Origin of the sequence: Roseovarius albus, from assembly GCF_900172335.1 — a bacterium.
Classification (GTDB): Bacteria; Pseudomonadota; Alphaproteobacteria; order Rhodobacterales; family Rhodobacteraceae; genus Roseovarius; species Roseovarius albus.
In genome coordinates, this window is record NZ_FWFX01000007.1 from 1 (window position 1) to 55501 (window position 55501).

Here is a 55501-nt window from a genome sequence, read left to right on the forward strand (position 1 = left end):
AAACAACGCGAAAGGATCAAACTGAAGACGCTCGAAGCGCGGCGCTTGCATCACCGCAAACACGCCGCATAATCAAACCAACAAGATGAGCCAAACTCTCACTTAGTTTAGGCCCACATTGGTTCCAAAAACTCTGGTGACGGACAGTCGGATTGCCAAACCCAATTGCTGCTGCGGGACAGCATTGACGAATTGCCACCCGGAATATTGGCGAACTGTTTGTCGATTGCTGCTATGAACTTCTGACGACGCTGGTGAATGGGGTTGCTGACCTTTGGCTTCTCAACCGCTTCCAACTTGAATTGCTTTTCTAATGACATGCCGATCTCCTTTTTGCTGGAGACTGTGTCCATCTATCTGAGCGGAGGTGACAACGGTTCAGTCAAATTTGTGGATAGTGATTAGAAAGCTTGAGAATAATTCCACCATTTTTAGAAACATTAATAATCCTATTCATTATTCCAATTCTCAATATGAAAAGCTGGCTAGAAAGTCGGATTAAAACATTACATTTTAAGCCCAGCATAGACCAAAAAATGATTAACTGAGTTGAACAATAACATCCTCGAATAACCGTTACCAAAAGCTCGCAGCGGACATCGAATGGCATCGCAGAATTAGTGTGCATTGAGCCCAGTCTTCCGAATGCTGCGCTTGAAACGAATGGCAGCTTTGTATTTATCAGCTAATGATGATCTTTATTGATGCAGCATTTTTAGCGATTTTTCAATGGCCATGGCGCCCCAGTTCGCCATATCGGCGACATATCTCACCAGCCAGCCAAATCAGGCGCTCGCAATAGTTGGCGGACGCCAATAGGTGCTGTCTATTATCAGCATCGACGGCGTCTTCTCCAGCGAGATACGCGGCGCGTACTGATTTAATTCCGTTCCCTTCGTCGGATGTCATTCGGGAGAGCATGTCAATGTCATCCGCTGCTCGGTCCTGAGCCACATCCGCAAGCAAATGAAGAATTGTATCCAATCCTTCGATCATTGCGTCAGGAAAGGACAGGTCGGGAGCGTTCTTACGCAATTGTGTGATCTCTGTCGCAAGTCCATTCATCGTTTGTCTTGCCGCGATCAGATTGGCTTGCACCTTCAAAATGGTATCCAACTGATCGTATGCATCGGCCCCTAAATCTGTTGAAGATGTAACCGAGTTGACCGCTGTTGAGACTGAACCCTCCAAGCTGTCGAACGCATCCAATGCATCTGCCAACGCTCGGTTCGAGCGGGCGGGCCGCATCGCATCCAGTGCGGCTGTTAGCGGATTGATTAGTCGGGCTTGTTCGAGTTCTATGAGGTGAAAGGCAAGTCCTGCTTCTTTCGGGAGATTTCCAGTCAGATATTTAGGTTTGGAATGCTGCTCGATCACTGTTTCTGGTGCGATCCACATAAGAAGCCGTGCAGTCCCGGCCAGCGCAAGTAAAAGAAACGGCACGGGGATTGAATTGAAGACCAAATAAACGACCGCCGCCTGAGTGCCGGGGTCATTGCTGATCGCCGATACTCCGGCCGCCACAAACGGAACACCAAGATTGATTTCGATATAAAGGAGCGGAACGAGAATGAGTGCTGCCAGAAAGTTGAATCCAACAAGATAAAGCGCGACCTGCCGCGCGACGCCGGTTAAGCCTGACGCCAAAAGATAAGTCAGCACCGAAGATCCCACATTGGCGCCGTAAACGAACATGATAGCCTCAGTCAGTTCGAACAAACCAGCGCGTTGGAAGGCAATCATTACGACGGTAACCGCGACTGACGATTGAACCAGTATGGTGAGTGCGGCGCCAATCAAAAAGCCCATCATCGGTTGTCCGCGGGTAATTTCAACAGCCGCTTGAAACCATGCTTGGGTTTCTAAACTGGCGGCCCCTTCGCGCATAATCTGAAGTCCGAGAAACATCAGGCCAATGCCGAAAGCGACGCCCGCCAAACGCGCCGCGGATATGCCGCCATAGGCATAAAAAATACCTGAAGCGCCAACCAGCAGCATCACGGCTATCTGGATGTCGATTGTCAAAAATAGAACTGTAAGCCCGGCTCCGACCGACACTCCTAGAATAACAGGTTGTGCTTGTCGAAGGTTCATCATTCCAGCGCGCACCAAGCCAACCATCAAAAAGACCGAGGCGGCTGCGCTTTGGGTGATAGTGATCATTACGGCGCCAACACCAATCCCTGTCAGCGGCGTGGCGGTCAGTTTTGCCACTCTCGTGCGCAGCGTGTGCCCCGCATACAGTTTTAGATTTTGGCTCAGAAACTGAAGCGCAAAGAAAAACAGGCCAAGACCGCCAAAGATGGTTGCTGTGATCATCAGGTTTGAGGGCATCAATCCAGCCCGTCGCGGGCTTCGGCTTCGCTGTCGCGAACGTCTATGATTGAGATGAAACCAGAGATTTCAAATGTTTCGCGCACCAAGCTGTTTAATCCGAAAACTCTTAATGCCCGATCGTCACGCGAAAGCGACTTCGCTGTTCCCAGCAACACACGAAGTCCCGCACTTGCCATGAACGTCACTTTGCTCAGGTCGATAATGAGGCTTGTCATCTTTCCGTCGATGACTTGGACTATCGCCGCTTCGAACTCAGGCGCATTGCTTGAATCCAGTTTTCCTTCAGGGCGAACAAGGGCAACACTCCCATCATCTGTCACTTTAATATTCAATGTATGATCCCCTGTTGACCGCTTGACCCGGTATGTTCGCCCACATTTTTCATGCGTTTATCACGATATAATAGGAATTCTTGTCTGCCTGTCGAGCGTAGGAAAATGCCGAGCTGATTTCACGAACGACGTGCAAACCCAACCCACCTATGGGACGCTCATCCACTGAAAGCGTTGTGTCTGGTGCATCAACGGTCGAAGGATCAAATCCTGGACCCGTATCTGAGATCGTCAACACCAGATCCGAGCTGGTTTGTGTAACATCGACCTCAATTTCAATCGGCACGTCAGTGCACCCGCCCGCGTGATTGACGACGTTTGATGCGATTTCATCGAGGATAAGTTGCGCCTTGGCAGTCAGATCTGCATTACTCTCAGCCAAAGCCTCAGCCATCTCGTCGCTGAGTTTGCTGACCGCCTGCATCGTTGCAGGGGCGGAACCGTTCCAACGCACTGTTTCATTGCCATGGAACGTCGCTGCAAGGACGGTCACGTCATCCGTTCGATCTGCCTCCCCTTCGTGATCTGCAACTGCATGTATAATGGCCCGAACGATTTCTGCCGTTGACCGTTCTGGGAGTTTTGTTAGCAGATCGCTCAAGCCCTGATCGCCAAATAATCTATCTTGGGCGTCAGAGGCCTCTGTCACACCATCAGTGTACAGCAACAAAGTCTCACCCTCTTCCATCTGCGTTAGAGATTGCGAGTAGTGCTGTCCTGGTACCGCACCGACAACTGGACCATTTCGATCAGGTAAGGGGCTGATCCGACCACTAGCACTTAGTCGCAGCGGTGGGTTGTGGCCAGCATTGCAGTGGGTCAAGAGTCCAGTTTTCAAATCGAGCAGTCCAACAAAAAGCGTAACGAACATATTCCGATGATCACCGCGGCACAGCTCTTCGTTGACTGCGGTAACAATATCCTTGGCGGGTACACCTTCAAGCGCAAATGACTTCACCATCGTTTTCGTAACCGCCATCAGCAAGGCTGCCGGAACGCCCTTATCCGACACGTCCCCGATTACGACGCAAAGCGTTTGGTCACCTACGTGAAAAGCATCATAAAAATCACCGCCAACTTCTCGTGCAGGTTCCAATGCGGCTGAAAGAGAGATTGGATGTCCTTTGGTCAGCGCATTAAAATCATGCGGCACCATGGAAAGCTGCATTTCTCGTCCGATGTTCAGTTCGCTTTCCATGCGCGCCTGAGCTGTCAATTCTGACTCGTACACGGCTTGCTGATCCAGCATCTGGTTGAAGGCCGATATCACTTGCCCCATCTCGTCTGGCGGCCCTTCTATAACACGGGTACGCGACCTGTCACTTTTCGCGGTGTTGATTGCCTTCAGAAGCCGATCCAGTGGCACGCCAACAATGCGGCGAAGCGCGAAAAGTGCGGCACCCACTTCCATAGCAACTGCCGCCAAGGCAATAAACGCCGCAAGCAATAACCTGTCGCGGGTTTGCGTTCGAATTTCGATTTGCGTGATCAAGAACACAATTTCTCCGATCTCGCGCGGTCCAGCCCCGGCATCAAAGATCACCTGCCCGCGGAAAAGAAGCTCGTCACCCTGCAACGCAGATTCATGACCGGCCTGCGCCATAATCTCCCCGTCCTCGCCAAAAATTCGGACGACCACGATTTCCCGGTTCGTAGCAATCGCCTCTAGGCTCAAATTGATCTGTTCGTAATCGAGGTTCCAAAGCGGGTTCGCCAGAGCTGCGCTCTGCGTCCGCAACAGCGCCGCAGAGTTTTCTTCGAGACGAGTCAGCGCATTCCGATGAGCCATGAATTCTATGGCTGTAAACACCCCGAGAACCGAAAGAAAAATCAAGGGCACTGTAATTCTGAGAAATCGACCGCGAACAGATTTGTGCAAAGATTTCACCTAGTGCTCCGCTGTTGGCCGTAGAGTATTGACCATGTTATATATCATATTGCCATTTTGAAGAAGTTTGCGCTGGAGAACAGATGTTTCGCAAAGCTTTACTGACATTAACTCTGACATTCTCTGTTCCGGCTCAGGCGCAGGATATCAGGTTTGTGACATTGGACTGGGCACCCTACGTGTATGGCAAAGACGGCCAAATCATCGGCCCCGGGCGTGAACTTATCGAAGCAGCCTGCGATTCCGCCGAGCTTGAATGTACGTTCGATATTTTCCCGTGGCGGCGCGCGCAGGAAATGATGCGCGAAGGCCTTGCTGACGGAATGATGGTTATTGGCCGAAACGCGGAACGCGAAACTTGGCTGGACTATTCCGTGCCGATAATCCGCACCGAATACGGTTTTTTCGTGCATGCTCAGGACCCGCTTATATTGGAAGGGATGCATTCAATTCAGGGCAAAAGGGTCGGCGTATTCGCCCCTTCCAATACGGCGGTTAATCTTGAAGAAATACGGGCAAACATGGAAACAACCGGCCTCGAACCGATTATGATCGATCAACGCCCTGATGACGCTTCCGGGTTTAGGAAGTTGGCTGCGAAAAGGCTGGATGCCGTCTATTCAAATCGTGACAGGGGCCACCGAGTTCTTGAAGCAAATGAGCTGACAAGCGATGTTCGGTATGCCGGTATGGATCGACCAATTCTTTATTACGCTGCAATCCGAAAGACCTTTGCTGATCCCGAAATTTCCGAAAGATTCTTTGCCTCCCTGAGCGGAAGTTTCACTGATGGCAGCGCAGCCGCGATCATAGAAAATTATGGATTAGAACCAGCACCACAATAGCTCAACGGCATAGATGGTTTAAAACCTGACATTGGTTCATTTGCCCGAGATGTCCGTTTCGTCCCGCAAAATGGCCATTAACGCTTGAGGCAGCGAATGACCGTTAATTGCCTTTTCAGCATTTCACGGTTGTTACATATTTTAGCGAACATCTAATTCTCGAAACGCTTTAAATGACCCAACCTTTCGCTTTGGGAACAACACCACCTTTCTTTATAAAAAACACTAATAATCCTATTCGTTATTCCCTTTTCCAATATGAAAAAGGGGGCCATTCCAACAGCCTTACAAATCCATCAGATCATCCGGCTCCACCCAGTATTCATTGCTTATTGGGGTAGCCCTTGGTGCAGATGGTTGCTCATCACCTCTGACTTGGAGGTTTCTGACCATTTCGTTAGTCGGTGCCATCTTCTTCAGATAAAAACGTTCAAGCTGATCTACGGACGTCCCAGCCGCTTTCGCCAGCGTGTAGATATTGACCTTGCCATGAGAGCTTCTGAGCCGTGATTGAAGCGCATAATGGCGCAGGGAGTAGGGGGTCAGCTTCTTGTCTTCATCCACCAATCCGGCTTTCTCCAAGATATGGTTGAAGATACGTCTGGCTGTGCTGATCGCTGTTCGTCTGTTTGGATAGTCTGGCATCCATACGTAGTCATCAGGATCGAACTTGGACAATTCTGTTGGGAACTTGAGGCTCCCGTAGAGGGCTACTGCCAAGGGTAATGTCGGGCTATCCCTTCGACCCGTTTTCCCTTTACGAATGTTGAGCTCCAGATGGACAGGATCTTTCTTCACTTGAACGTCTTTATGCTTAAGCCCAAACAGTTCCCCTTCTGTGGGCCTCAGGAAGCTGTGGACGACAAACTTGAACATTTTGGCATGATGGGCCGTGATCGGCACGCCCCGAACCACATCGCCTCTACTGGCGCAGGCAAAGGATTCTTTTGAGAACCTGATATATTCAGCATCCGTAAAGGCGTGCCGAGGGGCATCAACAGTCTTTTGCTTGGGTAGCAAAGGCAAGGTCTGCATCAAGCCATCTTCAACGGCAAGAGACAGTGTTTTCCTGATGATGATGACATGCTTGTATTTGGTGGATTCAGCCAGAGGTTTTGATCTGCTCTCATCCAGATGCATCAAATAGGTCCGAACCATGCCAGACGTGATCTTAGTGACATCGTATTTGCCGAAGTAATAGATCAATCCATCATTCGGACGGTTCAGCAGCTTACCGTCACTGCTGGACCATTTTGAGTTCTTCTGCATCGACATGAGAAGCTTGGCATAATGCTCAAAACTGTTGGATTTCTTTTGGGCGAAATCGCTATTGGCTTTGCTGTGAAAGTTATCAGCAAACTCATGAGCCGCTTCGATGGCTTCAATCCGACTGACCTCCTTAGTCGACCTGACGACATTCTTTCCAGCCAACGTATCTCTTAAGCGAACATACCAATAAGGGCTTTTACCGGTTTTATAAATTGCCAGCCCTTTACGCAGATGCTTGATCGAAGTGATTGCATCTTTTGATTTTTTTGAAGTCTTGGAAACTCGAGCCAAAATACGCTCTTTCAAAGTGTATAACGGTGTATAACTTATTTGAGTAATTCAAATTGCACAACGGGTTTCAAAATAACCTTATATATCAGGGTATTAGTGGTGCCCGGGGGCGGAATCGAACCACCGACACGAGGATTTTCAATCCACTGCTCTACCCCTGAGCTACCCGGGCACGGGGAACGCTTTTGCGTTCGGGTGCAGGCCTTCTAGGCGAGCGGGGGCAGGGTGTCCAGAGGGTTTGGCAAAAAAATCAGTGCGGTCGTGCGTTTTGTTTAGAGAGCTCTTCGACCACGCGTTCGGCGTCCTCTGGATCTTGTGAAGGCAGGGCGTAATCGCCGCTCATCCAGCGGCCCAGGTCGACGTCGGCACAGCGTTTCGAACAGAATGGTCGCACCTTCTGTTCGGTGTCTTTGCCGCAGATCGGGCAGCTCATGACAGGGCCTCGTGATAGGGCAGGCGGTCGCGTTTGCGTTGCAACTCATAGTGCCCCAATGGTGTCCAGCCGACCAGTGCGGTTTCCACCGTATCGGCGCGGAAAGCCGCACGCAGGGCGTTTTCAAACTGACGACGGTGCTTCTTTGACATTGGGGCCAGGTCCAAAGTGATCTGCCCGCCAATTCCTCTGATGCGACACTGGCGAGGCAGGTCGGCGGCGGCGGTGAGATTGGCTTTGAGGCCCGCTGCCGGAGACATATCACTGCCGGTGTTGATATCAACGGCAGTTAGGGCGCGGGTGGGCTCGATGAACATGCTGGCCCCAGATCCCAATGCCACTTGAGAGCTTTCCAGTTCGGCCATTGTATCCGCCACGCCGGTTGCTTCAAAGCTGCCACTTTCTGTTTCGATTTGCGCCGGTTCAACCCATTCGCGCCAGGCCAGCGCATGCGGTCCATCGCCTTCAGTCAGTTTCTCGGGATCATTACCCTCAGCGTCCTCCAGAATGGCTGCTGCTAAATCTGTCATCGCCTCGATATCTTCGGCAATCTCCCCCATATCGGCGTCAACGCAGGATGAGCGTACAATCAGTCCCATGGTTGACCCTTCAGGCATCACGGTCTTGGCCAAGCCCAGCAGGGTATCGCGCAGATCTTCATCCTTGATACTGCGCGAGATGTTGATGCCGGGAGCCTCGGGCGTGACAATCGCATAACGGCTTTTGAACAGGACCTTCGCGGTCACTGGGATCGCCTTGCCTGGTTCGGCATAGCCGGTGACCTGCACCAGAATGGATTGACCCGGAGACAGCCCCTTGATCTGGCGCAGAAAGCCCATGCCATCGGGGGTTTTCACAAACATGCCGCCCTGACCCTTGATCGGTCTGTCGGCAATGGCGCGGTAAATCGCACCGGGGCGCGGCGCGTCGTGATCAAGATACAGATCTTCAAGCTGTCCATCGACCATAAGCGCCGCAGCTTCAAGTTCTCCAAAATGATCCAGAACGATCTGACGTCCCTTCATGATGAACCTTTCCAAATGGGGTAACCCGCTGCCTGCAGCAGATTGGCTGTTTCTGTGATGGGCAATCCTACCACGGCAGTAAAAGAGCCCTGAATCCACGGGATGAACGCCCCAGCAGGCCCCTGGATGCCGTAACTGCCAGCCTTGCCCTGCCAGTCGCCTGTCGCCAAATAGCCGTTCAGCTCTTCGTCACTGAGGCGTTTCATCTTCACGGCTGTGACAACATCTCGTTGCCAGAGGCGATCACCGGTGCGGACAGCCACGGCAGTAATCACTGAATGGCGACGTCCTGACATCGCGCGCAAGAATCGCGCGGCCTCATCCCGGTCATCCGGTTTGCCCAAAATTCGGCGGCCAAGGGCCACGGTGGTATCTGCGGAAAGAACGATTTCCCCCTCGTTCAGGGGGATGGCCTGCGCTTTCTCGGTTGCCATGCGGATGCAATAAGGGCGAGGCAATTCGCCCCTGTGCGGGGTCTCATCAATCTCGGGGGGGCGAATTTCATCCGCCACAACGCCAATCTGTGCCAGCAGATCCCGGCGGCGCGGGCTGCCCGATCCCAGGATTAAACGCATTTAAAACAGTCGCTTACTTAAAGCGGTAGTTGATGCGGCCCTTGGTCAGGTCATAGGGGGTCATTTCAACCTGCACCTTGTCGCCTGCCAGAACACGGATTCGGTTCTTGCGCATCTTTCCTGCCGTATGTGCGATGATCTCATGGCCGTTTTCAAGCTCGACCCGAAATGTCGCATTGGGCAGGAGTTCCTTCACAACACCGGGAAATTCGAGCGTATCTTCCTTGGCCATGGTCTCTCCTTATGGTTTCACGTCCGCCATCTTGCGGACAGGGCACTAAATGCGCCTATTGATCGTGGTTTTCAAGGGGATAAATCAGCCTAATTGCTCAGGTGTGACCGTCTTGTCGCGACCAGTCTGTTCAGTCCAGTGGGCCCGGTTGAGCACGCGGCCATCTGCGCGGACATGGGCGATGGCACTCAGGTCAACCTCGGCGTAAGTCCAGCCGGGGGTGTTAAGTCTGCCTTCGGCCAAAATGCCGGTTTCGGGGAACCCCACATCAGGCGGTCCAAAAATGCCACCCATCCCGGTGTTCATATCGGCCACTTGGTTCCACTCGGCCGGGCCAACAATCGAAGACATGACCGTCACGCATTGGTTTTCCAGCGCGCGGCTCATCGCACCGATGCGTACGCGCCAATAGCCCGAGAGCGCTTCGGTGCAAGAAGGAACAAGGACTATGTCGGCCTCCTGCAAGGCCCGGCCCAGCATGGGAAATTCGCTGTCATAGCAGGTGAGGATGCCGATCTTGCCAAGTGCTGTGTTAAACAGGCGCAGCGGCCCGCCGGGGGCCACATCCATTGGCGTGCGTTCATAGCGCGTCATAATCTGCTTGTCCTGAATGCCGCAGCCTCCGTCCGGGCTGAACAGGCGGGCGCGGTTCACGGGGCGGGAGCCAATGGCCGGGTCATAGACCGGCGCAGAGGCTGCGCAGATGTGCACATTGTACTTGGCTGCAAATTCCGCATGCAGCGCATCGACCTCCGGGATCAAGTCAGACACCGCCATCATGCTTGCTTCCAGATCATTGGCTATCTTGGGCCCCGCCAGCATTGCCAGTTCCATCGCCCCGTATTCGGGAAAGACCAAAAGCTGCGCGCCCTCATTGGTGGCAGATTGTACCCAGTTTTCGATTTTAGCGGTGTATTCCACCCAGCTAGTGAGCGGATCAAGCGGATAGGCTGCGGTGGCAATTTTCATCGAGCGTCTCAGGATTTGGGCTCGACGCTATCGTCGCTTTGCACCTCTTCCAAGGGCTCAAGCGTTTCGCCGTAAGATTCCGGATCATACGCAGGCTCTTTGACCGGTGGTGCAGGTTTCTTGACAGAGGGCTCACTTCGATCTGCCGTCAGCTTGGTGGTTTCCGCTTTTGGCGCATCGGCTTCTGCCACTTCACGCCGGAACACCAGTACCGAGCGATAGATTTTTTGCGTCGAGGTCAGCCCTTGGCGCTCTTCGCTCGGTAGGATATCCGAGCGTTGATACTCCCATCCGTCCCTGGCCAGTTCATTCATCTGTTCTTCCAGCGCATGGGCAAAGCGTGCCTCGCCGGTTTTCACGCCGGGGGCTTTCTTGCCTTTGGTGGGGGCTGGGATGATTTTATATTCGAACCGGGGCATTCATTTTTCCATCTTTTGCAGTGGCGCGTATCCTACCCGGCTGGGGGGGCAGTGCAAGGTGAATGTGCCGCTGCTATTTCCGCAGGTTTTGTTGCCGTGGGTCGAGCGCATCGCGCAGGCCGTCTCCCAAATAGTTCACGCTAAGAACGGTCAGGGAAATTGCCAATCCAGGCCAGAACACGCGCCCGGGATAATCCTGCATATAAATGGTCGCATCGCTCAATTGCCGCCCCCAGGTGGGGAAGTCAGGTGGGAAGCCAAGGCCCAGGAAGGACAGCGCAGATTCTGTAATGATCGCGGTGGCAATGCCTAGGGTCGCGGATACGATGATCGGCGACAGGATATTGGGGGCAATATGCTGCTTTAAGATGGAGTAGTTTGTAGCGCCGATGGCGCGGGCGGCGCGAATGAAGTCACGTTCCTTTAGGCCCAGTACCTCGCCGCGCACCACGCGGGCAGTGGGCATCCAGCTGGTGATGCCAATGGCGAAAACGATCAGCACAAAGATCCCGGCCTGCGGCCCGATGCTGCGACTCAGAGGTTCACGAAATAGCATCATGATTACCAAAAGCAGGGGCAACAGGGGCAGAGCGAGAAACAGATCGGTCAGCCGCATCAACGGCCCATCAAGTTTTTTGAAGAAGCCCGCCGCCATGCCGATCAGGCAACCTAGCCCTATCGACAAAACCATCGCCATCATCCCGACTGAGATTGAGCTGCGTCCACCAGCCATCAACCGAGCCAAAGTATCGCGCCCCAATTGATCAGTCCCAAGCGGGTGCAACCAGCTAACGCCCTGATTACGCGCACGAATATCGGGGTACCCCGGGTCAATGGTCCAGATCATTGGACCCAGTAGAACGCCCAGCACGATAATGGCAAACACGACGCCCCCGATCAGCGCGCCGCGATGGCGACGGAACTGTCGCCAGAACTGTTGATTGCGCGTACTTTGGTGTGCCAGCCGATCAGTCATAGCGGATCCTCGGATCCAGCACGCCGTAGAGGATGTCGGCAACGATATTCGCAAAGACAATCAAGACTGCAAAGATAAACGTCAGGGTTTGCACCGTTGGCAGATCGTTGGCTTGAATCGCACCGATCAATTGCGCGCCGATCCCATTCACCCCAAACACTTTTTCGGTGATGATCGCCCCACCAAAAATGGCGGGCATGCCAAGGGCGATGACCGTGACTACAGGGATCATCGAATTGCGCAACACGTGGCTGATGACCACACGTGCTTCGGACAATCCCTTTGCCCGTGCCGTGCGCACATAGTCCTGATCCAGATTGTCCAGCATCGACGCCCGCATGTAACGGCTGATCTGCGCCGTGGTTTGCAGCGATAGCACCATGACCGGCAGGATCATTTGCTTGACCTGAAAAGTGAAGCTTTCCCAGTCGCTGACTTGATGGGTGGTGTCGTAAACGAAGGGAAACCACCCCAGTTGAACCGAGAAAAGAACGATCAACAACGGCCCGGTGAAAAATGGTGGGATCGAATAGCCGACCAAGGTCACAAATGTGCCAGCCTGATCAAACACCGAATACTGCCGGTAAGCCTGATAAATCCCAATGGGCAGCGCGATCAGGATGCCAAGAATGTAGGCGGAACCTACGACCCACAAGGTTTGTGGAAGACGCTGCCAGATGATGTCCATCACCGGCGCATGGTGCTGCCAGCTGATGATACGCGGTTTGCCTTCGGCCAAGCTGGTGCCGAAAAGGTTGTCGATCATCACCTGCGGTTCAATCCAGAAAAACTGTACCAGCCAGTTCCAGAACCGGATTGGTGCCGGCTCTCCCAGCCCAAGCGCCTGTCGCATCTGCTCGCGTACTTCGGCAGAGATCGTGAGCGGCATCTGGGCCATTGGGTCACCGGGGGCGAGTTCCAGCAACAGGAAAATAATGAGCGCAATGAGCAGAAGGGTAGGCACTGAGAGAACCAGCCGACGCGTGATATATGTCAGCATTGGTACCTTTCGACGTTACTGCAGTGCCTTAATTAATCCAAAGAATAACGTGCAGGTGTGGCGCTAATCAATCCTTGATGCGGTACCAATCTGAGATATTCCACAACTCGCTGTCCCAAGTGTTCAGAATAACACCACCCAAGCTGTTTGATTTGGCTGAAACACGGCCGCGATCAACCAGTGGAATCATGATAAAGTTCTGCATTAGCATGTCATTCATCGCCTTGGCCAAGGCAGCGCGTTCTTCCAAACTGGCGGTCTGGCTCAGCTTTAGCGCCATTTCGTCATAGGCAGCATCGCAATATCGCGGCATATTGTTGCCTTGCCATTGGTTTTCGGGGGCCGGGATCTGATCGCAGGACCAGTTCGACATATAGGCTTCGGGATCGGTGCCATCGAAGTTGTTGGCGTACATCTCTACGTCAGCATAGAACTTTTGGAAGGTGTCCGGGCTGTCAGCATTGCCACCAAAGAAAACCGAAGCATCGATATTGCGCAACTCGGTTTCAACGCCGATTTCCGACCACCATTGTTTTAGAACAACCTGAAAATCCTGACGCACAGCGTTGGTCGACGACTGGAATAATAGCGACAGGCGTTGGCCGTCTTTGGCGCGAATGCCGTCAGCCCCTTTTTCCCAACCCACGTCATCCAGCAGTGCGTTTGCCCCAGCAATGTCTTGTGTTTTACAGGCGTCGTTGGCCGTCGAGGCGTAAATTTCGGGCGCAGGCAGAACGTTGCAGGTTGTGCGGCCGGCGTCACCATAGCCAATCTCAACCAGCAACTCGCGATCAATTGCCATGCTCAGGGCCTTGCGCACGGTTACGTCTGTCAGGAACGGGTGAGGGTGCGCCACCGTCGAACGTTCAGGGCCCAAATCACTCGATGGGTCCGTCATGTTCACCATGATCCGCTCTACAAGCGTGCCGAAACCGGAAATCACCTCGCCTTTACCAGCGGCCTCCATACTGGCCAACACATCAGGGGCCAGTTGCAGGTTCCAAGCATAGTCAAATTGTCCGGTTTCCAAAACCGACCGCCCGGCTGACGCCGCATCACCCCCCCCTTTGAGGACGACATTTGCAAAGGCAGGTTTGTCCGCGTCACGATAATTGGGGTTGGCATTATAAAGCGCCACATCATTTGGTCGGAATTCTGACACCACGAATGGGCCGGTGCCAATCGGGGCCAAGTTCTGTTCCGAGCAACTTACAGCGTTGGAGCCCATGCATTCGGCAAACTGTGTCTTTTGCAGGATTGGGGCCTGCGCACCAACAAAAGCCGTGTATGGATAGGGTTTGGGAGATGAAAAGTTAACCACGATGGTTTGGTTATCGGGAGTCTCGACCGAAGTGATGCCGCCATATTTCTCGATCTGAGCGCAGCCGCCACCCTCGGCCGTGCAATATTCCCAAGTGAACTTGACATCTTCTGAGGTAAGAGCACTGCCGTCGGACCAGACCAACCCCTCTTTGAGTGTCCAGGTAATCTGTTTGAGGTCTTCAGTGACACCACCGTTTTCGACCGTCGGGATTTCGGTAGCCAGCCACGGTTGAAGTGCTCCGGTTTCATCGAAACGGGCCAAAGGTTCCAAGATTAGGCTTGCTGCCTGCAAATCCTTGGTGCCGCCGGAAAGGTAGGGGTTAAGTGTGCTAGGGGCCTGCCAGTATATGATGTTGAGTTGCCCATCTGACCCGCGCTCAGCATGAGCATAGGTGCCGAAAGCGCAGACTGCTGCAGTGGCGTGAAGTAAAGCCTTCATTTCAGCCTCCCCTGAAGTCTTCCCAAGTTTCGAGCGGTCCCCGCGGCCGCTTTTGAGCGTTTCGTTGGAGCGCAGAAGTGATCGTCAAAACTGCAGCCATTAAAGATCAAAAATTTGTCAACATTCAGGTACAATCTCATTTCATCCCAACAAACCTAAAAAAGCAAGTCTCATGTCTTAAGTGGCTGGTTTTAAATTGTTATTCAAACGTGTTTGGATTGGGTTTGTTAATGTTTGGCACGCCAAGATAGTTTCGGGTTCTTGTGCTTCACTTTAGTGGGGTATTTTCCTCTCGTAATGTGATGCTTGGTGTTTATGGATACGACGGAATTCGACTCGTGATTTCGAATCTCAGAAACCGGGCGGGGAATTGGCCTGCGGACACAAAGGTGATTTGCTCTTAAAGCAAAACAGATTATGACTGTACCCAGCTCAAAAGGAATTTATGATGCCCGTAAAAAACCGATTTGCCGAACTGCACAATGACATTTCGGCCTGGCGCCGCGATATCCACCAAAACCCCGAAATTCTGTTTGAAACGCACCGGACCAGCGCATTGGTTGCCGAAAAGTTACAGGCGTTTGGATGTGATGAGGTGGTGACCGGTATTGGGCGCACTGGCGTTGTTGGTGTGATCCATGGAAAGGCGCAAACCTCGGGCAAGGTCATTGCCTTAAGAGCCGATATGGATGCGCTGCCGATTCATGAAATGACCGGGCTTGAGTATGCCTCCAAGACCGACGGGGCGATGCATGCCTGCGGTCATGATGGGCACACAGCGATGTTGTTAGGCGCTGCGCAATATCTGGCAGAGACGCGAAATTTTGACGGCACGTGCGTGGTCGTTTTCCAACCCGCCGAAGAGGGCGGTGGCGGAGGTCGCGAGATGTGTGAAGATGACATGATGGCCCGATTTGGCATTCAGGAGATTTACGGCATGCATAATTGGCCGGGCATGCCGGTTGGGAGCTTCGCCATTCGACCGGGGGCGTTTTTTGCGGCGACCGATAAGTTTGATATCGAGATTGAGGGCAAAGGCGGGCACGCAGCTAAGCCACATGAAACCATTGACCCCACAGTGATTGCCAGCCATTTGATCGTGGCCTTACAAACGGTTGTCAGCCGTAATGCCGACCCGATTGAGCAGGCGGTGGTCTCGGTTACGTCAATGCAAAGCTCATCCAATACATTTAACGTGATTCCGCAAAGTGTTAGCCTGATGGGCACAGTGCGTACGTTGAGTGCGGAAACGCGCGATTTGGCCGAAGAGCGGATGCAAGACCTTTGCGACAACATCGGTGCGGCCTTTGGCGGGCGGGCCACGTTGAATTACGAACGGAACTATCCGGTCATGGTTAACCATGATGAGCCAACAGAATTTGCCGCGCAAATTGCCAGCGTGATCAGCGGCGGTTGCTCTGAGGCACCTCTGATCATGGGCGGCGAGGACTTTGCCTTCATGCTAGAGGAACGTCCCGGAGCCTATATTCTGGCAGGAAATGGCGACAGCGCTGCAGTGCATCATCCAGAATATAACTTCAATGATGAGCTGATCCCTTTTGGGTGTAGCTGGTGGGCCGAAGTGGTTGAGCAGCGGATGCCGGCTTAACCTTCAGCCCAAAGTTGCTCGTAGACAGCGTTGATGCCTTCGGCTTCACCTCTGATGCTAAACGCAGATTGTGCTGCGACACGGGCGGCGTTGGACATCTTTGCATGACGATCTGGGTCACCCAGAATGGCATCGAGCTGAGATGCCGCGCTTTGAACGATATCATCATTGTCAACGACCACTCCGGTCGTGCTCTGACAGGAGAAGCTGCGATAGTAACCCGCGTCTGATGCCACAAAGGGCACGCCGCTGGCCATGCCCTCAAGCGGGGTCATGCCGTAGCCCTCGTATAGTGGAAGCTGTACGACAGCGGAGAGTGAGGGCAGCAGCGTTACAAGATCGTCAGCTGGGATTTCACCTGTGAAGACAATGCGGTCGTTCAAACCGGCTTGGGCGATCTTAGCCTTTTGCGTATCAAGAAATGCTATATCCGACTTGCCCGCACGCCCGATGATTAGTGCTGTTGCAGCCGGATGTTTGGGCAGCACTTTCAGCATGGCATCTATAAAGCGATCTGTCCCCTTTTCGGGCCGAATACGTCCTATGGTCGCGATCCCGCGTTTGCCGGGATAACCAGTTGCGGCCCAAGCCGCAGCACGATCAGGAGCGGGTTGGAAGCGTTCAATATCCACGCCATGAGGTACTACCGCGCGAACATTCGGCACAAAAGAGGCGGCGTTTTCCGTCGTGGCAATCACCGCATCCATTTTAGAGATCAGCCAACGCGGATAGGCCGAATGGCGGCGTTGCGCCGCTGAAGTGAAGACAATTTTTATTGGCAGCTTCAGCACGTCACGCGCCCAGAGCGCCACGCGCATTTCCGGATTGCGGCGTACATGCCAGATGGTGAACGAGCGGCCATTTGACGGAGTACGCGACAGTGCCTTGGCTTCTGCACGAGTGATCGGGCTTGGGCAGCCGGGCAGAGCGATATCACTGAGCCTCAGATCGTAATCTTGTACTTGCTGGCGAATGACCGCAGCCGCCGTTGACGAAACGCCCGTGAAGTTGCGGTTGAAATTGGTGACGATCAGGTCAGGCACTGGGACGATCCGGTTGAATGTGTTGAAACTGCCTAACCTAGCGACAAGGCTTTGGAAAGGGTGGCCCTTAGGTCGTCCAGCATACCTTCTTGTTTTTGCGCAAAGGCTTGCGATTGATCTTGCAGTTTTTTCAGTGCTGTAAAATCGGTCAATAATGTGCTCAGTTTTGTGCTCAAAACCGCAGCATCGTGAACCTCTACCGCACCACCATGGGTATCAAAGTCCGCATAGGTTTGCGCAAAATTGGCATAAAGCGGGCCGTGCAGCACGGCAGATCCGGCGTAGGCGGGCTCATAGGGATTATGCCCGCCAACCGGAGTGAACGATCCGCATAGGCACGTGAGTGGGGATAGAGCGTACCATAGCCCAGTTTCACCAAGTGTGTCGGCGAGATACACTTGGGTATCCTTCGCGACGCCATCACCGTCGGAGCGGCGCGTGTGTTTGAGTGATTTGCCTTTGATGAGCGCTTCGATGGCTGTCGCACGTTCCGGATGCCGAGGCACTAGGATAAGCAACGCGTCTTTGTGGGTTCGCAGCAGATCCTGATGCGTTTCCAACATGATCTCGTCTTCACCGGGGTGGGTAGAGCTGGCCAGCCAGACAGGGCGATCGCCAATTTGCACTTGAACAGAGGTTAATTCCTCCGTGTCATAAGGCAGGGGACCGGAAACGGACTTCAGGTTTTGACCGGTAAAAGCATGGCTGAAACCCATTTGATGCAGCCGCTGAGTGGTGCGCTCATCCTGCGTGTGGATCAGATCGAAATGCCACAGCACAAACTGCGCAATTGTCAGGAACCTTTGCCACCGGCTAAAGGACCGTTCTGAAATCCGTGCATTGACCAAGGCCAGAGGGATGTTGCGGGCTTTGGTTTGTTGTAGCATCTGAGGCCACAACTCGCTTTCGACAAAAACAGCGGCACTGGGCTTCCAATAGTCTAGAAACCGGTGGAGCGCCTTTCGAGAATCCAGTGGCGCGAACTGGTGCTGACAGCGTGGCGGTAAGCGTTTAGCCACAATCTGGGCCGAAGTTGCGGTGCCGGAGGTGATGAGGAACGCATAGTCGGGATGAATTTCCCCAAGATGGGTGATTAGCCGCAAAACGGATAGGGTTTCCCCAACCGAGGCGGCGTGGAACCAAATCAGCGGGCCCTCGGGCCGGGTTTGGGTTGGGTGGCCGAGGCGTTCAGGGCAGCGCTTTGGGTCAATGCCATGGCTCGAGAGCTTTTTGCGAACTCTGCGGTAGGCCAGCGGGGCAATCAAGTTGGCTCCGGCGTTATACACCCGGATGAGAAAAGGCGTGGAAGTCTGCGTCATCAGCCGCCGGTGTGGCTCATGTGGCGGGTCATTTTGCCAGCCACATCCTGACGTGAATAATCGAAATCATGTCCCTTGGGTTTGCGGGCAATAGCGGCGCGTATGGTATCCTCCAAGGGCTGCATGTCATCAGGGCTTTTGCGCAAAGGCTCGCGCAGGTCGGCCATGTCTTCTTGACCCAGGCACATGTAAAGTTCCCCGGTGCAGGTCAGGCGCACACGGTTGCAGCTTTCGCAGAAATTATGAGTGAGCGGCGTGATGAAACCGATCTTCTGCCCGGTCTCGGCCAGTTGCACATAACGCGCAGGGCCGCCGGTACGTTCAGTCAAATCGATTAGAGTGTATTCTTCACCCAAACGGGCGCGCAAGTCTTTCAAAGGCCAGTATTGATCAAGTCGATCTTCGTTGCCGATGTCGCCCATGGGCATAACCTCGATGAATGTCAGGTCGATGTCACGAGCGTGGCACCATTCCACGAGGGTAAATAGCTCATCCTCGTTGAAGCCCTTTAACGCCACGACATTCAGCTTGACGCGCAGGCCAGCCGCTTGCGCGGCGTCAATGCCTTTAAGCACCTGCGGTAAACGCCCCCATCGGGTGATGTCCGCGAATTTTTGTTCGTCCAGCGTGTCGAGCGAAACATTCACCCGACGCACGCCTGCAGAATGTAGATCACCGGCAAAACGGGCGAGTTGCGAGCCGTTGGTGGTGAGTGTCAATTCTTTCAGCGCGCCGCTGTCCAAGTGGCGTGTCATGTTATCGAAGAACGTCATGATCCCACGTCGTACCAGGGGTTCGCCGCCGGTTATGCGGAGTTTTTCAACACCTAACCCAATGAAAGTGCTGCACATTTGGTCTAGCTCTTCCAGAGTCAGAAGCTCTTTCTTGGGCAGAAAGGTCATGTTCTCCGACATGCAATAGACGCAGCGAAAATCGCAGCGGTCTGTCACTGAAACGCGCAAGTAAGAAATCGGGCGCTGAAAGGGGTCGATCAAGGGCACAGTCATGCGCCAGAACCTAAGTCGCGCAGGGTCTGGGGGCAAGGCCGTTCTTACCGGATTGAAACCATCGAATAGTAAGAATATGGTGAGAATATGAGGATGTTTAAGTGTTTTATCGTATCAATGGTTGTGCTCGTCGGTTGCGCGGATGGGCAAGGCGTGTTCCAGAAGTGGCGAGATAAAAACACGCAAGAACTTGATACTAAAACTGAAAATGGATTAGAAGCAGAACCCGCCGTGCTGACCGATGCGCCGCCTCCACCCAAGGATGCCAGCAGTGTCGAGGAGTTCGATACAACCACAGCGACCGCTCGGGCAGAAGCCGTGAAAGAAGCGGAAACGTCAAATGGCGCAAAATTCTTGGGAAATACAATCGCTTCTCTCGGGGCTCCGACTGAACCGGGGATCTGGATGAAGACTTCGCTGGTGAAATCGCAAGTCAAGGGCCGGGTGGATTATCCGGCGAAGGGGACTTCGGTGGTGGTGGAACTGGTGCCGCTGGAGGCCAGCAAAGGTGCAGGCAGCCAGATATCACTGGCTGCGATGCGATTGATCGAGGCGGATTTGACTGGGCTGCCGGAGGTAAAAGTGTATCAGTTGCCGGAGTGATTTGAGCACGAAGTTTTGTACAACTTGTACAAGTTGTACGTGGGTTTTGTACAAAAAACGCTGCAAGGGGTGGACCCTGCCAATACTTGATTGAGAGTGAAAAGGAAATTCGGTGCGATGAGCTTGATTGTACTGTTAACTCAATTGGCGGCGATCTTTATGACTGGTCTGATTTGGTGCTTCCGAAAGACGTCATATTGGTATGTGGAGATACCTGTTCTACTTTCAAATTCCTCTCTGCTCGGCTTCTTATTTATCGATGTCGTTCCAGATGTTGAATATTTCATCTTCTTTTCGTCTTTGATTGGCGTTCTATGTTCGGCAGCGGTCTTCGTCAATCGGCGCTCGCTGAGTTGAGAAAACAGAAGTCGATTGATTGCCTGCTACCCTAGAAACGCGCCTGCGGTTATGTCCGGACCTGAGAAGCTGTTTCGAGAAATACGCTCTTGACGCGATTTTACAGAACTCTGAGATGGAATTTAATTATTCAAAAACAATGCGATGTATTATATATTTTAGGAATATTAGATAATCGATATTATTTCCTCAATTTGAAAGTAAATGCATTTCGCGCGCTTGTTTCAGCGTCAAACGCCCTCCTAGACAAGATCGCACTTTAACACATCTGGCCGGTTGTTTCTGTTGGAACGCTGGTCGGACACGTCTAACAGAGGGATAGACAATGAAACGACTTCTCGGCAATTTTTGCGCAGGGGCTGTGGTGATCGCGGGCCTTGCAAGCGCGACACCGGTTCAGGCCAATTTTTCGGAAACGGAAATCCAACTGCACTATGGTGAGGATTACAAGCTTGGGCGCAATGCCAACTTTCCGGATTTTGACAACACCACGTCACGGCAGACAATCACGCTGGAGCATTTTTCGACCAATGACATTGGCGATTTGTTCTTCTTTGTCGATTTCTTTCAAGACAACGATAAGCTGGAAGATGATTCCGGAACCGAAAGCGACCAATACGGTGAGATTTATTATCACCTGCACGGCAGTCAATTTGGCTTGAACTTTGGCGATTCAAGTCCGGTAAGCGGGTTGGACCTTGGGGTGGGCTTAAACCAGGGGACAGATTTTTCCGTGGCCTTGGCTGGGCCAAGACTGAATTTTGGCATTGAAGGATTTCGGGTTCTGAGCCTTGGCGTCTATGCCTACAACAATTTTGTTGATCCGTTCAGCCGCAACTTGGATACAACTTATCAGGCGACGCTGGTCTGGGATTACCCCTTTGCGATGGGAAAGCAAAAGTTTCTGATGCGTGGCTTTGTCGATTTCATTGGGGACCAGGGATCGGGCGTGGAAGAGCAGATCGTGTTTTCCCCGCAATTTCGCTGGGATCTGGGCAATGCGATCAAGCTGAATGAAGACAAGCTTTACCTTGGTGTTGAATACACGCATTTCAACAACAAATTTGGTGTCGAAGGGGTGGACGAGAACTCGTACAGCCTGTTTGTGAGTTTCAAGTTCTGATGCAGTTTGGCTGATTGACGATCTGGGAGGCGGGCGGGTCCGCCTCTCTTTGCATTGTTCTGCGTAAGGCGCTGTTGTTTTAATGAGCGCCTGCGGCGCGCAGGATGTCTCGTTGTCGGCCTTTGGCCTCCGCCTCGGGATTTGCTTCCGGTGGGGATATTTATGGTCAGATGAAACAGGCGGACCGGCGGGCGAACAGGGTCAAACTTCGCTCAGCTTCACCTCAGTTTCACACCTTCTTTTTGTCCATGACGCGTTTCCAAGTCATATCGTTTACTTCGTCGCACCCAGTAATCGATGATCTCTTGAGCGTTTTCACAGTTGTATCGTTTCACTTCTTCTGCAGCAGATATCCCGTGGTCTACATGGCGTTCTTCATGCATCCACAAGGCCGTCAGCATCTTTTCTACCTTGATCCGATCATGCACCGGCAACTGCGAAGTGCGCAGCATTCTAGGTAGCGTTAATCGAATCTTGATCCACACGTCACAATCGTCATCGTAGTTTACGCGCCAGTCAGTGAGCCCCCAAATTCCATCGGGTCCCTTGTTGTTCAGGTCCTCTTTAACTTCCTGAAGGGTTTTCCGAAAACGAGGAAGGTCTCGCGTTTGTAGTCAATATTGATGTCGTCTTGCGCCACTGCAGCATTGCTTACAGTGAGCATGAATGCTGCTAGCAGGGCACGCGATTTGTAGCGCGGCACTGTCGAAACTCAATCAGCCAAATACTTCTCAGCCTCTTTCCGCGCAAAGCGTTTCATGTGTTTGCCGTTCTCGGCCATGAAGGCGCGGGTGCGGTCGGGGGCGTGTTTGGAAAGATCGCGCAGCCACCAGGCGACGGATTTCTGAATGAACCACTCGGGGTCCTGCACATAGCCAGCGGCCCAGCCTAGGACGCGCTCACGGATTTCCAGCTCAACCGGTTTGGGATTGTTGGATTTGGTAAATGGCAGGGTCACGACCATGGCGGCGCGGCGGATCCAGTGGCTGTCGGATTTGGTCCATACCTCAACCTGATCGATCCGGCTGGGATCAGCCACCAGGCGTTTTTGCCCGGCCATCATGGCGTGATCGGCAATGGCCCAGCTGTCGAGATCGGGCAGCCAGGAAGTGATCAGGTCCCAGGCCGCCTGATCGGGATTGATCCGGGCCTGTGTCAGCAGTTTGGCAGCGGCGACGCGGCCTTCGAACACATCTGATTGCCAGAGACCATCGGCCAGGGTGATGCGCTCCGCGAGGCTGAGGCTTTGGCGCCATTCTTTGGTTAGGTCATTCAGCACCGGGTTGGTCACGCCCAGATATTTGCGTGGAACCTTGTGATAGTCGGCCATGCCTTCGGCCCGGCCGGGTTCGGCACGGGAAGCGAGGGTTTCGAGGGCAATTTCTGGAGTCATTTGTTTTCAAATCCTGTGGGGAAGCCGTCGAGCGTTTGGGCGTTGCGTTCGGACCAGTAGGTGCGAAAGTCGTCTTCGCCCTTGTCCTCGGCCCAGTGCTTGAGGGTGTCGCGGTCGCCTGCGTGGTCAAAGAAGGGCACGGCATAACCGCAGGAGGTTTGCACCATATCGATGTGCAGATCGTAGATCTGGCGCATGCCCAGTTGCGGTGGAAAATGAGTGGCGAGTTCTGCCCATTCAGCGTCTTCGGGCCGGATCATGCGGGCGGTGCCATAGGTGCGCAGGATCATCGGTTGTTTGGTGAAGGAGCACCACATCAGCGTCATGCGGTTGTTGAGCGCAAGATGCCCGGCAGTTTCATTGCCGCTGCCGGTGAAATTGCGCCAGATGATCCGGTTGGGGCCGAGCACTCGCAGGCTGTCCATGCCTTTGGGTGAGACGTTGACCTTGCCCGTGGGGGCGGCGGTGCCGGAGAAAAACATGTGCTGTTTTTCGATGAATTTGATCAGGCGCTCGTCCAGCGCGTCAAACTGTTTGCCCATGCGCTATTCTACCGTCACCGATTTGGCGAGGTTGCGCGGCTGATCAACATCGGTGCCCTTGGCGACGGCGGTGTGATAGGCCAGCAATTGCGCTGGCAGGGCATAGAGGATCGGGGTTAGGATCGGGTCGATTTCAGGCATGATCAGCGATTGGCAGACGCCATCGCCGGCCTCGGCGGCGCCTTCGCGATCCGTGATCAGGAGGACCTTGCCACCGCGTGCCATGACCTCTTGCATGTTCGAGACGGTTTTGTCGAAAAGTTGATCCTTGGGGGCCATGACCACGACTGGCATCTTTTTGTCGATGAGGGCGATGGGGCCGTGTTTGAGTTCACCTGAGGCGTAAGCTTCGGCGTGTATATAGCTGATTTCCTTTAGTTTCAGCGCGCCTTCGTAGGCCAACGGGAACATCAACCCGCGCCCCAAAAAGAGCGCGTTATCAGATTCGGCCAGCAGGCGGGTGGCGGCGCGGAAGGTCTGATCTGCCTCGAGCACCTGATTGATGGCACCGGGCACGCCGCGCAGGAGCGAGAGCTTGTCGGTCAGCTCCTCTGCGCTGAGCCGGCCTTTGGTTTCAGCGGCTTTCAGCGCGAGCAACAACAATACGGTGAGTTGGCAGGTAAAAGCCTTGGTCGAGGCGACGCCAATTTCGGCCCCGGCATAGATCGGAAGGGCGAGGTCGCTTTCGCGGGCAATGGAGCTTTCGGGGACGTTGACGACCGACAGGATGCTGTCGGCGCGGCCTTCGCAATAGCGCAGGGCGGCCAGTGTGTCTGCAGTTTCACCCGACTGACTGACAAAAACGGCTGTAGTGCGGCCGGCGACTGGCGGTTCGCGATAGCGGAATTCAGAGGCGATATCGACCTCGACGGGGATGCCGGCGAGTTGTTCGAACCAGTATTTGGCAGTCAAGCAAGCGTAGAATGCGGTGCCGCAGGCGACCATCGTCAGACGATCAATCTTGTTGAAGTCGATGCCTCCCTCGGGCAGATCTATGCTATGACCGTCCTCGCTGAGATAGGCCTGAAGCAGGTCACTGATGACCATAGGTTGCTCAGCAATTTCTTTGGCCATAAAATGCTTGTGGCCACCCTTGTCAACGCGGGTGTCGCCAACTTGAACTGTCTTGATTTCACGATTGGCAAGCTCGCCGTTGATGTCGGTGATCTTGAGGCTGGTGCGGGTGATGACAGCGCAGTCGCCCTCTTCAAGATAGGTGATGCGGTTGGTGACAGGTGACAGGGCGATGGCATCGGAGCCGACGAACATTTCCCCGTCGCCATGCCCCACGGCCAAGGGGCTGCCTTTGCGGGCGGCGATCAGCAGATCTTCTTCGCCGTCAAACAAGAAACACAGGGCATAGGCCCCATCGAGCCGGGAAAGTGTTTCTTTGACCGCGTCTTCGGCTGACGCACCATTATCCATGAAGTGTTTAGTCAGCAGTGCGACGGTTTCGGTATCTGTATCAGTCTCATGACCGATGCCGTTGCTTGCCAGTTCGGCCCGCAAATCACGGTAGTTTTCGATGATGCCGTTGTGCACGACTGCGACCGAGCCCGCCCGATGGGGGTGCGTGTTCGAGAGATTCGCCGCGCCGTGTGTAGCCCAGCGGGTGTGACCGATACCGGCCTTGCCGGCGAGAGGCTCATGTACGAGAAGATCACTGAGATTGACCAACTTGCCAACAGCGCGGCGACGGTTCAATTGACCCTTGTTCACCGTTGCTATGCCGGCGCTGTCATAGCCGCGATATTCAAGCAATTTCAGGGCTTCGACCAGTATGGGGGCCGCTTCGTGATTTCCTAGTACTCCAACAATTCCGCACATTTACTTGGCCTCTTTTCTCTTTTTTTTGGCTTTCAGCAATTCAACCATTTTGCGTGCCATGCCGGGTTTGGTTTCTTGCCGGGCGCGGGCCAAAGCCAGCGCACCGTCTGGCACGTCATTGGTAACAACAGAGCCGGAGCCAGTCATGGCATCATCGCCCAGAGAGACCGGGGCGACAAGCATGGTGTTCGAGCCGACAAAGACGCGGTCGCCAATCGTTGTCTGATGTTTCATCACCCCATCATAGTTGCAGGTGATGGTGCCTGCGCCAATATTTGTGCCGTCGCCAATGGTTGCGTCGCCGATGTAGGTAAGGTGATTGGCTTTGCTACCTTCACCTATGGTGGCGTTCTTGACCTCGACAAAGTTGCCGATGTGGGTGTCTTCGGCCAGTTCCGCGCCGGGGCGCAGTCGGGCGTAGGGACCAACGATGGCACCGCGTGAGACATGGGCGCCCTCAAGATGGCTGAAGGCGCGCAGGCGGGCACCGGATTCGACGGTGACGCCGGGGCCGAAGATGACATTGGGTTCGATGATCGTGTCTCTGCCGACGTGAGTGTCATGGGCGAAGTGCACGGTTTCGGGCGCGTGCATGGTGATGCCGTTATCGAGCGCCTCAGCGCGGGCGGTGGCTTGAAAGGCTGCTTCAGCTTGCGCGAGTTCCGCGCGGGAGTTGACGCCCATGGTCTCGGATTCGTCACAGGCGACAGCCGTGGCCGAAAGGCCCTTGGCGCGGGCGATGCCGATAATGTCTGTGAGGTAATATTCGCCGGCAGCGTTTTCGTTTTTGACCTCTGCAATCAGGTCAAACAACAGCTTGGCCGGGGCGGCGATGACACCGCTGTTGCAGAAGGTGATGGCGCGTTCTTCATCCGAGGCGTCTTTGAATTCGACGATGCGTTCCAGCGTGTCGCCCTGCATGACAAGACGGCCATAGCGACCGGGATCTTGCGCCTCGAACCCCAATACAACAACATCATGCTCTGCGCGGGCCGCCGCCATTTTCTCAAGCGTTTCCGGGCGAATGAACGGCGTATCGCCGTAAAGGACAATCGCGTCGCCCTCGAACCCTTCAAGCTGCGGGCCAGCTTGGGCGACGGCATGAGCAGTGCCAAGTTGTTCGTTCTGGTTGGCAATAAGCGCAGATTCATCCCACTCGAGCGCGGCTGCTTGTACAAGCTCGGCCCCATGGCCTGCGACCACAACGATTTTTTCGGGTTCCAGAACCTGCCCGGCCTTCATCGCGTGAACCAGCATTGGGGCGTGGGCGATTTGATGCAGCACTTTGGGCAGGTCGGATTTCATGCGGGTGCCTTGACCTGCTGCCAGAATGATTAGTGCTGTACTCATGCGAATTCTCTTTGTGTTTTCGATCTGCCCGTTTTATCCGGTTACAGAGGCGGCGCAAGTCGATGAGCGATCAAAGTTGATTGCGACATGTGACAATATCCCGATTGGGATGCGCGGAATTTCGCCCGAATGCAGGAAGGCAAGAGCAGGATGCGAACGGTAGTCTTTGATCTGGATGGGACTTTGGCGGATACGAGCGGTGATCTGATCGCGGCGGCCAATGCCTGTTTTCGCGCGATGGGGGTTGGCGACCAGTTAGATGCAAGTCAGGACGCGGCGACCGCGTTGCGCGGTGGCCGGGCGATGTTGACGCTGGGCCTGAGCCGTTTGGGTCGGGGCGATGATGTTGAAGAGATAGATCGCCAATACCCTTTGCTACTTGAGCATTACGCACAGGCGATTGATCATCACACGGTGTTTTACCCCGGCGCGATTGATGCGGTCAAAGCCTTGCGGACCAACGGGTACAAGGTGGCGGTATGCACCAATAAACCAGAGCATCTGGCACGGATGCTCTTGGAAAACCTCGAGGTGCATGATCATTTTGATGCGTTGATTGGGGCAGACACCTTGCCTGCGCGTAAACCCGACCCCGGGCCTTATTATGCTGCCGTGGAACGTTCGGGTGGGGATGTGACAAAAAGCGTGATGATTGGCGACACCCAAACTGATCATGATACAGCCCGGGCGGCTGGAGTTGCCTCGGTTCTGGTGACATTCGGTCCGGGGGCTTTTGATGTGTCATCATTGGAGCCCGATGCATTGTTGTCGCATTTTGACGACCTGCACGGCGTTGTTGTCGAACTGATTGGCTAAATTATCAGCATAAGTTTTGACATTGCTGCAGCATGCTTTCGGAAAGGCTGAAAACCGGTGAAATTTAGCCGGGTGGCATTGACGATAGCGGGTAGCATTGTCACAACACGCGGTATGACAGAAGTATTTACCGGCAGTTTCACCCAGCAAGAACCCATTTCAGACGCGGCGATTGAGGCCGCTGTTGAGGTGATGAAAAGCGGGCGCTTGCACCGCTATAACCTTGGGCCTGACGAGGTGGGGGAAACTTCGCTGTTAGAGCAGGAGTTTGCCGCCTATGTCGATGCCAAGTATGCGCTGGCTGTAGCCTCGGGTGGTTATGCGTTGGCAACCGCTCTGCGCGCGATTGGTGTGAAGCCGGGTGAAAAAGTTCTGACCAATGCCTTTACGCTGGCCCCGGTGCCGGGTGCGATTGCCAGTATGGGCGGTGTTCCGGTGTTTGTCGGCGTGACCGAAGATCTGACGATTGATCTGGATGATCTGGCTGCCAAAGTGGGGCAGGCCAAGGTGCTGATGCTGAGCCATATGCGCGGGCATCTGTGTGACATGGACCGGTTGATGGAGATCTGCAACGCGGCTGGCGTGACGGTGATTGAAGATTGCGCCCACACCATGGGCGGCAGCTGGAATGGCGTGCCCTCGGGGCGTCACGGGCTGATTGGGTGTTATTCAACGCAGACCTACAAGCATATGAACTCGGGCGAGGGCGGGTTGTTTGTCACTGATGATGACGACATCATGGCGCGCGCATTGATCCTGTCTGGATCTTATATGTTGTACGGGCGCAATGGGACGGTACCCCCGGTCGAGGTGATGGAGCGCGTGAAATACGACACGCCGAATGTGTCGGGGCGGATGGATCATCTGCGGGCTGCGATCTTGCGGCCACAACTGGCCAATCTGGCGACGCAATGTGCGGCGTGGAATGCGCGTTATGATGCGGTGGAGGCCGAACTGCGAGGTACACCGGGTTTAGCCATCGTGGAGCGGCCAGACCAAGAGGTTTATGTCGGATCCTCCATTCAGTTTTTACTGCTCGATTGGTCAGATGCGGCGATCGCGGATGTTATTGACCGATGTCTTCAACGCGGCGTGGAGTTGAAATGGTTTGGCGGAGCAGAGCCCACCGGGTTTACCAGCCGTTATGACAGCTGGCGTTATGCGCCGTCCGAACGGATGCCCGCGAGCGACCGGGTGCTGAAAGGTATCGTCGATATGCGCTTGCCGCTGACCTTCAGTGTTGAAGATTGCGAGCTGATCGCGCGGATCATTCGCTCAGAGGTGAGTGCGGTTTATCAGGCGATGTGACGCCGTTGGGTTTCATGGGGCTAAATCAAGCTGCATGAAGGTCAGGTGGGGGGTGATCGCAGGGTCGGTTTCACCACCGGGGTAAACCGAGATTTCCCGATAGCCGAGCTTGCGGTAGAGCGCTTGGGCTGCTGTGGCATATTTCCCGACGTCCAGAACAAGGGTGCGCAGGCCGAGTTGGCGGGCCTCGTCTGCGATCTGATGCATCAATTTGGACCCGGCACCAGTGCCGCGTAAGTCTGGATGGACGTAGAGGCGTTTGATTTCTCCCACGTCAGGCGAGAGCGTTCTAAGGAAGACACAGCCTTTGTGTTCCCCAGACCTGTCATTTGCCGCAAGCAGGCAGCCATCGGGTGGCAGGTATCGGTCTATGTGAGACATCGTATCTGTGACAAAGCTCTCTGGTTCCAAACGAAGGGCAGAGAGGGCTTCAAGCCCCTTCAGGTCGTCGAAGATGAAGGCGCGTACGAGCTTTGCGATTTCGCTGAGGTCGTTACCTTTTTTCAATCGTTGAATTGTGAAGTCCAATGTGGTCTCCGGGTCCTGATCTTGTTCATTGTGGCATTGCGCGCTGTTCAATAGCAAATGATCGGGTTTTAGTTGACGCATGAAGGGACTGTCGCTAATTATTGAACAAGTGTTCAATAATGGCGGAGCCTGTCATGTTCAATGCGACAATGCGGTTTGATCTGGGGGAAGATGTGAATGCCCTGCGCGATGTGGTGCATCGCTGGGCGCAGGAGCGGGTGAAGCCGCTGGCGGCGGAGATTGATCAGAGTAACGCCTTCCCAAATGAGCTGTGGCGCGAAATGGGTGATCTGGGCCTGCTCGGGATTACCGTGCCCGAAGAATACGGCGGGGCGGGCATGGGATATCTCGCGCATGTAGTTGCGGTGGAGGAGATTGCGCGCGCCTCGGCTTCGGTCTCGCTGTCATACGGTGCGCATTCCAACCTCTGCGTGAACCAGATCAAGCTGAATGGATCGGAGGAACAACGGGCGAAATACCTGCCGGGTTTGGTGTCCGGCGAACATGTCGGCGCGCTGGCAATGTCGGAAACCGGAGCGGGCAGCGATGTAGTGTCGATGTCCCTGCTGGCGGAAAAGCGCAATGATCATTACCGTTTGAACGGGCATAAATACTGGATCACCAACGGACCCGATGCCGAAACGCTGGTGGTCTATGCTAAGACCGATCCTGACGCCGGGTCCAAAGGGATCACAGCGTTTTTGATTGAAAAATCCATGACTGGTTTTTCCACCAGCCCGCATTTTGACAAGCTGGGCATGCGCGGCTCAAACACCGCCGAGCTGATCTTTGATGACGTGCAGGTGCCGTTTGAAAACGTGCTGGGCGAAGAGGGCAAGGGCGTTCGGGTTCTGATGTCCGGGCTGGACTTTGAGCGCGTGGTTCTGGCCGGGATTGGCACGGGGATCATGGCAGCTTGTCTGGATGAGGTGATGCCTTATCTGGCGGAACGCAAACAGTTCGGCCAGCCGATTGGCAATTTCCAACTGATGCAGGGCAAGATCGCCGATATGTATACGGCGATGAATTCGGCCCGGGCTTATGTCTATGAGGTCGCCAAGGCCTGTGATCGGGGCGATGTGACCCGGCAGGATGCGGCGGCCTGTTGTTTGTATTCGTCCGAGCAGGCCATGGTGCAGGCGCATCAGGCGGTGCAGGCGTTGGGCGGGGCAGGTTTCCTGAATGATGCGCCCGTCGGGCGGCTGTTTCGGGATGCAAAGCTGATGGAGATCGGGGCGGGGACCTCGGAAATTCGCCGCATGCTGGTCGGGCGTGAGATGATGGGGGCGATGGGGTGAGGATTTTTGATAAAACGAAATTTCCTTGCCCGGATTGTGGAAACTTGCTGGGACATTTTGCGGTTATGAATGCGACCCACCGGGAAAACCCTAAAATAGCCTGCAGTAACTGCAAAAGTTTACTTATAGTGGAAAAGCAATATGTGCTGTTGGCAGGTTTGCTTCTATTTGTTGCGATGCTTCTAACCGGAATGCTTGCGGCCGACATTAGCAGGAATTTAGTGCCGCTTTGTCTCGGAGACGCAGAAAACATAAGTGAAACCTTAAGATTCTTGTTTTGGCTGTTTTGTTTCACTTTCGTTTTTGCAGGGATCCTTTTTCCGAGTGCGGCTCTCATCGGAAAATTCTCAACGGCGCTGAAAAGTGATGATTGTAGGCGCTGACAAATGCTGAAGCGAAAGCAGTCATATCAGACGTTGTTCAACGACTTCACTTGGGATTTGCCCGAGTATCTGAATATGGCCGCGCAGGTCTGTGATGACTGGGCCGTGCGGGAACCGGAACGTGTGGCGATTATTGATTTGACTGAGGGGCGGCGTGAGATTTCTTATGCCGAGCTGCTGCGGTTGGCAGATGGGTTGGCTTGGGCACTGGTTGAGCGAGGTGTGACGCGCGGCGACCGGGTTGGCGTTTTGCGCACGCAGGGCATCTGGTGCGCGGTGGCGCATATTGCGATCTGGAAGATCGGGGCGATTTCCATTCCCTTGTTCAAGCTGTTTCAACGCGACGCTTTGCAGAGCCGGGCCGTAGATGCCGGGGCGCAGGTCGTGATTACCGATCCCGACGGGGCGCAGCTGCTGGAGGGGCAGGAGGCCTTGATTCCGGAGGATCTGGTGCTCTCTGATAAACCGTTTGAGACTGTTCAAACCGGCGCTGAAGATCCTGCGGTGCTGATCTATACCAGTGGCACCACCGGCAGCCCCAAGGGGGCGCTGCATGCGCATCGGGTGCTGACTGGGCATTTGCCGGGGGTAGAGATCAGCCATGATTTTCTGGGGCAAGAGGATGATTGCCTGTGGACGCCGGCCGATTGGGCCTGGATTGGCGGGCTGTTTGATGTGTTGATGCCGGGGCTGGCGCTGGGCGTGCCGGTGGTGGCAGCACGGATGGGAAAGTTCAGCGCGGCGGAGTGCCAACGGATCGTACGGGAGGGCGGCGTGCGCAATATCTTTTTCCCGCCAACAGCGCTGCGAATGCTGAAGGCTGAAGGGGCTGTGATCGAAGGTTTGCGCTCGGTCGCAAGTGGGGGAGAGCCGTTGGGAGCTGAAATGCTGAGCTGGGGGCGGGAGGCCTTTGGCCTGACGATCAATGAATTCTACGGTCAGACCGAGTGCAACATGGTGGCATCGAGTTGTGCCACGCTGTTTGAACCGCAGCCCGGCTGTATCGGCAAGCCGGTGCCGGGGCATGAGATTGCCGTCTTGGATGAGACGGGCCAGCCTACAGGAGGCGAGGGCGATGTCGCCGTAAGGCGCGGATCGGCCAGCATGATGCTGGGCTATTGGAACCGGGTTGAGGCAACGGCGGAGAAGTTCAAAGGCGACTGGATGCTGACCGGTGACCGGGGGCGCTGGCAGGGGGATTACCTGCAGTTTGTCGGGCGCGAGGATGATGTGATTACCTCGGCCGGGTATCGGATTGGTCCGGCAGAGATTGAAGATTGCCTATTGAAACACCCGGCGGTGGCCACGGTGGGTGTGGTGGGCAAACCCGACCCGCTGCGCACCGAGATCGTGAAGGCCTATGTGGTGTTGAAAGAGGCCCAGCAGGCCTCGTGCGATTTGGCGGAGGAGTTGCAGGATTTTGTTAAGACGCGTTTGGCGAGTTATTCCTACCCACGTGAAATCGGGTTTCTGGAGGCTTTGCCGATGACGGTCACCGGCAAGGTTATTCGCAAGGAGCTGAAGGCGCGCGCAGCAGCAGAGGGTCAAGCATGACCCATCGCTGTCGTATATCAGTTCATCAGATGTCGCGAGGCGACGGCCTGATATCTGTCTTGCCACAGGACGCGACCGGGGTTTGGCGAGCGGATTTCATTGATCGGAATACCCAGATCATCCAGCAACCACGCCATGTAGCGTGCTTGTTCGATATGGTCCGAAGCCGTGTCGTGGAACCAGCAGACGCCGCTGAGTTCGGCCTTTCTGTTGGGGCGATAGTAAAATTGTTTGGGTTGGTCCAAACGCTCGTTGAACCAATCAAGCACACGGCGCAATTCACCAACGTGCCAGTACCCCTGCCAATCAACGCGCTGATACCAGACGTCATAGGTGCGGCAAAAAATGCCCGCGTTGCAACGCGCGGCATCGTCCCGTTCAAGGGATTCAAATCGGATGTACATAGGGGATTGCCACAGGATCTGCGGCCCTTTCTTTGCGATGGAGAGTCAAAGGGGGATCGTGTTGCAGCCGCAATGCGGTGCAGTTCAGAGATCAGCCCTTTGATGGCGCAAAGAAAAACATGGTGTCACCTTGTTGAATTTGTGTCAGCGGCAATGCCAAGGATGCCGCTTAGAGCAGATCGCAGTGTATCGAGTCAACGAAAAAGGGATACGCTGCTTGGAGGGGGCTGGGCTGCCCTTTGGGGCAACCCAGATGTCGTTGGATTAGAACTTGAAGACGTAGGCCACGCCGAAGATCCACGGATCGATGTTGACGTCGCCAATCGAGGTGCCGTTGACCTTAGCTTCGGTGTCGATATCGATCCAGCGGACATCGGCGCGCAAAGAACCTTTTTCCGAAATTTCGTAGTCCAAACCGGCGTGCAGAGCCAGACCCCAGGAATCATCAAGCGAGAGCGAAGCGCCGGACAGGGCACCAGTAGTGCTTTCGTCAAAGAAGGTGGTGTAGTTAAGGCCCGCCCCGACAAAGGGAGTGAATTTGGAAGTGTTTGTAAAGTGGTACTGCAGCGAGACGGTGGGCGGCAGGTGTTTGGTCGACCCGATCTTACCAGCACCGCCGAGATTGATGTCATGCTCAAACGGCCAGGCGGCCAGCACTTCGATGCCGATGTTGTCAGCAATAAAGTATTCAAAGGTTATGGTTGCACTGGCGGCGCCATCGACATCGATGGGACCCGCGGATGTAGTGCTATCGCTGTCTTTGGGCATCACATAATGCGCGCCAAGACCCAAGAGCATGTCGCCCTTTTCCTGCGCGATGGCAGGGGCGGCCCCAAGTGCGCTAAGGGCAGCGGTGAGCGAAAGTATGGTCAGTTTTTTCATGGCAGTTTTCTTTCAAAGGTGATGCGTTCCTTTTGCGCTGCAGCATCAGAATTTTCCTTGATTTGGATCAACTTTTCGCGATCACGCTGCGATGCGGCGAAATTGCAACATGAATGGAGAGCGGCATGAGGCTGACGTCGAACGTGATCAGTGGATCAGAACAGTTTGAAGCCAATTGCACAGGGCATCTTGAAGCGCTGAAGACTGTACGTGGGGCCGCCGAACTGGCGGCGGCAGGTGGCAGGGAGACCTCACGTGAGCGCCATTTGAGTCGGGGCAAAATATTGCCGCGCGATCGGGTTGCCAACCTGCTCGATCCGGGCAGTGCGTTCCTTGAGGTCGGCGCAACGGCGGCCCATGGCATGTACGGCGGTGTTGCGCCCTGCGCCGGAGTGATCGCAGGCATTGGCATGGTGTCGGGTGTGCGCTGTATGGTGGTGTGCAACGATGCCACCGTAAAGGGCGGCACCTATTATCCAATGACGGTGAAAAAGCACCTGCGTGCGCAGGAGATTGCTCAGGAGAACCGGCTGCCTTGTATTTATCTGGTCGATAGTGGCGGCGCGAACCTGCCCAATCAGGATGAGGTGTTTCCGGATCGCGATCACTTTGGCCGGATTTTCTACAATCAGGCGCAGATGAGCGCGCAAGGCATTCCGCAGATCGCGGTGGTGATGGGATCCTGCACCGCAGGCGGGGCCTATGTGCCGGCGATGTCGGATGTTTCGATCATCGTCAAGAACCAGGGCACGATCTTTCTGGCCGGTCCGCCGCTGGTGAAGGCGGCGACGGGCGAAGAGGTCAGCGCCGAGGATCTGGGCGGTGGGGATGTGCACACCCGCCTGTCTGGTGTGGCGGATTATCTGGCCGAAGATGACGCCCATGCACTGGCTTTGGCGCGGCAAGCCGTGACGGGATTGAACTGGCGGGCTGCGACCAATGTGAACTGGGCCACACCCGAGCCGCCCGCCTATGATCCCGAGGAATTGCTGGGCGTGGTCCCCACCGACCTGCGCACGCCCTATGACATTCGCGAGGTGATTATGCGAGTGGTGGATGGATCGCGCTTTGATGAATTCAAAGCGCGGTTTGGCGAAACGCTGGTGTGCGGCTTTGCCCATATCGAAGGCTGCCCAGTGGGGGTCATCGCCAATAATGGCGTGTTGTTTTCCGAGGCTGCGCAGAAGGGCGCGCATTTTGTTGAACTGTGTAGTCAGCGGTGCATTCCATTGGTGTTCTTGCAAAATATCACAGGGTTCATGGTTGGGCGGAAATACGAAAACGAAGGTATCGCCAGACACGGCGCCAAGATGGTGACGGCGGTGGCCACCACATCGGTGCCCAAGGTGACGATGGTGGTTGGCGGGTCCTTTGGCGCGGGCAATTACGGCATGGCCGGGCGGGCCTATAGTCCGCGCTTCATGTGGTCCTGGCCCAATGCGCGCATTTCGGTCATGGGCGGAGAGCAGGCGGCAGGCGTTCTGGCCACGGTTAAACGCGACGCGATCGAGCGCAAAGGCGGGGAGTGGTCTGCCGAGGAAGAGGCCGCGTTCAAACAGCCAACGATTGATATGTTCGAAGAGCAAAGCCACCCACTCTATGCCTCGGCCAGATTGTGGGATGACGGGATTGTAGATCCACGCAAATCGCGCCAGGTGCTGGCACTGTCGTTGCAAGCTGCGCTCTGCGCGCCGATTGAGGAAACACGCTTTGGCGTGTTTCGGATGTAGCGGAGTTTGTGATGCTGCGTAGAGCGCGTTATGCCCCGTCCTATCCCCGCCGGCCATGGCGCTATTCGCGACGGTCGCGGTTCGCGAAGCTGCAATTTTACCTCAAGGTTATTGTCGTTCTTGGGGTGATGGGGATGTTTGGGTTCCCGTTTCTGGCCGATGCCTATGTTGCCGTGGCCAAACCGGGGCAAGACAGCCGATGCCGGGTGTTGAGTGTGACGGACGGCGATACGGTCAAGGTTTATTGCCCGGGTTACGGATTTGAGAGCGCAAGGTTGGTTGGCTTGGATACGCCTGAGATTTTTAGCCCGGAGTGTTTTTCTGAATGGGCTCGGGGGACGGTGGCCAGTTGGAAATTGCGGCAGATGCTCTGGACAGCTGACGCGCTTAGCATCGAGCGACGTGGGACAGACCGCTATCAGAGGGCTTTGGTACGGCTTTCAGTGGATGGTGAGAGGATCGCCGATTTGATGGTCAATAGCGGCCTAGCGCGTGCCTATGATGGTGGAAAACGACGGGGATGGTGTGATGGCTGGGTTATTTAGTCGCTTTGGTCTCAAAGAGTTTCGATTTTAAGGAGAGCTATTTTGGCATGTAAGGACAATAGCACAATTGATGACGAAGAAAGAACTACACTATTAGAAGACTTCAATCTTCTTAGATCGCGAATCGAGCACGAAGATACATTGGTCAATCATCGTCTTAGCTGGCTGATGTCTTTTATGGGCTTTCTTTTTGCGGCCTATGCTTTTTCATTCATGGCCGAGGCAACTTCATTAGGTGTCGACATTCCAGGTAATTCGAATAGCGACCAAGCTGCGGGTATCATCTCTTTGCAAAAGAGTATCAAAGTCATGAGAGTGTTGATGGAACTTATTGGTGTAGGGGCTGCCGCTGTTGCTCTGCTTGGCATATGTGCCGCCAACCGAGCGACATTAGATTCGACAGAAGGTAGCGATGGGAAGTTCGAGAAACTGCGGGAGTATCATTTTCTTTTCCCAATAGGTCACAAAGCAACAAATAGAGCTGGCATGATCGCAAGTACCTTATTTCCATGTATAATATTTACGTTCTGGTCAACATTACTGTTGACCAACAAGTACGCCGAACCATCGGATATTGCGATGGTAGCAGTTGTCATACTGTTTTTTGTTTTGATATTCGCATTCGTAGTTTTTGAATGTCTGCTAAAAACGCCAAAACCAAACACTATCCCAAACAATGCATCGAGCAAGGGCTCAAAGGGTGACGCTGATGTTCACTAAAATCCTCATTGCCAATCGAGGCGAGATTGCCTGCCGGGTGATGGAAACTGCGCGTGAGATGGGTGTGTCGACGGTGGCGGTGTACTCAGACGCCGACCGGGATGCCAAGCATATGGCGATGGCGGATGAGGCGGTGCATATCGGTGGCGCGGCCCCGGCGGAGAGTTATCTGCGGGGGGACCGGATTATCCAAGCCGCGCTTGCGATGGGCGCGCAGGCGATCCATCCTGGGTATGGTTTTCTGAGCGAGAACCCGGATTTCGTGGAGGAAGTCGAACAGGCTGGATTGGTGTTCATCGGACCATCAGCGGATGCGATCCGCAAGATGGGTTTGAAGGATGCGGCGAAAGCTCTTATGCAAAAGTCCGGCGTGCCGGTGGTGCCGGGCTATCATGGCGACACTCAGGACCCGGCGTTTCTGGCACAGCAAGCGGATGAGATCGGCTATCCGATGTTGATCAAGGCCGTCGCCGGTGGCGGCGGCAAAGGCATGCGTCTGGTCGAATCGCCCGAGGATTTTGCCGCGGCATTGGAGAGCGCGCAGGGCGAGGCCGTAACGGCCTTTGGCAATGGCGATGTGCTGATTGAGAGGTACATCCAGCAGCCGCGCCATATTGAGGTGCAGGTCTTTGGTGATGGTGAACGCGCGGTGCATTTGTTTGAGCGGGATTGCTCGTTGCAGCGGCGGCATCAGAAAGTGATCGAGGAAGCCCCCGCGCCTGGCATGACGCATGAGATGCGCGCAGCTATGGGGCAGGCGGCGGTGCGTGCGGCTGAGGCGATAGGTTACAAGGGTGCGGGCACGGTAGAGTTCATCGTGGATGGTCGCGATGGCCTGCGGCCTGAGGGATTTTGGTTTATGGAGATGAACACGCGCTTGCAGGTCGAACACCCTGTGACTGAGGCGATCACAGGCGTTGATCTGGTTGAATGGCAATTGCGGGCGGCGGCAGGGGAGGCTTTACCCGTCACCCAAGAGCAGCTGACAATCACGGGCCACAGTTTCGAAGTACGGCTGTATGCCGAGGATGTCGCAAAGGGATTTTTACCCGCAACTGGCACGCTGGAGCATCTGGTCTATCCATCCTTTACCCGCGTGGATTCGGGCGTGCGGTCGGGCGATGTGATCAGCCCGTTTTACGACCCAATGATTGCCAAGATCGTCACTCATGGGGCTACTCGCGAATTTGCGCTAGGTAAAATGCGGCAGGCTATTGAGGCGTGCCAGATCGCCGGTTTGCAGACCAATCTTGCTTTTCTTGGAGCGCTTTGTTGGCACGAAGAATTTGCGCGTGGCGAGGTCGATACCGGGTTGATCGCACGGGACCTGAAGGCGCTGGTGCAGGAGCCAGACGTTACTCCACAACACTGGGCGCAGGCGGCGATGGCCGGGCTGGGATTGTTGGGGGAGGTTGTACCTGAAACCGGTTTTACCCTGTGGCAGCCCTTGACGTGGTCTATCAGCCTGCAGCAGGAACAAGAACTCCGCGAGATTGCAGTGACTGTGTGGTCCGCGGATCAGTATGAGATTGTTGTTGGCGAAGTGCGGGTGAGAGCGCAAAAGTCAGCGGCGGGCTGGCGGTTTGATGATGTTCACGCCCCGACCCATGTCATAACTGGGGATGAAATTACTCTTTTTTGGCCGCGTGCCGTGACCTTTACCAGACACGACCCGCTGGCACGAGGCTCGGAAGAAGCCAGCTCCGGCAATGTGGTCGAGGCCCCAATGCCGGGAGTGGTAAAGTCGATCTTTGCAATTTCCGGTCAAGTCGTGACAAAGGGGGATCGATTGGCCATTCTGGAAGCGATGAAGATGGAACACACCCTGCTTGCGATGCGTGATGGGGTGGTTGCTGACATTGTGGTAGAGGAAGGCGCACAGGTTGAGGCTGGCGCAGTCCTGATTACCCTAGTTGCAGAGGAAGAAAGCCAATGATCCGCTTACACCATGTCCCATTCTCGCGCTCGTTCCGGGTGTTGTGGTTGTTGGAAGAGCTGGGGTTGGAATGTGAAGTTGTGGAGTATTCCATCCGCGATGGATCGCTACGAAGCCCGGAATTTCTGGCGATTTCCCCGGCGGGGCGGGTGCCGGCATTGGAGATTGACGGTCGAGTGCTTTTTGAGAGCGGGGCCATCGTGCAAACGCTGTGCGAAGAACATGACGCGGCAGGCTTGGCCCCAGCTGTTGGCGAGAAGGGGCGGGCGCATTTTCTGGAAATGCTGTCTTATGCTGAAACCATGGCGAGCCTGATTGAACAGCTCAATATGCAGCATCTGTTTTTACGGGATCTGACACAGGCCTCGCCCGTGGTGATCAAACTGACCACAGCACGTCTGGCGGCAACGATGGCCGGGTTTGAACGCTTATTGGATGGGCAGGACTATGTGTTGTCCGGCGGATTTTCCGCGGCGGATATCATGATGGGCTTCAACCTGTTTTCGGCGCCATACTATGTGAAAATGGACGGTTACCCTGAGCTGAGCGCCTATGCTGAGCGGCTTGCGGCGCGTCCGGCATATCAGGCGGCGCGGGACAAGGATGGCGAGCAGGATTTCTATACGCAGGACTTTTACCCCGTACCGGAGAAGTAAATGACGGAACGCGTTGAGATATTCGAGGTTGGTCCGCGCGATGGGCTGCAGAATGAAAAGCGTGCCATAGCCACGGTAGATAAAGTTGCCCTAGTGGATTGCCTGAGCCGGGCCGGGTTCTCTCGTATCGAGGTGGCCAGTTTTGTCAGTCCGAAATGGGTGCCGCAGATGGCGGATTCTGCAGAGGTGCTAGCTGGTATCCAGCGCGCTAAAGGTGTGCGCTATGCGGCATTAACACCGAATATGCGAGGCTTTGATGGGGCCATCGCAGCTGAGGCGGACGAGATTGCAGTGTTTGCTTCGGCCTCGGAAGGGTTTTCTAAGGCCAATATCAACGCAACGATTGCCGAAAGTTTCGAGCGGTTTGCCCCGATCCTGCAAGCGGCGCGGCAGGTTGATATGCCGGTGCGGGGGTATGTGTCTTGCGTGACCGATTGCCCGTATGATGGTGCGATTGAACCGTCGGCTGTGGCGCAGGTGGCTGGGACGCTATTTGATGCGGGCTGCTATGAAGTGAGCCTTGGGGACACCATCGGGCAGGCGCTGCCAGAGCGGTTGGATGCGATGTTGGCAGCCGTTTTGGAGGTCATTCCAGCTAGTAACCTGGCGGGGCACTATCACGACACGACAGGTCGGGCACTGGACAATATCGTAGTATCGCTCTCACGTGGCTTGCGGGTGTTTGATGCAGCGGTTGGTGGTTTGGGCGGGTGCCCATATGCGCCGGGTGCGGCAGGAAATGTCGCGACTGAAGCAGTGCATGACCGGTTATCGGGGCTGGGGTATGAGACCGGGCTAGACCCAAATATCTTACGTGAGGCGGCGGTGATCGCGCGGGCGATGAGGGCAGGGGATGCAAATGTTTGAAACGATTTCAATCCAGGCAGATGACCGGGGCATTGCTACCCTGTGGTTAGACCGCGCAGAAAAGCATAACGCCTTGTCGGCACAGATGATGGCAGAACTGACCGAGGCGGCAGGGCAATTAGGCACGGACGGCAAGGTTCGTGCCGTCGTTCTCGCAGCCAAAGGGCGAACGTTCTGCGCGGGCGGAGATTTGGCATGGATGCGCGATCAGTTCGAAGCCATGCCGGATGTTCGTGCCAAAGAAGCCGCCAAACTGGCCTATATGTTGCAAGCGCTTAATACCCTACCAAAGCCGCTGATTGGGAGATTGCAAGGCAATGCCTTTGGTGGCGGGGTTGGCATTGCCTCCGTCTGTGATGTGGCAATTGGGGTGGACCATCTGCAGATGGCGCTTACAGAAACCCGGCTGGGGCTGATTCCAGCGACCATCGGACCCTACGTTGCCGCGCGTATGGGTGAGGCTGCAGCGCGACGCGTGTTCATGTCTGGCCGCAGTTTAATAGCGACCGAGGCTGAGCGTTTGAACCTTTTGGCACGAGTCGTACCAGTTGCGGAACTGGATGCAGCGGTGGAAGATGAAATCGCTCCGTATTTGTCCTGTGCGCCGGAAGCGGTGGCACGGGCCAAAAAAATGCTGCGTGGATTTGGACCCAAGATCGATCAGGCGGTGATCGACGCCTCTATTGCGGAACTCAGTGCCTGCTGGGCCGGGGAAGAGGCGCAGGAAGGGATTGCCGCCTTTTTCGATAAGCGTTCACCTGAGTGGAAATTATAGTGATCCAATCAGAAGTGTGCCCGTCATGTTCGGATGAAATACGCAATAAAAATCACCAATCCAGCCCTGGGCGATTGTTAAAGTGATGCTTTCCCCTTTTTCCAAAATACCAGTGTCCCAACTGCCATCAATGGCGCTCGCCGTGTGAGCGGCAATATCATGGTTTACGAAGGTGACCTTGTCAGTGGGATGCAGTTCGGATTCTGGCACTTCGAATGAAAAACTCCGGATCACAACAGTAAAAGATTTATCATGTGCGCGCGCTGGCACAGCCAAAGCTGCACCAGAGCAAGCCAGAAATTGGCGGCGTTTCAGAATCATTTGAGAGCCGCTACCATATTTTCAGCATGACCTTCATGAACCTTAAAGATTTCCAGGCCTTGTTCGAAAAGAGCTTTCACTTCGGCGTTATCGATGTTGGGAATAAACGTGGTTTCCACGAGATCATTGACTGCCTGATGGTATCCCAATTCATTTTCTGCATAAGCAAGGTCAAATTCAGCCCCGCGTAATTGTGATAGAAGATCAATGATGTCCTCTGCATCTTCGTTCAGTTTTTGCGACAGGAAATTGTCGGTCGCCTGCGCACCCAATTTGTCCAGCAGTTCAAGAGCCGCTGCGTTAACGGCCTCATGGTCGCTGATCATGGTACGGGCAAACTGCCGAACCTCAGGGTTATCACTGATGGCCAAGGCCAGATGGGCGTACCGGATATCGATGTTGTCAGCCGTATAGGCGACATGCGCGATCTCCGTGTCGCTAAGTTGGGCTGGATCGGCAGCCAAGGCGGGTGAGGAAAGTGCAAGCAGTACGGCGGAAAGAAGGTGTTTCATATTGTGGCATCCTTGAATCGAAGTGTCTGTGCCTTAAGGAAAGCGCGAAATTAAAAACCGTGTATGACGGTGCGTACAAAATTTATGATCGATCGTTTGAGATCATCGACACTGGCTGAACGATTTGCCATATTTGACCTATGAAAGACCTCTTAAGTGATATCCTGATGCAACTTTCCCTGAAGGGAACATTGTATTTCCGCACCTCATTTCGCCAGCCGTGGGGGGTGCGGGTGCCGAGCTATTCCAATGTTGCGCGATTTCATTTTGTGCATCGGGGGGAATGTTTGATTAAGCACGAAAAAGGTGGCGACGTGCTGCGCCTGGCGCAGGGTGATCTGGTGATCATCCCCAACGGCGCGGGGCACGTTCTGTATTGCCACCCAGACACCGAAACCAAAGCCCTGCCATTGGAAACGGTGATGGAAAAATCCGGATATGATGGCACTGGCGTTCTGTATTATGGTGGCGATGACAACCTTGAGGGCGAAGACCGTGAAACCCAGTTGATCTGCGGCCACTTTTCGATCTCAGACGGGCAGGAGCACCCTATTTTCAGTTGGTTACCGCCATTAGTTCATGTTGCGGATTATGGCGCGCAAACCGGGCAATGGATGGAGGCATCGCTGCGGATGATTGGCGCTGAGACGGCCGAACCCAATCTGGGTGGAGAGCTGATTGCGCTGAAGTTGTCAGAAATGATTTTTGCACAGGCCTTGCGGGCCTTTCTTGGGAGCGCAGCAGCTAGTGATGTTGGCCTGTCCGGCTTTGCAGATCCACAGTTGTCGCGTGCGCTGGGGGTGATTCATGCTGACCCCTCAAAGGGTTGGACGCTTGAGTCCATGGCCCGCGAAGCGGGCATGTCACGCACCGGATTCGCAGTGCGTTTTGCGGAAAAGATCGGCATGCCGCCACTGCGCTATCTGACCTATTGGCGCATGCAATTGGCCTGCAAAGCTCTGCGCGAAACGCGCAAACCGCTGGCGGAGATTGCCGAAGACGTCGGTTATCAATCCGAATCCGGGTTTTCACGGGTGTTTCGTAAGGAAAAGGGCCTTCCACCGGCACGTTACCGGGCCACGGTTCGAGAAGAAGAATTGGTTGTCGGTTGAATAGCCTGCTATGCGGACAAAGGAATTGGTCGCACGGTTCAGTTCGAATGATCCGCGTTCCTTCTTGCTATATCACGCTTTCGAAGCCAAATCAGTGGGGCAAGTAAAAGACGAAAACGCTTAGCTCTCAACCGTCCGACACCAAAGGTACTTGAAACGTAATTCACTTCAATCTGCGTGGAATCCAAACTTTCATTTTGTATTTGATTATCGATCTTAGCTAACCTTGAGAATCGTGTGAACGCCTCTTCCCGCAGAAGTCCTTGCAACAAAATTGCGCCGGGAAAGCCGCGGGCAAATTCCCCCATACTGTATTCGATGACCGGCCTGGAAACATGTTGTTGGAACCTCTCGGCAAAGCGTTTGAAATCGAATACAAAAATGTAGTTATACCTATTGGTGGAAATGTAGAAACAACCTCGTTCTTTCGCGGCACGTTCCAAGGTGCCGCGGCGCAAGACAACACTGTGCTTGCTCAATTCAGAATAGAGAGATGCGATATAGGACTCGACTGGGCGGGTTACGACAACCCATTCAACTGCATCAAACCCAGATTCAATCGCTAAAGTCTCTATTTCCAAAGCCAGCGCAATATCGACGATACAGTTCTCAAAGTCCTCACCGCTGAGCAGGACTGTGTGGCAATTTGTTTTGGCTTCTGCAAAACTTTGGGAAAGAAAATTGCGGAGAGCGTTTAAGCCGCTTTTTTGTACATCCCATAATACATAGCTGTGCTGGGGACGCGCATCATAATTTGGGTAATAGACACCCAGATCGTATAGCAAGGCACGGTTCGCATCACATAATGTTTGGAAACTAGTCGTTGCTGTCTTGTGAAGACCACAATGAATGCTGAGCTTCATTCACCTCTCCTGTCCCGTGCTTGGAATCGAATTTGCCTTAAATCTTCCGTGACTTAAACGTGCTGTTCATGCTTGCACATATACTGCGGATAGCCAACCAAGCATTCTATGGCATGCTTCAGGCTCTAACCTGATTCTTTTTATGTAACAGTACGCTCAGATCTATCGTGATCAAATTTCTTCCTGCTCCACCCAGCTTTTGCGAAATGCGCTAGGGGATTGGCCGAAACGTTTTTTGAAGCGGACGGTCAGTTGGGTGGCGCTGCTAAAGCCGGTGGCGGCGGAAATCTCGGCCACTGTCATGTTGGTTTCGTTTAGCAGAGCATGGGCACGGGCGACCCGCAGCTCAATATAAAACTGTACCGGGGAGGTGCCGATATATTGTTGAAACAAACGCTCCAATTGACGGCGTGAGATATCCATGCGGTCAGCTATTTCACCAATCTCTAGCGGCTCTTCGATGGCATCGTGCATGTGCTGCATGGCGGTGATCAGATGTTGGTTGCGACTGCTGAGCGCGACGGAATATGCCGACTTCTGCAAGGCTTTCCGGTTGTCGGAGCGAAAGTGGATGCTCATGTCAGAGACGACAACCGCCAGATCCTTGCCGTGATCAGTTTCAATCATTTCCAGCATCATGTCGGTGGCCGCGTTGCCACCACCGCACGTCATTGTCTGCCGATCTATTTCATATAGGTTGCTGCTGGGATCTTGCGCTGGGAAATGTTCCATAAAGGCCGGTTGATTTTCCCAGTGTAGTGTGAAGTTTTGGCTGCTCAACACACCGGCCTGTGCCAATGCAAATGCGCCGGTGCAGATTCCGCCCAGATGACACCCGTGGGCGTTTTGGTGACGAATCCAAGCAAGTGTTTTCGGGCTGGTGCTTTCGTGTGGTTCGTTTCCAGAACATACAAAGGCGTGGCTGGAACGTGGGAGGTTTTGCAGGGCCATGTCGGGGTTGATCTCGATCCCGTTGGAGCAGGCCACGGGTTTGCCATTTTCGCTGAGCAGAAACCAGCGATACAACTCTTTGTTGGTGACTTGATTGGCGATACGCAGGGGTTCGACCGCTGCACTGAAAGCCAGCATGGTGAACTTGGGCAGCAGCAAAAAGTAGAAATCTTTCGGCGGGCCGTTGTAATCAACTCTGAAACTGGCCGCGCCTTTGGGAACGAAGTTTCGCGATTGCATGGATTACTCCTGTCAGAGCAGTTGGATTGAATGTAAAGCACGCCGCAACCAGTAGGTCGCGAAGCAGGGAGGGGGTGGTTAGCTCATGTTCATTGCTAGACATCAGATTTCACTGTTGCGGACTCCGGGCCCATGCGCCGGAAAAGGTGCGATTTGCGACATTCATGGCGGCGAGTACGACGTTCTCGGCCTTGATACCGTTCGTCGGGATAGATACCACAGGAAAAATACGAAATCAGGGGCATGGGTATGGAAGAGTTTCATCAACGGTTAACGGATCTTCGTCGCGCGTTTCATCGTGATCCCGAACTGGGTTTTCAAGAGGTGCAGACCAAGGCAAAGGTTGCTTCGATCCTACGCGACCTTGGGCTTGAAGTACACGAAGGTGCGGGTGTGATTGGCGTACTGAAGGCAGGCAATGGCAATCGGGCGATTGGGTTGCGGGCGGATATGGATGCGCTGCCGATTACTGAGGCTAGCACGCATGATTATGTTTCTAACAATCCAGGTGTGATGCATGCTTGTGGTCATGACGGGCATACCACCATGTTGTTGGGTGCAGCTGAGTTGTTGAGCAAATCTCCGGATTTTGACGGTACGGTGGTGTTCATTTTTCAGCCCAATGAGGAACACGGGCTGGGTGCACAGGCAATGATCAATGAGGGCGCCCTTAAACAGTTCCCGATTGATGAGGTTTACGCCATCCACAACCTGCCGGGCGCGCCAACTGGACAAATCTCAACCCGACTGGGGCAGATTTGCGCCAGCGAGAGCCTTTTTGAGATTGAGATCAACGGGCAAGGCGGGCATGCCTCAATGCCGCATGTCGGGGTGGATGCAATCACCGTGGGGGCTGAGTTGGTGTTGGCCCTGCAAACCATCGTGTCACGCAAACTGGCCCCCGGTGCAGGGGCAGTTGTCTCCGTGACCGAGTTCCTGACAGATGGTCAGCGCAATGTGCTGCCGGGGCAGGCGGTGCTGAAGGGCGATGTACGGGCGCGGCTTCCTCAAGATCGGGAAGCGGTGGAGCGTTTCATGCGCCAGATCGTCGATGGTGTGGTGGCGACACATGGCGTGACTGCGAAGATGAGCTTCAACACCGAATTCATCGAAACCATCAATGCTGACGGCCCGGTCGAAGCCGTCGTGCGTACAGCAAAGGCTGCTGGGCATGAGACCATTGGTGACCGTACAGCGATGAGTTTTTCGGAGGATTTCGCGCATTTCTGTGCCGCTGTGCCAGGGTGTTTCCTCTTGCTGGGCAATGGGGAAGAGGGACCAAACGGCCAGCCATTGCACGCGGCGGATTATGACTTCAACGATGCCCTGCTGCCCATTGGAGCAGGGTTCTGGTCGGACCTGGTGAAGGACCGGTTGCCGGTGAGGGCGAGGAAGTGATCACAATGTGTGTGATTTACCGAGCATGTAGATGACCGCTTTGAGCCCAGACCTACCAAATGTCACGCCGCCTTTAATCGGTTGGTAGGCGCAAAAGTTGGTAATCAGGACTTGCGGTAAACCAGCGCAAATGCAGTATCATCCGAGTGATCATGCCCTGCTTTTGCATACATTGGCACTTCGGCGACCTGCAAGTTTTTGATCAACCCTCGAGACTCCATCCCTCGCAAAACAGGTTCAAAATTTGCTTCCTCGAAAAACGTTTTCCTGACGCCGATAACAAATAGGGCGTGGGCTCGGGCAATATCGAGCAAGCTTTCGAGTGGTTCTGGGCCGACATGGCCATAGGTGAAAGTTCCTGCTGACAAAACTGCCCCGTAGTCGTTTTTGATTGCGTCCAGAGGCTTCGTAATGTCCGCTTCAATTAGTGAACGATAGACTTCTTTCTTTCCCGATATACTCAGCATTTCTGGTGAAATATCAACTCCGTCGATCTGTTCTTGCGGTAAATTCAGAACGTCCGCAACAAGCCCAGTGCCGCATCCAATATCGACAATTGGCGTATCAGTTTCGGTTGCGGCATCGCGATAAGCAGCGGCGATTGCAGCAGGGTAATGCCAACCCAATGTATCGGCGAAATCCGTGTCATATGTCGAGGCGAAAGCGTCGTAGTAGTCTACGTTATCTTCCGGCGTAGAGAGTTTGTATGACTGCTCAAGAAGGTTTTGTCCGGCACTTTTCTCAGTCATTCAATATCCTTTTCATAAAGTGGGTTTTTCTCAAAAGCATGGAAGTTAGGCCATCATCTCTCATTTGGCCTTCCTGTTCGAAGATTAAGGCCAATAGTCGCACTCGACAACAAAACCAACAAAACCACAGAATATCTCATGAATAAAATTCATTTGGATGCAAACGGCAACTAAGTCCCGCATAGGCGACATTAGATCCGCTTTTCTGAATGCTTTGATTTGAACGGTTTTGAGTTCGACAGTTGCTGGTTCTCGTTTTCCTTGACGCAAACCGAGAGAGGCGGGAGACTGATCGTGCAAAGCACAGCGATTGGGGGATCCCATGCCACTGACGACCACTTGCATCGGGGCCTATCCAAAACCTGATTACGTGCCGATTTCGGATTGGTTTCAGGTATCACACGACTCGGATGAATATGACGCGGAAGTCACGCAACGATGGTCGCATGACAAGATGGAGGAGGCGCGCGCACTGTTGGATCGGGCCACGGTTGAAGTGGTTGCGGATCAGATCGCCTGCGGGATTGATGTGCCCACGGACGGCGAGGTGCGGCGTGAAAATTACGTGCACTACCAGTGCCGCCATTTTGCTGGCTTTGATTTTGAAAACTTGACTGAACGGTCGATGCGCAATGAGGCCTATGTCACCAAGCTGCCGACAATTCGCGGCGCTGTCGCCGCAGGTGATACCAGCGTTCTGGTGCGTGATTGGCAGGTAGCCGAGGAAGCAGCGGGGCGTCCGGTCAAGATCACCATGCCGGGACCGATGACTATCTCGGACACCACGGCGGATGTGCACTACAATGATCCGGCGGCTTTGGCACGGGATCTGGCGGATGCGTTGAACAAGCAGGTGTTGGCCTTGGCCGAGGCTGGTTGCAGATATATTCAGGTGGACGAACCGATTTTCGCCCGCAAACCTGAGGGCGCGTTGGCCTATGGGATTGAGACGTTGGAACGTTGCTTTCATGGTGTCCCTACCGGAATTGAGCGCGTCGTCCACATGTGCTGTGGCTATCCCAATGCGTTGGATGATACGGATTATCCCAAGGCGGATCAGGCCTCATATCAGCAGATTGCCGAAGCGGTGGATGGCGTGGCGGATCAGATCTCGATCGAAGACGCGCATCGATATAATCCGGCCGCGTTGTTCGAGAGCTTTTCAAAGTCAAAGCTGATTGTCGGTTTTGTCGCAATTGCGTCGAGTCGGGTGGAGTCGGTGGAAGAGATTCGCTCCCGGATGCAGGAAGTTTTGCACCATTTGCCGCCTGAACGGCTGATTGCAGCACCTGATTGCGGACTGGGCTTTCTGGGGCGCGATCTGGCCATGCAAAAGCTTATAAACCTCAGTGAGGCGGCTCGATCCATATAACATTGAGAATATGGAGCAAATTGCGCCAATAACGGGCTGGGAACTTCGCCGTGAATCTGACTGCGGCTGGTTGACCCCACTCAGGGGCAGGGGTAAACCCTGATTAATCATTGCAGCCATCTGGATATGCGCCCCATGCGCATGAAAGGAGCCACAACGTGGAAGAGATGCTGAGGGAATACCTTCCCATTCTTGTTTTGATGGCTATAGCCATTGGGCTTGGAATTGTTTTGATCCTTGCGGCGGTCGTTCTGGCGGTACGCAATCCGGACCCCGAGAAAGTCAGCGCCTACGAATGTGGTTTTAACGCCTTTGATGATGCCCGAATGAAATTTGATGTGAGGTTTTATCTGGTATCGATCCTGTTCATCATCTTTGATCTTGAGATTGCGATGTTGTTCCCATGGGCCGTGGCTTTCAAAGACATCAGCATGGTTGGTTTTTGGTCGATGATGGTGTTTCTGGCCGTTCTGACCGCTGGCTTTGCCTATGAATGGCGCAAGGGGGCGATGGAATGGCAGTAACATCTCCGAGTGCTTATGGTGCTAACACCGCCGGTGGCGACCGTGAGGTAGCCACACAGGAGCTGAACCGCGAGTTGCAGGACAAAGGCTTCCTGCTGACCTCGTCCGAGGACATCATCAACTGGGCACGCACTGGGTCGTTGCACTGGATGACCTTTGGTCTGGCGTGTTGCGCGGTTGAGATGATGCATACGGCGATGCCTCGCTACGATGTGGAACGCTTTGGATTTGCGCCTCGTGCCAGCCCGCGCCAGTCGGATGTGATGATCGTGGCGGGCACACTGACCAACAAGATGGCCCCGGCGCTGCGCAAGGTGTATGATCAGATGCCTGAGCCGCGCTATGTGATCTCGATGGGCTCCTGTGCCAATGGCGGTGGCTACTACCACTATAGCTATTCCGTGGTGCGTGGCTGTGACCGGATCGTACCGGTGGATATCTATGTACCAGGTTGCCCGCCGACGGCCGAGGCGCTGGTCTACGGCATCCTGCAACTGCAGCGCAAAATTCGCCGGACGGGGACGATTGTACGATGAGTGGAGCGGTTGTCAGGAGATGGGAGGCCACCGTGGCGCGTGATGACCTGAGTGATTGGGTCGAGACTTTTCGTGCCCGCGTTCTGCCAAACATGCGTGCCGTGGATGGGTTTCACAACGTGACCTTCTTGGCTCGACGTGATGAAGATCCCTGTCACGTGGTTGTGCTGACAAAATGGCGTGACATGACCGCTGTGGTGGCGTTTGCAGGCGAACAGGCCGCCAAGACTGTACTTCCGGATTTCATGGCGCGGTTTTTCAAGACCCACGATGCCAAGGCGACATTCTACGACGAAATTCTTCAGGAGGAAGGCAATGAGTGACGCTCTGAACGAGCTGGGCGCCTTTATCGAGCTGAAGCGCACAGATTGCGTGCTGGGCTTGGAGGTAAAGCACGGCGAGCTGAACGTCGATGTGACGCTGTCGCAGATCGTTGGCCTGGTGGACTTTCTGAAATCCGATCAGACCTGCAAGTTTTCAACGCTGGTGGACATTACGGCGGTGGACTACCCGGAGCGCGCCAAGCGGTTTGACGTGGTTTATCACTTCTTGTCGATGTACCAAAACCAGCGCATACGCCTGCGTGTTGCCGTGCGCGAGGAGGACATGGTGCCTTCGATCACTTCGGTACACCCCTCTGCCAACTGGTTCGAGCGCGAAGTCTTTGACATGTTCGGCATTCTGTTCAGCGGTCACCCCGACCTGCGCCGGATTTTGACCGATTATGGTTTTCGCGGTTACCCGCTGCGCAAGGATTTCCCGACCACGGGCTATACCGAAGTCCGCTATGACGAGGCGCAAAAGCGCGTGGTTTATGAGCCGGTGTCACTGGTGCAGGAATACCGCCAGTTTGACTTCATGAGCCCTTGGGAGGGTGCTGAATACATCCTGCCGGGTGATGAAAAGCGGGAGGAGGCGAAATGATCCCGTTTCTGACTGAGATCTTGGAACTTATAACAGCGGCTTCGGTGTTGGCATTAGCTGCACCGCAAATAAAAAAAATCGAAGTGGGTAGAAACGTCCGTTGCGTGTCGTTGAATTCGTTCAATGAATACGATTCTTCTACTCATTTTGTCCGTTCACATGTGAGGGCGCGCAAATGATGGACGGCTCCAAAGGTTTCGAAGACGCGCAGACCGGCGAACAGAAGATCCGTAATTTCAACATCAACTTTGGCCCGCAGCACCCTGCAGCACATGGAGTTTTGCGTCTGGTTCTGGAGCTGGACGGCGAGATTGTTGAGCGTTGCGATCCACACATCGGCCTGTTGCACCGTGGCACCGAAAAGCTGATGGAAAGCCGGACATACCTGCAAAACCTGCCATATTTCGACCGGCTGGATTATGTGGCACCGATGAATCAGGAACATGCCTGGTGTCTGGCCATCGAAAAGCTGACCGGTGTCGAAGTGCCGCGTCGTGCCAGCCTGATCCGGGTGCTCTATTCCGAGATTGGCCGCATTTTGAACCACCTGCTGAATGTCACCACGCAGGCGATGGATGTTGGCGCGCTGACCCCGCCGCTCTGGGGCTTTGAAGAGCGCGAAAAGCTGATGTGCTTCTATGAGCGGGCATGTGGTGCGCGATTGCACGCGGCCTATTTCCGCCCCGGTGGGGTGCATCAGGATCTGCCGGATGACCTGATTGATGATATCGAAACATGGGCCAATGAATTCCCGGCCGTGCTGAAAGACATCGATGAGCTTTTGACCGAAAACCGGATTTTCAAACAGCGCAATGCGGACATAGGTGTTGTCACGGAACAGGAAGCCTTGGACTGGGGCTTTTCCGGCGTGATGGTGCGTGGCTCTGGCATGGCATGGGATCTGCGCCGGGCACAGCCTTATGAATGCTATGACGAGTTCGAATTCCAGATCCCGGTGGGCAAGAACGGCGATTGTTATGACCGTTACCTGTGCCGGATGGAAGAAATGCGCCAATCGCTGCACATCATGCATCAAGCAATTGCCAAGCTGCGCGCGCCGGAAGGCAAGGGCGATGTGCTGGCACGGGGTAAACTGACGCCACCAACGCGGGGGGATATGAAAACCTCGATGGAAGCGCTGATCCATCACTTCAAGCTTTATACCGAAGGGTTCCACGTGCCTGCGGGCGAGGTTTACGCTGCCGTGGAAGCACCCAAAGGGGAGTTTGGCGTTTATCTGGTGGCTGATGGCACCAACAGACCTTACCGGTCAAAAATCCGCGCACCGGGGTTCTTGCACTTGCAAGCGATGGATCATGTGGCGGGCGGTCACCAGTTGGCGGATGTCGCCGCTATCATCGGCACGATGGATGTGGTGTTTGGGGAAATTGACCGCTGAGGCGGGTTTGAAAGGTTGATTGGGGAAAGATGAAGATGCGTAAGATTGGTTTTGTGGTTTCTGCTTTGACTTTGGTATCGGCCTGTGCACTGCCACCACAAAGCGTGTCACAACAAGACATCGCCAAGTACGAGGCGGCTGTCGCCAGCATCGGCTGTGATATGGCGCACGAGTCTGATTATCTGCCTGTTGAGCTGCAAACCGGCCTGACCCGCGAGCAGGTGAAAGACATCACCAAATACCAACTCGCCGCAGGCAATGCCGTTGCTTTGCCTGAAGGTGGCGTCCGACTGACCACAGGAGCCTGTGCCTAGATGCTAAGACGTCTCCACCACGAGCAACCTGAGAGCTTTGCCTTCACGCCCGCCAATCAGGCTTGGGCCGAGGCGCAAATCTCAAAGTATCCGGAAGGTCGGCAAGCCAGTGCGGTAATCCCGCTGTTGTGGCGTGCGCAAGAACAAGAGGGATGGGTGTCACGCCCTGCCATCGAAGTGATTGCCCAGATGCTCGATATGGCGCAGATCCGCGTGCTTGAGGTAACATCGTTCTACTTCATGTTCCAAATGCAACCCGTTGGATCTGTGGCACATATTCAGATTTGCGGTACGCTGTCATGCATGATCTGCGGGGCCGAGGATCTGGTGGCTGTATGCCGCGAAAAGATCGCAGATGAGCCGCATGTGGTCAGCGCCGATGGCAAGTTCAGCTGGGAAGAAGTTGAATGCCTTGGGGCCTGCACCAATGCGCCGATGGCCCAGATTGGCAAGGATTATTATGAAGATCTGACGGCGGATCGTCTGCGTGAAATTTTGGATGAACTGGCGGCAGGCGATGTGCCGGTGCCGGGGCCGCAGAATGGGCGTTATGCATCCGAGCCATTGAGCGGGCTGACCAGCCTGACTGAGTTCGATAGTGGGAAGACGCAATATAATGCCAGCGCCGCGCTGGCGACGGATATTGGTGACACAGTCAAACGTATTGATGGTAGCGAGGTGCCATTGTTGGCGCCGTGGCGTGACAAAGGGGCCAATCACAACCCCGCTGCGTCTAAGGTGAAACAGGCGAAGGCGCCTGCGAAACCGGCGGCTAAGGCAGAGAAACCTGCCGCTAAAAAAGACGATGCGCCAACCGCTGAAGCGGGAGACGTCAGTGAAAAGAAACCCAGAACGTTGAAAGCTGCGCGCAAAGCGGGGGCGGATGATCTGAAAAAGATCTCAGGTGTTGGCCCCAAGTTGGAACAGACGCTGAATGAATTAGGCTTTTATCACTACGACCAGATTGCCAAGTGGTCCGAAGCAGAGATTGCCTGGGTCGATGCACGATTAAAGTTCAAAGGCCGGATCGAGCGTGACGACTGGATCGGTCAGGCGACGGAACTGGCCAAGGGCGGCAAGGCGTAGGAAGTGAATGCAAGCCATGAGCGACAAGAAAGAGACAGAAAAGGGACGTCAGGCGGCTATGGTGATCGCTGGCACGGCCATTTTTTGGATCTTGGCGACCATCATTGGCGGCGAGCTGGGGCTGAGCAACCGGGTAAGGGCCTTGTTCGACCTGCTGGCGTTGGCAGGGTTCATCTGGGCCTTTTGGATGATTTTTCAGATCTGGCGCGCGCGTCAGGACAGACAGGGGTAGCGGGATGCTGAACGACCAGGACCGTATCTTTACCAACCTTTACGGGATGCATGACCGTAGCCTGAAGGGCGCGCAAGCGCGCGGTCATTGGGATGGCACGGCGAAGATCCTGCAAAACGGGCGCGATTGGATCATTGATCATGTCAAAGCCAGCGGATTGCGTGGTCGTGGTGGTGCGGGCTTTCCTACGGGCCTTAAATGGTCGTTTATGCCAAAAGAAAGCGATGGGCGACCGGCTTACCTGGTAGTGAATGCAGACGAATCCGAGCCCGGCACCTGCAAAGATCGCGAGATCATGCGCCATGATCCCCATACGCTTGTGGAGGGCTGCTTGATCGCCAGCTTCGCGATGGGCGCGCATGCTTGTTACATCTATATCCGCGGCGAATATATTCGTGAGCGCGAGGCCCTGCAGGCTGCAATTGATGAGGCTTACGAGGCAGGCTTGATCGGCAAGAATGCATGCAAGTCTGGTTATGACTTCGATCTTTATCTGGCGCATGGTGCCGGCGCCTATATCTGCGGCGAGGAAACCGCGCTGCTGGAAAGCCTTGAAGGTAAAAAAGGCATGCCACGTATGAAACCGCCGTTCCCGGCGGGAGCGGGGCTCTATGGTTGCCCGACCACAGTGAATAACGTGGAATCGATTGCGGTTGTGCCAACTATCCTGCGCCGTGGGCCAGATTGGTTCGCCAGTTTTGGCCGTCCGAACAATGCGGGCACCAAGGTGTTTGGAATTTCAGGCCATGTGAACAACCCCTGTGTCGTCGAGGAAGCAATGTCGATTTCGTTCGAGGAACTGATCGACAAGCATTGCGGCGGTATTCGCGGCGGTTGGGATAATTTGTTGGCGGTGATCCCCGGTGGATCTTCGGTACCTTGTGTGCGCGGAGAAAACATGCGCGATGCGGTGATGGATTTTGACGCGCTGCGGGATGTAGGCTCAAGCCTTGGCACTGCTGCCGTAATCGTGATGGACAAGCAAACCGATATCATCAAAGCGATCTGGCGGCTCAGCAAGTTTTACAAACACGAAAGCTGTGGCCAGTGTACCCCGTGCCGCGAAGGCACCGGCTGGATGATGCGAGTGATGGATCGTCTAGTGCGCGGCGAGGCGGAGCTGGAAGAGATTGACATGCTCTTCTCGGTCACCAAACAGGTTGAGGGGCACACGATCTGTGCGCTTGGCGATGCCGCAGCCTGGCCGATACAGGGGTTGATCCGCAATTTCCGGGAAGAAATAGAAGATCGCATCAAGGCCCAGAAATCGGGCCGGATGGGTGCGATGGCAGCGGAGTGAGACCATGGAAGATTTAAGCCAATACGGACATGCGATTGTTGCGCTTGCGGGCACAGCCATAATGGGGCTGGTGATGTCGCCGCTCACAGCACTGCGGAAGCAAAAACTGGGGCTGGCGCCGGGGGCATCGCCAGAGCAAGACTATGGTCTTGAGACCTATCGTTGGCACCGCGCTTATCTGAATCTGTCAGAAACCATCGGCTTTTTTGTCGCGGTGACGGCTGCCGCGATTCTTGCCGGGGTCGACCCGGCATTCGTCAACTGGCTGGCATCAATCTTTTTCATCAGCCGGATCGCGTTAGTGGTGGTGCATGTCAAAGGCATCGGCAAACCGAATATGGGGCCCCGCTCGTTCATCTATGTCGCGGGCTGGCTGTGCTGTTTACTGCTGGGACTTGCAGCCATCGGAAAGGCCTTTTGAGACAATGATGCGCCTGTGGAATTCATATGATTTTATGCCGATGGTTCGGCAAGGTGGTGTGTGATGAGAATTGTCCTCGTCTGTCTGGCCGCTCTGATGATGGTATCGGCTTGTACCGAGAAAAAATCGCGTGTGTATTTTAATGGTATCTACTACCCGTCAAAGGCAAAGCACGCCTCGGATGACCGGCAGAGTTTTGTTGTGACGGTGAAACGGGCCACCAAAGGAATAGAGGGAGCGCGCGAAGCGGGCCGTGTTGAAGGCACAAAGTACTGTTTGAAAAATTTTGGTACATCCGAGATTAACTGGGTACAGGGAC

59 protein-coding genes, 1 tRNA gene and 1 pseudogene (1 of these 61 cut by a window edge) are annotated in these 55501 nt (G+C 54.6%); 30 read left to right on the forward strand and 31 right to left on the reverse strand.

Features of this window, described 5'->3' with window-relative positions; all coding sequences use genetic code 11:
* Positions 1–107: 107 nt before the first annotated feature.
* The 4 genes from ROA7450_RS11750 to ROA7450_RS11765 all read right to left on the reverse strand — a co-directional run bounded on the left by ROA7450_RS11750 (position 108) and on the right by ROA7450_RS11765 (position 4458).
* Entirely contained in the window at positions 108–320 is a 213-nt protein-coding gene (locus tag ROA7450_RS11750) for a hypothetical protein (protein WP_143534437.1), read from the reverse strand.
* A gap of 406 nt (positions 321–726) precedes the next feature.
* Entirely contained in the window at positions 727–2319 is a 1593-nt protein-coding gene (locus tag ROA7450_RS11755) for a Na/Pi cotransporter family protein (protein ID WP_159454040.1), read from the reverse strand.
* 14 nt (positions 2320–2333) lie between these two features.
* Complete coding sequence (locus tag ROA7450_RS11760; RefSeq protein WP_085805984.1) at positions 2334–2669, reverse strand: STAS domain-containing protein; 336 nt, start codon at positions 2667–2669, stop codon at positions 2334–2336.
* Positions 2670–2718: 49 nt separating this feature from the next.
* Positions 2719–4458: an ATP-binding SpoIIE family protein phosphatase gene (locus tag ROA7450_RS11765; protein WP_143534438.1), complete on the reverse strand. Its 1740-nt coding sequence runs from the start codon at positions 4456–4458 to the stop codon at positions 2719–2721.
* A 182-nt stretch (positions 4459–4640) separates the two neighbouring features.
* Here ROA7450_RS11765 and ROA7450_RS11770 point away from each other — a divergent pair, with 182 nt between their 5' ends.
* Positions 4641–5402: a substrate-binding periplasmic protein gene (locus tag ROA7450_RS11770; protein ID WP_085805987.1), complete on the forward strand. Its 762-nt coding sequence runs from the start codon at positions 4641–4643 to the stop codon at positions 5400–5402.
* Between the two features lie 285 nt (positions 5403–5687).
* On the opposite strand, the gene ROA7450_RS11775 is transcribed toward ROA7450_RS11770, so the two are convergent.
* From ROA7450_RS11775 to ROA7450_RS11825, 11 genes are all read right to left on the reverse strand, one after another.
* Positions 5688–6977, reverse strand: coding sequence for a tyrosine-type recombinase/integrase (locus tag ROA7450_RS11775; protein WP_234999503.1), 1290 nt, complete (start codon positions 6975–6977; stop codon positions 5688–5690).
* A gap of 82 nt (positions 6978–7059) precedes the next feature.
* Positions 7060–7134, reverse strand: a tRNA-Phe gene (locus tag ROA7450_RS11780).
* Positions 7135–7212: 78 nt separating this feature from the next.
* Complete coding sequence (locus ROA7450_RS11785; protein ID WP_085805989.1) at positions 7213–7395, reverse strand: DNA gyrase inhibitor YacG; 183 nt, start codon at positions 7393–7395, stop codon at positions 7213–7215.
* Positions 7392–8420, reverse strand: a complete 1029-nt coding sequence (locus ROA7450_RS11790; RefSeq protein ID WP_085805990.1) for a ribonuclease E/G — start codon at positions 8418–8420, stop codon at positions 7392–7394. Before ROA7450_RS11790 ends, ROA7450_RS11785 begins: the two co-directional genes overlap by 4 nt.
* Positions 8417–8995: a Maf family protein gene (locus tag ROA7450_RS11795; protein WP_085805992.1), complete on the reverse strand. Its 579-nt coding sequence runs from the start codon at positions 8993–8995 to the stop codon at positions 8417–8419. Before ROA7450_RS11795 ends, ROA7450_RS11790 begins: the two co-directional genes overlap by 4 nt.
* 13 nt (positions 8996–9008) lie before the next feature.
* Positions 9009–9227, reverse strand: a complete 219-nt coding sequence (gene infA, locus ROA7450_RS11800; RefSeq protein WP_005978431.1) for a translation initiation factor IF-1 — start codon at positions 9225–9227, stop codon at positions 9009–9011.
* Between the two features lie 84 nt (positions 9228–9311).
* The gene (locus ROA7450_RS11805; RefSeq protein WP_085805994.1) at positions 9312–10196 is read right to left on the reverse strand and encodes a carbon-nitrogen hydrolase family protein; all 885 of its coding nucleotides are present in this window, start codon (positions 10194–10196) and stop codon (positions 9312–9314) included.
* Between the two features lie 8 nt (positions 10197–10204).
* On the reverse strand, positions 10205–10615 hold the full coding sequence (locus ROA7450_RS11810) for a DUF4177 domain-containing protein (protein ID WP_085805996.1): 411 nt from the start codon (positions 10613–10615) through the stop codon (positions 10205–10207).
* 73 nt (positions 10616–10688) lie between these two features.
* Complete coding sequence (locus ROA7450_RS11815) at positions 10689–11591, reverse strand: ABC transporter permease (RefSeq protein ID WP_085805998.1); 903 nt, start codon at positions 11589–11591, stop codon at positions 10689–10691.
* Positions 11584–12591, reverse strand: coding sequence for an ABC transporter permease (locus tag ROA7450_RS11820; RefSeq protein ID WP_085806000.1), 1008 nt, complete (start codon positions 12589–12591; stop codon positions 11584–11586). The genes ROA7450_RS11815 and ROA7450_RS11820 overlap by 8 nt, the downstream gene beginning before the upstream one ends.
* A gap of 67 nt (positions 12592–12658) precedes the next feature.
* Positions 12659–14353, reverse strand: a complete 1695-nt coding sequence (locus tag ROA7450_RS11825) for a peptide ABC transporter substrate-binding protein (protein ID WP_085806002.1) — start codon at positions 14351–14353, stop codon at positions 12659–12661.
* Positions 14354–14801: 448 nt separating this feature from the next.
* Between ROA7450_RS11825 and ROA7450_RS11830 the strand changes: the two genes are divergently transcribed.
* Positions 14802–15962 carry a M20 aminoacylase family protein gene (locus tag ROA7450_RS11830; RefSeq protein ID WP_085806232.1) on the forward strand — a complete coding sequence of 387 codons (1161 nt, stop codon included), beginning with the start codon at positions 14802–14804 and terminating at the stop codon, positions 15960–15962.
* Here ROA7450_RS11830 and ROA7450_RS11835 read toward each other — a convergent pair.
* The 3 genes from ROA7450_RS11835 to moaA are packed head-to-tail and all read right to left on the reverse strand — an operon-like array spanning position 15959 to position 19331.
* Positions 15959–17005: a glycosyltransferase family 4 protein gene (locus tag ROA7450_RS11835; RefSeq protein ID WP_085806004.1), complete on the reverse strand. Its 1047-nt coding sequence runs from the start codon at positions 17003–17005 to the stop codon at positions 15959–15961. The two genes, ROA7450_RS11830 and ROA7450_RS11835, sit on opposite strands and share 4 nt — an antisense overlap.
* 32 nt (positions 17006–17037) lie before the next feature.
* Complete coding sequence (locus ROA7450_RS11840; protein ID WP_085806005.1) at positions 17038–18324, reverse strand: 3-deoxy-D-manno-octulosonic acid transferase; 1287 nt, start codon at positions 18322–18324, stop codon at positions 17038–17040.
* Entirely contained in the window at positions 18324–19331 is a 1008-nt protein-coding gene (moaA, locus tag ROA7450_RS11845; RefSeq protein ID WP_085806007.1) for a GTP 3',8-cyclase MoaA, read from the reverse strand. The genes ROA7450_RS11840 and moaA overlap by 1 nt, the downstream gene beginning before the upstream one ends.
* An 87-nt stretch (positions 19332–19418) precedes the next feature.
* Between moaA and ROA7450_RS11850 the strand changes: the two genes are divergently transcribed.
* A complete protein-coding gene (locus ROA7450_RS11850; protein WP_234999504.1) occupies positions 19419–19934 on the forward strand; it encodes a hypothetical protein in 516 nt (171 codons plus the stop codon).
* A gap of 682 nt (positions 19935–20616) precedes the next feature.
* Positions 20617–21414 carry a DUF5020 family protein gene (locus ROA7450_RS11860; protein WP_085806011.1) on the forward strand — a complete coding sequence of 266 codons (798 nt, stop codon included), beginning with the start codon at positions 20617–20619 and terminating at the stop codon, positions 21412–21414.
* Between the two features lie 218 nt (positions 21415–21632).
* Here the strand turns inward: ROA7450_RS11860 and ROA7450_RS11865 are convergent.
* From ROA7450_RS11865 to glmU, 5 genes and pseudogenes are all read right to left on the reverse strand, one after another.
* A pseudogene (locus ROA7450_RS11865) lies at positions 21633–21986 on the reverse strand (DUF922 domain-containing protein); the annotation flags it as partial.
* Positions 21987–22126: 140 nt separating this feature from the next.
* On the reverse strand, positions 22127–22807 hold the full coding sequence (locus ROA7450_RS11870; protein ID WP_085806015.1) for a DNA alkylation repair protein: 681 nt from the start codon (positions 22805–22807) through the stop codon (positions 22127–22129).
* Positions 22804–23349, reverse strand: a complete 546-nt coding sequence (locus ROA7450_RS11875) for a pyridoxamine 5'-phosphate oxidase family protein (protein WP_085806017.1) — start codon at positions 23347–23349, stop codon at positions 22804–22806. The genes ROA7450_RS11870 and ROA7450_RS11875 overlap by 4 nt, the downstream gene beginning before the upstream one ends.
* A 3-nt stretch (positions 23350–23352) precedes the next feature.
* A complete protein-coding gene (glmS, locus tag ROA7450_RS11880) occupies positions 23353–25176 on the reverse strand; it encodes a glutamine--fructose-6-phosphate transaminase (isomerizing) (protein WP_085806019.1) in 1824 nt (607 codons plus the stop codon).
* Positions 25177–26526, reverse strand: coding sequence for a bifunctional UDP-N-acetylglucosamine diphosphorylase/glucosamine-1-phosphate N-acetyltransferase GlmU (gene glmU / locus ROA7450_RS11885; protein WP_085806021.1), 1350 nt, complete (start codon positions 26524–26526; stop codon positions 25177–25179).
* Positions 26527–26676: 150 nt separating this feature from the next.
* Here glmU and ROA7450_RS11890 point away from each other — a divergent pair, with 150 nt between their 5' ends.
* Both ROA7450_RS11890 and ROA7450_RS11895 read left to right on the forward strand, forming a co-directional pair.
* A complete protein-coding gene (locus ROA7450_RS11890; RefSeq protein ID WP_085806022.1) occupies positions 26677–27342 on the forward strand; it encodes an HAD-IIIA family hydrolase in 666 nt (221 codons plus the stop codon).
* 114 nt (positions 27343–27456) lie between these two features.
* The gene (locus ROA7450_RS11895) at positions 27457–28650 is read left to right on the forward strand and encodes a DegT/DnrJ/EryC1/StrS family aminotransferase (RefSeq protein ID WP_085806234.1); all 1194 of its coding nucleotides are present in this window, start codon (positions 27457–27459) and stop codon (positions 28648–28650) included.
* A 12-nt stretch (positions 28651–28662) separates the two neighbouring features.
* Here the strand turns inward: ROA7450_RS11895 and ROA7450_RS11900 are convergent, their stop codons facing one another.
* Positions 28663–29259, reverse strand: coding sequence for a GNAT family N-acetyltransferase (locus ROA7450_RS11900; protein ID WP_085806024.1), 597 nt, complete (start codon positions 29257–29259; stop codon positions 28663–28665).
* A 53-nt stretch (positions 29260–29312) separates the two neighbouring features.
* Here ROA7450_RS11900 and ROA7450_RS11905 point away from each other — a divergent pair, with 53 nt between their 5' ends.
* The 3 genes from ROA7450_RS11905 to ROA7450_RS11915 are packed head-to-tail and all read left to right on the forward strand — an operon-like array spanning position 29313 to position 32413.
* On the forward strand, positions 29313–30476 hold the full coding sequence (locus ROA7450_RS11905) for an isovaleryl-CoA dehydrogenase (protein WP_085806235.1): 1164 nt from the start codon (positions 29313–29315) through the stop codon (positions 30474–30476).
* Positions 30473–30859 carry a hypothetical protein gene (locus ROA7450_RS11910; RefSeq protein WP_143534439.1) on the forward strand — a complete coding sequence of 129 codons (387 nt, stop codon included), beginning with the start codon at positions 30473–30475 and terminating at the stop codon, positions 30857–30859. The genes ROA7450_RS11905 and ROA7450_RS11910 overlap by 4 nt, the downstream gene beginning before the upstream one ends.
* 3 nt (positions 30860–30862) lie before the next feature.
* Positions 30863–32413: an AMP-binding protein gene (locus ROA7450_RS11915; RefSeq protein WP_085806028.1), complete on the forward strand. Its 1551-nt coding sequence runs from the start codon at positions 30863–30865 to the stop codon at positions 32411–32413.
* Positions 32414–32430: 17 nt separating this feature from the next.
* Here the strand turns inward: ROA7450_RS11915 and ROA7450_RS11920 are convergent, their stop codons facing one another.
* Entirely contained in the window at positions 32431–32817 is a 387-nt protein-coding gene (locus ROA7450_RS11920) for a hypothetical protein (RefSeq protein ID WP_085806030.1), read from the reverse strand.
* 264 nt (positions 32818–33081) lie between these two features.
* On the reverse strand, positions 33082–33699 hold the full coding sequence (locus ROA7450_RS11925) for an OmpW/AlkL family protein (protein WP_085806032.1): 618 nt from the start codon (positions 33697–33699) through the stop codon (positions 33082–33084).
* Positions 33700–33824: 125 nt separating this feature from the next.
* Between ROA7450_RS11925 and ROA7450_RS11930 the strand changes: the two genes are divergently transcribed.
* The 7 genes from ROA7450_RS11930 to ROA7450_RS11960 are packed head-to-tail and all read left to right on the forward strand — an operon-like array spanning position 33825 to position 40928.
* On the forward strand, positions 33825–35429 hold the full coding sequence (locus ROA7450_RS11930; protein ID WP_085806034.1) for a carboxyl transferase domain-containing protein: 1605 nt from the start codon (positions 33825–33827) through the stop codon (positions 35427–35429).
* Between the two features lie 11 nt (positions 35430–35440).
* Positions 35441–35974 (forward strand): thermonuclease family protein, encoded by a 534-nt coding sequence (locus ROA7450_RS11935; RefSeq protein ID WP_085806036.1) that lies wholly within the window; start codon positions 35441–35443, stop codon positions 35972–35974.
* Positions 35975–36016: 42 nt separating this feature from the next.
* Positions 36017–36694 carry a hypothetical protein gene (locus ROA7450_RS11940; protein ID WP_085806038.1) on the forward strand — a complete coding sequence of 226 codons (678 nt, stop codon included), beginning with the start codon at positions 36017–36019 and terminating at the stop codon, positions 36692–36694.
* A complete protein-coding gene (locus ROA7450_RS11945; RefSeq protein WP_085806040.1) occupies positions 36684–38630 on the forward strand; it encodes an acetyl/propionyl/methylcrotonyl-CoA carboxylase subunit alpha in 1947 nt (648 codons plus the stop codon). Before ROA7450_RS11940 ends, ROA7450_RS11945 begins: the two co-directional genes overlap by 11 nt.
* Positions 38627–39286 (forward strand): glutathione S-transferase family protein, encoded by a 660-nt coding sequence (locus tag ROA7450_RS11950; RefSeq protein WP_085806042.1) that lies wholly within the window; start codon positions 38627–38629, stop codon positions 39284–39286. The genes ROA7450_RS11945 and ROA7450_RS11950 overlap by 4 nt, the downstream gene beginning before the upstream one ends.
* Positions 39287–40153 carry a hydroxymethylglutaryl-CoA lyase gene (locus tag ROA7450_RS11955; protein ID WP_085806043.1) on the forward strand — a complete coding sequence of 289 codons (867 nt, stop codon included), beginning with the start codon at positions 39287–39289 and terminating at the stop codon, positions 40151–40153.
* Entirely contained in the window at positions 40146–40928 is a 783-nt protein-coding gene (locus ROA7450_RS11960; RefSeq protein ID WP_085806236.1) for a crotonase/enoyl-CoA hydratase family protein, read from the forward strand. Before ROA7450_RS11955 ends, ROA7450_RS11960 begins: the two co-directional genes overlap by 8 nt.
* On the opposite strand, the gene ROA7450_RS11965 is transcribed toward ROA7450_RS11960, so the two are convergent.
* Positions 40923–41249 (reverse strand): cupredoxin domain-containing protein, encoded by a 327-nt coding sequence (locus ROA7450_RS11965; RefSeq protein WP_085806045.1) that lies wholly within the window; start codon positions 41247–41249, stop codon positions 40923–40925. The two genes, ROA7450_RS11960 and ROA7450_RS11965, sit on opposite strands and share 6 nt — an antisense overlap.
* Complete coding sequence (locus ROA7450_RS11970; protein WP_085806047.1) at positions 41246–41761, reverse strand: DUF4142 domain-containing protein; 516 nt, start codon at positions 41759–41761, stop codon at positions 41246–41248. Before ROA7450_RS11970 ends, ROA7450_RS11965 begins: the two co-directional genes overlap by 4 nt.
* Positions 41762–41901: 140 nt before the next feature.
* On the opposite strand from ROA7450_RS11970, the gene ROA7450_RS11975 reads away from it, so the two are divergent.
* Positions 41902–42873 (forward strand): AraC family transcriptional regulator, encoded by a 972-nt coding sequence (locus ROA7450_RS11975; RefSeq protein WP_085806049.1) that lies wholly within the window; start codon positions 41902–41904, stop codon positions 42871–42873.
* A gap of 38 nt (positions 42874–42911) precedes the next feature.
* On the opposite strand, the gene ROA7450_RS11980 is transcribed toward ROA7450_RS11975, so the two are convergent.
* A complete protein-coding gene (locus ROA7450_RS11980; protein WP_085806051.1) occupies positions 42912–43736 on the reverse strand; it encodes a hypothetical protein in 825 nt (274 codons plus the stop codon).
* A 171-nt stretch (positions 43737–43907) separates the two neighbouring features.
* Positions 43908–44927 (reverse strand): GlxA family transcriptional regulator, encoded by a 1020-nt coding sequence (locus ROA7450_RS11985; protein WP_085806053.1) that lies wholly within the window; start codon positions 44925–44927, stop codon positions 43908–43910.
* A 249-nt stretch (positions 44928–45176) separates the two neighbouring features.
* On the opposite strand from ROA7450_RS11985, the gene ROA7450_RS11990 reads away from it, so the two are divergent.
* Positions 45177–46325, forward strand: coding sequence for an amidohydrolase (locus tag ROA7450_RS11990; RefSeq protein WP_085806237.1), 1149 nt, complete (start codon positions 45177–45179; stop codon positions 46323–46325).
* Positions 46326–46429: 104 nt separating this feature from the next.
* Here the strand turns inward: ROA7450_RS11990 and ROA7450_RS11995 are convergent, their stop codons facing one another.
* Positions 46430–47074: a class I SAM-dependent DNA methyltransferase gene (locus ROA7450_RS11995; RefSeq protein ID WP_085806055.1), complete on the reverse strand. Its 645-nt coding sequence runs from the start codon at positions 47072–47074 to the stop codon at positions 46430–46432.
* 322 nt (positions 47075–47396) lie between these two features.
* On the opposite strand from ROA7450_RS11995, the gene ROA7450_RS12000 reads away from it, so the two are divergent.
* From ROA7450_RS12000 to ROA7450_RS12055, 12 genes are all read left to right on the forward strand, one after another.
* The gene (locus tag ROA7450_RS12000) at positions 47397–48446 is read left to right on the forward strand and encodes a cobalamin-independent methionine synthase II family protein (RefSeq protein ID WP_085806058.1); all 1050 of its coding nucleotides are present in this window, start codon (positions 47397–47399) and stop codon (positions 48444–48446) included.
* A gap of 158 nt (positions 48447–48604) precedes the next feature.
* Entirely contained in the window at positions 48605–48970 is a 366-nt protein-coding gene (locus ROA7450_RS12005; RefSeq protein ID WP_085806060.1) for an NADH-quinone oxidoreductase subunit A, read from the forward strand.
* The gene (locus ROA7450_RS12010; RefSeq protein ID WP_085806062.1) at positions 48961–49506 is read left to right on the forward strand and encodes a NuoB/complex I 20 kDa subunit family protein; all 546 of its coding nucleotides are present in this window, start codon (positions 48961–48963) and stop codon (positions 49504–49506) included. Before ROA7450_RS12005 ends, ROA7450_RS12010 begins: the two co-directional genes overlap by 10 nt.
* Entirely contained in the window at positions 49503–49829 is a 327-nt protein-coding gene (locus ROA7450_RS12015) for an antibiotic biosynthesis monooxygenase (protein ID WP_085806064.1), read from the forward strand. Before ROA7450_RS12010 ends, ROA7450_RS12015 begins: the two co-directional genes overlap by 4 nt.
* The gene (locus ROA7450_RS12020; RefSeq protein ID WP_085806066.1) at positions 49822–50430 is read left to right on the forward strand and encodes an NADH-quinone oxidoreductase subunit C; all 609 of its coding nucleotides are present in this window, start codon (positions 49822–49824) and stop codon (positions 50428–50430) included. Before ROA7450_RS12015 ends, ROA7450_RS12020 begins: the two co-directional genes overlap by 8 nt.
* 178 nt (positions 50431–50608) lie before the next feature.
* The gene (locus ROA7450_RS12025; RefSeq protein ID WP_200812957.1) at positions 50609–51829 is read left to right on the forward strand and encodes an NADH-quinone oxidoreductase subunit D; all 1221 of its coding nucleotides are present in this window, start codon (positions 50609–50611) and stop codon (positions 51827–51829) included.
* 35 nt (positions 51830–51864) lie between these two features.
* Positions 51865–52143 (forward strand): hypothetical protein, encoded by a 279-nt coding sequence (locus tag ROA7450_RS12030; protein ID WP_234999505.1) that lies wholly within the window; start codon positions 51865–51867, stop codon positions 52141–52143.
* The gene (nuoE, locus tag ROA7450_RS12035) at positions 52144–53229 is read left to right on the forward strand and encodes an NADH-quinone oxidoreductase subunit NuoE (RefSeq protein ID WP_085806072.1); all 1086 of its coding nucleotides are present in this window, start codon (positions 52144–52146) and stop codon (positions 53227–53229) included.
* A gap of 16 nt (positions 53230–53245) precedes the next feature.
* The gene (locus tag ROA7450_RS12040) at positions 53246–53461 is read left to right on the forward strand and encodes a DUF5337 domain-containing protein (RefSeq protein ID WP_085806238.1); all 216 of its coding nucleotides are present in this window, start codon (positions 53246–53248) and stop codon (positions 53459–53461) included.
* Positions 53462–53465: 4 nt separating this feature from the next.
* Positions 53466–54761, forward strand: a complete 1296-nt coding sequence (gene nuoF / locus ROA7450_RS12045) for an NADH-quinone oxidoreductase subunit NuoF (protein ID WP_085806074.1) — start codon at positions 53466–53468, stop codon at positions 54759–54761.
* Between the two features lie 4 nt (positions 54762–54765).
* Positions 54766–55182, forward strand: a complete 417-nt coding sequence (locus ROA7450_RS12050; RefSeq protein WP_085806076.1) for an MAPEG family protein — start codon at positions 54766–54768, stop codon at positions 55180–55182.
* A gap of 63 nt (positions 55183–55245) precedes the next feature.
* Positions 55246–55501, forward strand: the 5' portion of a protein-coding gene (locus ROA7450_RS12055) for a hypothetical protein (RefSeq protein WP_085806078.1). The gene runs 74 nt beyond the window's last position; the window shows 256 of its 330 coding nt (coding positions 1–256); its start codon is at positions 55246–55248; its stop codon lies beyond the right edge, outside the window.

What these genes read in the sequence shown, in the direction of transcription:
- ROA7450_RS11750 (WP_143534437.1), bottom strand. Translation starts at nt 320, where the DNA reads ATGTCATTAGAAAAGCAATTCAAGTTGGAAGCGGTTGAGAAGCCAAAG.
- ROA7450_RS11755 (WP_159454040.1), bottom strand. Translation starts at nt 2,319, where the DNA reads ATGATCACAGCAACCATCTTTGGCGGTCTTGGCCTGTTTTTCTTTGCG.
- ROA7450_RS11765 (WP_143534438.1), bottom strand. Translation starts at nt 4,458, where the DNA reads ATGGCTCATCGGAATGCGCTGACTCGTCTCGAAGAAAACTCTGCGGCG.
- ROA7450_RS11770 (WP_085805987.1), top strand. Translation starts at nt 4,641, where the DNA reads ATGTTTCGCAAAGCTTTACTGACATTAACTCTGACATTCTCTGTTCCG.
- ROA7450_RS11785 (WP_085805989.1), bottom strand. Translation starts at nt 7,395, where the DNA reads ATGAGCTGCCCGATCTGCGGCAAAGACACCGAACAGAAGGTGCGACCA.
- ROA7450_RS11790 (WP_085805990.1), bottom strand. Translation starts at nt 8,420, where the DNA reads ATGAAGGGACGTCAGATCGTTCTGGATCATTTTGGAGAACTTGAAGCT.
- ROA7450_RS11795 (WP_085805992.1), bottom strand. Translation starts at nt 8,995, where the DNA reads ATGCGTTTAATCCTGGGATCGGGCAGCCCGCGCCGCCGGGATCTGCTG.
- infA (WP_005978431.1), bottom strand. Translation starts at nt 9,227, where the DNA reads ATGGCCAAGGAAGATACGCTCGAATTTCCCGGTGTTGTGAAGGAACTC.
- ROA7450_RS11805 (WP_085805994.1), bottom strand. Translation starts at nt 10,196, where the DNA reads ATGAAAATTGCCACCGCAGCCTATCCGCTTGATCCGCTCACTAGCTGG.
- ROA7450_RS11810 (WP_085805996.1), bottom strand. Translation starts at nt 10,615, where the DNA reads ATGCCCCGGTTCGAATATAAAATCATCCCAGCCCCCACCAAAGGCAAG.
- ROA7450_RS11815 (WP_085805998.1), bottom strand. Translation starts at nt 11,591, where the DNA reads ATGACTGATCGGCTGGCACACCAAAGTACGCGCAATCAACAGTTCTGG.
- ROA7450_RS11820 (WP_085806000.1), bottom strand. Translation starts at nt 12,591, where the DNA reads ATGCTGACATATATCACGCGTCGGCTGGTTCTCTCAGTGCCTACCCTT.
- ROA7450_RS11825 (WP_085806002.1), bottom strand. Translation starts at nt 14,353, where the DNA reads ATGAAGGCTTTACTTCACGCCACTGCAGCAGTCTGCGCTTTCGGCACC.
- ROA7450_RS11830 (WP_085806232.1), top strand. Translation starts at nt 14,802, where the DNA reads ATGCCCGTAAAAAACCGATTTGCCGAACTGCACAATGACATTTCGGCC.
- ROA7450_RS11840 (WP_085806005.1), bottom strand. Translation starts at nt 18,324, where the DNA reads ATGACGCAGACTTCCACGCCTTTTCTCATCCGGGTGTATAACGCCGGA.
- moaA (WP_085806007.1), bottom strand. Translation starts at nt 19,331, where the DNA reads ATGACTGTGCCCTTGATCGACCCCTTTCAGCGCCCGATTTCTTACTTG.
- ROA7450_RS11850 (WP_234999504.1), top strand. Translation starts at nt 19,419, where the DNA reads ATGAGGATGTTTAAGTGTTTTATCGTATCAATGGTTGTGCTCGTCGGT.
- ROA7450_RS11860 (WP_085806011.1), top strand. Translation starts at nt 20,617, where the DNA reads ATGAAACGACTTCTCGGCAATTTTTGCGCAGGGGCTGTGGTGATCGCG.
- ROA7450_RS11870 (WP_085806015.1), bottom strand. Translation starts at nt 22,807, where the DNA reads ATGACTCCAGAAATTGCCCTCGAAACCCTCGCTTCCCGTGCCGAACCC.
- ROA7450_RS11875 (WP_085806017.1), bottom strand. Translation starts at nt 23,349, where the DNA reads ATGGGCAAACAGTTTGACGCGCTGGACGAGCGCCTGATCAAATTCATC.
- glmS (WP_085806019.1), bottom strand. Translation starts at nt 25,176, where the DNA reads ATGTGCGGAATTGTTGGAGTACTAGGAAATCACGAAGCGGCCCCCATA.
- glmU (WP_085806021.1), bottom strand. Translation starts at nt 26,526, where the DNA reads ATGAGTACAGCACTAATCATTCTGGCAGCAGGTCAAGGCACCCGCATG.
- ROA7450_RS11890 (WP_085806022.1), top strand. Translation starts at nt 26,677, where the DNA reads ATGCGAACGGTAGTCTTTGATCTGGATGGGACTTTGGCGGATACGAGC.
- ROA7450_RS11895 (WP_085806234.1), top strand. Translation starts at nt 27,457, where the DNA reads ATGACAGAAGTATTTACCGGCAGTTTCACCCAGCAAGAACCCATTTCA.
- ROA7450_RS11900 (WP_085806024.1), bottom strand. Translation starts at nt 29,259, where the DNA reads ATGCGTCAACTAAAACCCGATCATTTGCTATTGAACAGCGCGCAATGC.
- ROA7450_RS11905 (WP_085806235.1), top strand. Translation starts at nt 29,313, where the DNA reads ATGTTCAATGCGACAATGCGGTTTGATCTGGGGGAAGATGTGAATGCC.
- ROA7450_RS11915 (WP_085806028.1), top strand. Translation starts at nt 30,863, where the DNA reads ATGCTGAAGCGAAAGCAGTCATATCAGACGTTGTTCAACGACTTCACT.
- ROA7450_RS11920 (WP_085806030.1), bottom strand. Translation starts at nt 32,817, where the DNA reads ATGTACATCCGATTTGAATCCCTTGAACGGGACGATGCCGCGCGTTGC.
- ROA7450_RS11925 (WP_085806032.1), bottom strand. Translation starts at nt 33,699, where the DNA reads ATGAAAAAACTGACCATACTTTCGCTCACCGCTGCCCTTAGCGCACTT.
- ROA7450_RS11930 (WP_085806034.1), top strand. Translation starts at nt 33,825, where the DNA reads ATGAGGCTGACGTCGAACGTGATCAGTGGATCAGAACAGTTTGAAGCC.
- ROA7450_RS11935 (WP_085806036.1), top strand. Translation starts at nt 35,441, where the DNA reads ATGCTGCGTAGAGCGCGTTATGCCCCGTCCTATCCCCGCCGGCCATGG.
- ROA7450_RS11945 (WP_085806040.1), top strand. Translation starts at nt 36,684, where the DNA reads ATGTTCACTAAAATCCTCATTGCCAATCGAGGCGAGATTGCCTGCCGG.
- ROA7450_RS11950 (WP_085806042.1), top strand. Translation starts at nt 38,627, where the DNA reads ATGATCCGCTTACACCATGTCCCATTCTCGCGCTCGTTCCGGGTGTTG.
- ROA7450_RS11955 (WP_085806043.1), top strand. Translation starts at nt 39,287, where the DNA reads ATGACGGAACGCGTTGAGATATTCGAGGTTGGTCCGCGCGATGGGCTG.
- ROA7450_RS11960 (WP_085806236.1), top strand. Translation starts at nt 40,146, where the DNA reads ATGTTTGAAACGATTTCAATCCAGGCAGATGACCGGGGCATTGCTACC.
- ROA7450_RS11965 (WP_085806045.1), bottom strand. Translation starts at nt 41,249, where the DNA reads ATGATTCTGAAACGCCGCCAATTTCTGGCTTGCTCTGGTGCAGCTTTG.
- ROA7450_RS11970 (WP_085806047.1), bottom strand. Translation starts at nt 41,761, where the DNA reads ATGAAACACCTTCTTTCCGCCGTACTGCTTGCACTTTCCTCACCCGCC.
- ROA7450_RS11975 (WP_085806049.1), top strand. Translation starts at nt 41,902, where the DNA reads ATGAAAGACCTCTTAAGTGATATCCTGATGCAACTTTCCCTGAAGGGA.
- ROA7450_RS11980 (WP_085806051.1), bottom strand. Translation starts at nt 43,736, where the DNA reads ATGAAGCTCAGCATTCATTGTGGTCTTCACAAGACAGCAACGACTAGT.
- ROA7450_RS11985 (WP_085806053.1), bottom strand. Translation starts at nt 44,927, where the DNA reads ATGCAATCGCGAAACTTCGTTCCCAAAGGCGCGGCCAGTTTCAGAGTT.
- ROA7450_RS11990 (WP_085806237.1), top strand. Translation starts at nt 45,177, where the DNA reads ATGGAAGAGTTTCATCAACGGTTAACGGATCTTCGTCGCGCGTTTCAT.
- ROA7450_RS11995 (WP_085806055.1), bottom strand. Translation starts at nt 47,074, where the DNA reads ATGACTGAGAAAAGTGCCGGACAAAACCTTCTTGAGCAGTCATACAAA.
- ROA7450_RS12000 (WP_085806058.1), top strand. Translation starts at nt 47,397, where the DNA reads ATGCCACTGACGACCACTTGCATCGGGGCCTATCCAAAACCTGATTAC.
- ROA7450_RS12010 (WP_085806062.1), top strand. Translation starts at nt 48,961, where the DNA reads ATGGCAGTAACATCTCCGAGTGCTTATGGTGCTAACACCGCCGGTGGC.
- ROA7450_RS12015 (WP_085806064.1), top strand. Translation starts at nt 49,503, where the DNA reads ATGAGTGGAGCGGTTGTCAGGAGATGGGAGGCCACCGTGGCGCGTGAT.
- ROA7450_RS12020 (WP_085806066.1), top strand. Translation starts at nt 49,822, where the DNA reads ATGAGTGACGCTCTGAACGAGCTGGGCGCCTTTATCGAGCTGAAGCGC.
- ROA7450_RS12025 (WP_200812957.1), top strand. Translation starts at nt 50,609, where the DNA reads ATGGACGGCTCCAAAGGTTTCGAAGACGCGCAGACCGGCGAACAGAAG.
- ROA7450_RS12030 (WP_234999505.1), top strand. Translation starts at nt 51,865, where the DNA reads ATGCGTAAGATTGGTTTTGTGGTTTCTGCTTTGACTTTGGTATCGGCC.
- nuoE (WP_085806072.1), top strand. Translation starts at nt 52,144, where the DNA reads ATGCTAAGACGTCTCCACCACGAGCAACCTGAGAGCTTTGCCTTCACG.
- ROA7450_RS12040 (WP_085806238.1), top strand. Translation starts at nt 53,246, where the DNA reads ATGAGCGACAAGAAAGAGACAGAAAAGGGACGTCAGGCGGCTATGGTG.
- nuoF (WP_085806074.1), top strand. Translation starts at nt 53,466, where the DNA reads ATGCTGAACGACCAGGACCGTATCTTTACCAACCTTTACGGGATGCAT.
- ROA7450_RS12050 (WP_085806076.1), top strand. Translation starts at nt 54,766, where the DNA reads ATGGAAGATTTAAGCCAATACGGACATGCGATTGTTGCGCTTGCGGGC.